This window comes from Lentzea sp. NPDC042327, from assembly GCF_040647275.1.
In the GTDB taxonomy this organism is placed as follows: Bacteria; Actinomycetota; Actinomycetes; order Mycobacteriales; family Pseudonocardiaceae; genus Lentzea.
The window spans coordinates 56,368-110,005 of sequence record NZ_JBEZBX010000021.1 but is presented as its reverse complement, the minus strand read 5'-3'; the positions used below and the strand labels follow the sequence as shown (position 1 = coordinate 110,005).

Sequence of the window (53,638 nt, the reverse complement as noted above, 5' to 3'; positions counted from 1 at the left end):
CGGTGCGGGTGGGCTTGTATTCGCCCGCCTTCAGGTCGGCGCCCCCGCTCCCCCCCGGGGCCCCGGGGGCCCCCGGCTATACCCCCAGGGGAACGCGGGGCCCCCGCGTGACGTTCGGGCTGAGGGGAATGTGTGCGTCGACCAGGTCGTTCGTCATTGTGTGCAGCTGACACGCGTGACGGTGGCCGGTGGGGGACGACTGGCCGTCCGTGCGGCGGGACCTCCTGACGCGCCACCGGTGGTGCTCGTCCACGGCTGGGCGCAGACCGGTGCCGCCTGGGACCTGCCGGAGTTCCGCACCTACGCCGTCGACCTGCGCGGACACGGCGAGTCCGACGACTTCGGCGACTACCGCGACAGCGCGCGGTGGGCCGCGGACCTCAGGGCCGTGCTCGACCACACCGGCCCCGCGACCGTCGTCGGCTGGTCCTACGGCGGTCTCGTGGTCGCCGACCACCTGAGGTTCCACGGCACCGCGCAGATCACCGGCCTGGTGCTGGTGGGCGCCATCACCGAGATCGGCCGCGGTCGCCCCGGCGGCGAGACCGGGCCGGTCATGCGGGCCGCGCTGCCCGCCGCGATCACCGACGACGCCGCGCTCGCGGACTTCTGCCGTGCGATGGCACCGCGTCTACCTGGTGGGACGGTCGACGCGCTCACTGCCGCCGCCCTCACCACGAGCCCTAAGGTGCGGGGGGAGCTGTTCCGCAGGGACGTGGGCAGCGCCGACGTGCTGAGGGCCGTCGACGTGCCGACCCTGGTGGTGCACGGAACCCAAGACCAGGTGGTCGCCCCTGCCGCCGCCGAGTACTCCGCCGCCCTGATCCCCGGAGCCGAGTTGAGCCTCTACCCCGACACCGCGCACGCGCCCTTCCTGGAGCAGCGGGACCGCTTCGCCGCGGACCTCGAGAAGGTGGTCCGGTGAAGCGGGTCGCGGTCCTGAGCGTGCACACCTCCCCGCTGGAGCAGCCCGGCACGGGCGACGCGGGCGGCATGAACGTCTACATCGTGCAGACGGCGACGCGGATGGCGCGGCGGGGCGTGGAGGTCGAGATCTTCACGCGCGCGACGTCCAGCGAGCTGCCGCCGGTCGCGGAGCTGGCACCGGGCGTGCGGGTGCGCCACGTCGCCGCCGGGCCGTTCGAAGGGCTCGGCAAGGAGGAGCTGCCGGGGCAGCTCTGCGCGTTCACCGCGGGCGTGCTGAGGGCCGAGGCGCGGCACGAGCCGGGCTACTACGACGCGATCCACTCGCACTACTGGCTGTCCGGGCAGGTCGGCTGGCTGGCGCGGGAACGCTGGGGCGTGCCGCTGGTGCACACGGCCCACACGCTGGCCAAGGTGAAGAACCTCGCACTGGCCGAGGGCGACGCACCGGAGCCGCGGATGCGGGTCATCGGCGAGGAGCAGGTGGTCGCCGAGTCGGACCGGCTGGTGGCCAACACCGACATCGAGGCCGCCGAGCTGGTCAAGCTGTACGAGGCGGAGCCGTCGAAGGTGGCCGTGGTGCCGCCGGGGGTCGACCTCGATCGCTTCACGCCGGGTGATCAGGCCGCGGCGCGGCAGCGGTTCGGCATCCCGCCGGACGCCGTGGTGCTCGCGTTCGTCGGCCGGATCCAGCCGTTGAAGGCGCCGGACGTGCTGCTGCGCGCCGCGGCGGAGATGCTGGTCCGCGACCCCGGGCTGCGGTCGCGGCTGGTCGTGCTGGTCGTCGGCGGGCCGTCGGGCAGCGGGCTGGAGCAGCCGAAGGCGCTGGAGGAGCTCGCGGGCCGGCTGGGGATCGCGGACGTGGTGCGGTTCCTGCCGCCGCAGCCGGGAGCGGCGCTGGCGGAGGTCTACCGGGCGGCGGACCTGGTCGCGGTGCCGAGCCACAACGAGTCGTTCGGGCTGGTGGCGCTGGAGGCGCAGGCCTGCGGGACGCCGGTGGTCGCGGCCGCGGTCGGCGGGCTGCCGGTGGCGGTCAACGACGGCGTGTCCGGGGTGCTGGTGCACGGCCACGAGGCCGAGGCCTGGGCGCGGGCGCTCGCGGACGTGGCGCTGCCGCAGCGCGAGCACCTGGCGAGCAACGTGGTCGGCCATGCGCGACGCTTCTCCTGGGACCGCACGACTGACGCCCTGCTCGCGGGGTACCAGGAGGCGGCAGAAGTGTTCCGCCGGGAGGTTTTCGCGTGACCGTCGACGCCGTCATCAAGTCGTTCCTCGACGAACGGGAGATCGAGTACGACCGTCGTGAAGAGGGCAGGTTCTTCGTGACGCTGCCGGGCACCAAGAAGCTGCAGACCAACGTGTGGCTGGTCGAGACGGCGCACGCGCTGGTCGTCGAGGCGTTCGTGTGCCGGCGGCCGGACCAGTCGTTCGAGGACGTCTACCGGTTCCTGCTGCGGCGCAACGCCCGGCTCTACGGGGTGCACTACACGATCGACGCCGAGGGCGACATCCACCTGGTCGGGCGGATCGGCAAGCACGCCGTGACCCCGGACGAGCTGGACCGGGTGCTGGGCCAGGTGCTGGAGGCCGCCGACGGCGACTTCAACCCGCTGCTGGAGATCGGGTTCGCCGACGCGATCCGGCGGGAGTGGGCGTGGCGGGTGTCGCGCGGCGAGTCGCTGGCGAACCTGCGGGCCTTCGAACATCTCGTTTCGGAGTAGGCGCCGCCTCGTTTCGGTCTGGACGGCAACTCCGGCGGCCCCCCGCTCCGTCCGACGGGCATGAGCAGACGAGTGCTGTGGGTGGGAGTCGCGTTGCTGGCCGTCTTCGCGACGGGGTGCGGCGCGGACTCGAAGAGTTCCGGTGGCTCGTCGGTCGCGGAGAACGCCGCACCGCAGCAGCGGGCCGCACAGCCGACGGGGGCGCAGAAGCAGCAGGACAACAGCGGTCAGCAGAACCAGTCCGCCGAGTCGGTGCAGCAGCAGGAACGGCAGCTGGTCCGCACGGCGACGGTCGACCTGCGCAGCGACGACGTGCTGCGGTCGATCAGCGACATCAAGGCGAAGGCCCAGCAGGTCGGCGGGTTCGCCGGGCAGGAGAGCTCGACCCAGTCCCGTGGGAGCGTGACCGTGCGGGTGCCGTCGAACGAGCTCGACGGGGTCGTGCGGAGCCTGGAGGACTACGGCGACGTCACGCGCAGCGAGGTCCGCAGCGAGGACGTCACCGACCAGCTGGTCGACGTCGAGGCGCGGATCGCGACGCAGAAGGCCAGCGTCGAGCGGTTGCGCGTGCTGTTCGAGCGGGCCGGGTCGACGGCCGAGATCGCGCAGGTCGAGGGCGAGCTGACCAAGCGGCAGAGCGAGCTGGAGTCGTTGCAGCGGCGCAGCGAGTCGTTGAAGGGCAAGGCCGCGCTGGCGACGTTGACGGTGCAGGTCAGCACCACCCCGATCGCACCGCCGGCGCCGGAGCGCACCGGGTTCGGCGACGCCTTCGTGGCCGGCTGGAACGCGCTCGTGCACGTGCTGCGACTGGTGCTGGTGGGGGTCGGCGGCCTGCTGCCGTTCGTCCTGGTGCTCGGCGTGCCCACGGTGGCGGTGATCTTCTGGCTGCGTCGCCGGAAGCGTGTCACTCCAACGGTCGAAGCAGACGCCTGACGATCTACTGAGAGTGGTCCTTTGTGAAGCGCGGAACGGCTCGGGAGAGAGGGGGAGTCGCATCGAGCCGTCCCGCGTCAAAGGTCCCCGCTGCGTCGATCCGTGGACGGGGGGAGCCGACGGATCTCAAGCGGGCCACGCGATCCGACGGGGGATGACGAACCGCGCCCTTGCCGTCCGCTTGTCGAGTTGAGCGTGGGAGCCGACTCGCGGAGGCGTGACCAACTTCCCAGATACCTGGTTGCGATCACAAGTGCTCGGATTGCTCCATTCGAGTGTATTTAGCGGCGCGAAGTAACGTCTCTGTAGCGATCCCGACTTGCTTGACCTGTTCAGTGGGCTGGCTCACGATGACGGCGCAGGCTGGGTGTACAGCGAGTGAATGAGGTCGCCGCATGGTCTTTCGCAGTCCGTTCCCCGACGTCGAGATCCCCGACGTGTCGCTGCACCAGCTGTTGTTCGGCGACATCGCCGACCGGGTGGACCGCGTTGCGCTGATCGACGGCATGTCCGGCACGTCGCTCACGTACGGCCAGCTCGCCGGTGCCGTCGACCGCCTGGCCGCCGCACTGGCCGCGCGGGGCATCGGCAAGGGCGACGTGGTCGGCGTCCTCAGCCCGAACACGCCGTACTACGCCGTCGTGTTCCACGGCATCCTGCGCGCGGGTGCCACGGCGACGACGATCAACGCGCTCTACACGCCCGACGAGGTGGCCCACCAGCTGCACGACGCGGGCGCGAAGATGCTGTTCACGGTGTCGGTGCTGCTCCCCAACGCCGCACCGGGCGCCGCGAAGGCCGGTGTCACCGACGTCGTCGTGCTCGACGGCGCCGAGGGCTACCCGTCGTTGCCGGAGCTGCTCGCCAACACCGAACCGGTGCCCGAGGTCGAGATCGACCCGGCCGAGGACGTGGCGGTGCTGCCGTACTCGTCCGGCACGACCGCGCTGCCCAAGGGCGTGATGCTCACGCACCGCAACCTGGTGGCGAACATCGTGCAGTGCCAGTCGATCCTCAGCGACGTCGGCCCGCACACCCGGATCCTCGCGGTGCTGCCGTTCTTCCACATCTACGGCATGCAGGTCCTGATGAACAACGGCCTCTACATCGGCGGCGTCGTCGTGACCCTGCCGAAGTTCGAGCTGCCCGAGTTCCTCCGCGTGATCGCCGAGCACAAGACCGACCGCGTCTACATCGCCCCGCCGGTCGCCGTCGCGCTGGCGAAGCACCCGATCGTCGACAACTACGACCTGTCCCCGCTGAAGACCCTCTTCTCCGGCGCCGCCCCGCTCGACGCCGACCTCGCCGCCGCCGTCCGCAAGCGCATCGGCTGCCGCGTCGTGCAGGGCTACGGCATGACCGAGATGTCCCCGGTCAGCCACGCCATCCCGGACGGCCGCGACGACATCTCGGTCGGCACCGTCGGCCTGATCGTGCCGAACCTGGAGTGCCGCCTGGTCGACCCGGCCACCGGCTCCGACGTGGGCGTCGGCGAACGCGGCGAGCTGTGGTGCAAGGGCCCGAACGTCATGAAGGGCTACCTGAACAACCCCGACGCCACCGCCGCCACCATCGACGAGGACGGCTGGCTGCGCACCGGCGACGTGGCCGTGATCGACGACGACGGCGTCGTCTCGATCGTCGACCGCGTCAAGGAGCTCATCAAGTACAAGGGCTACCAGGTCCCGCCGGCCGAGCTGGAGGCCGTGCTGCTCACCCACGAGGAGGTCGCCGACGCGGCCGTCATCGGCGTCCGCGACGCCGACGGCGAGGAGGTCCCGAAGGCGTTCGTGGTGCGCCAGGCCGGCTCGTCCATCGACGCGGACGCGGTGATGTCGTTCGTGGCCACGCACGTCGCACCGCACAAGAAGGTGCGCGTGGTGGAGTTCATCGAGGCGATCCCGAAGTCGGCGTCGGGCAAGATCCTCCGCAAGGACCTCCGTTCCCGCGAACAGTCCTGACCGCGGTCCGAACGGCCCCGGCGCCATCACCGCCGGGGCCGTTCGCCGTATGTGGTGAACGCACGCGGGGACCTTTCGTGCTCTCCGAGAGTACGAAAGCTCCCCGCGTGCGCTCCCCGCGAGTACGAAAGGTCCCCGCGTGCGCTGTCAGAGCTGGCTGACGACACAAGCGGTTGCCTTCGTCAGCGTGGGGACGGGGTACGGCGGGAGGTCCGGCATGGCAGGCTAGCCGCCATGTCTGTCGGAACCTTGGTGCTGCTCCGCCACGGCGAGAGCACGTGGAACGCGGAGAACCTGTTCACCGGCTGGGTGGACGTTCCCCTGTCGGAGAAGGGCGAGAAGGAGGCCCGCCGCGGCGGGTTGCTCCTCAAGGAGGCCGGTGTCCTGCCGGAGGTCCTGCACACCAGCCTGATGCGCCGCGCGATCATGACCGCGAACCTGGCGCTCGACGCCGCCGACCGGCACTGGATCCCGGTCAAGCGCGACTGGCGCCTCAACGAGCGCCACTACGGTGCGTTGCAGGGCAAGAACAAGAAGCAGACGCTGGAGGAGTTCGGCGAGGAGCAGTTCATGCTCTGGCGCCGGTCCTACGACACCCCGCCGCCGCCCATCGAGCCGGGCAGCGAGTTCAGCCAGGACACCGACCCGCGCTACGCGGGGCTGGGCCCCGACCTGCCGCTGACGGAGTGCCTGCTCGACGTCGTGAAGCGCATGCTGCCGTACTGGGACGAGGCGATCGTGCCGGACCTGCGCACCGGCAAGACGGTGCTGGTGGCCGCGCACGGCAACTCGCTGCGCGCGCTCGTGAAGCACCTCGACGGGATCTCCGACGAGGCCATCGCGGGGCTCAACATCCCGACCGGCATCCCGCTGCGCTACGACCTCGACGAGGACCTGAAGCCGATCAAGCCGGGTGGCGAGTACCTCGACCCCGAGGCCGCGAAGGACGCCATCGCGGCGGTGGCCAACCAGGGTCGCTGAAAGTCACGCGGGGGCCCCGCGTTCCCCTCGGGGGAACGCGGGGCCCCCGCGTTCCGCCCGTGCATCACGGTTGGGTGAACAGGGGCTGACCAGGTGCGGAACAACCGTCCACTGAGGTGTCGCGGGTATCACGGTTCACGCTTCGGCACTAGGCCGGGACACCTCTGAGCTGCTTACCATTCGCCTCGTGACCACAACGGGTTACCTCGCTGTGTCGATCGGCGTCGCGCTCATCGGCGTGATCGCCGCATTCTTCGTTGGCAGGTTCACCGCTCCCAGGAACCCCAAAGCCCCGGAGGGGCTGACGGTGGCCGACCTGATGCAGCGGATCGTCCAGGACGCCCACGACGGCATCGTGGTGCTGAACCACTTCGGTGACGTCGTGCTGCACAACCCGCGGGCCGAGGAGCTCGGGGTCGTCCGCAACAACCGCGTCGACGACCGCGCGCGCAAGGCAGCCGAGGCCGTCCGCAACAGCAACGAGGTCGTCTACGTCGACCTGTCGCCGCTGGAGGGCCAGCGCCGCGCCCGGCAGCCGGAGGCGGTGCACGCCGAGGTCAGGCTGCTCACCGAGGGCTTCACCGTGGTCGACGCGAACGACGAGTCCGAGGCCGTGCGGCTGGAGAAGACCCGGCGCGACTTCGTGGCGAACGTCAGCCACGAGCTCAAGACGCCGGTCGGCGCGCTGGCGCTGCTCGCGGAGGCCGTGCTGGACGCGAGCGACGACCAGGAGGAGGTCCGCCGGTTCAGCGCGAAGATCATGCAGGAGGCCACCCGCCTCGGCACGCTCGTCACCGAGCTGATCGCGCTGTCGCGGCTGCAGGGCGCGGAGAAGCTGCCGGAGCTGTCCGACACCGAGATCGACGTCGTCGTCAACGAGGCGCTGTCGCGCTCCAAGCTCGCCGCCGAGTCCGTCAACATCTCGATCACCACCGACGAGCCGAGCGGCTTCGTCGTGCCCGGTGACCGGTCGTTGCTCGTCACGGCGCTGACGAACCTGCTGGACAACGCCGTCGCGTACTCCCCGCCCGGCAGCCCGGTGAGCGTGAGCCGCCGACTGGTCGACGGGCACGTCGAGATCGCCGTCACCGACCGCGGCATCGGCATCGCCGAGGAGCAGCAGCAACGCGTCTTCGAGCGGTTCTACCGCGTCGACAAGGCCCGGTCGCGGGCCACCGGCGGCACCGGCCTGGGCCTCGCGATCGTCAAGCACGTCGCCGCCAACCACGGCGGTGAGGTGAAGCTGTGGAGCCTCCCGGGAACGGGGTCCACCTTCACGCTGCGGCTGCCGGCCGCGGCGACCGAGATCGACCCGACCCTCGTCCACACCGGCGCGGGTGACACTGGAGGAGAGCTGTGACCAGGGTGCTCATCGTGGAGGACGAGGAGTCCTTCGCCGATCCGCTCGCCTTCCTGCTGCGCAAGGAGGGGTTCACCGCGGCGCTCGCGGCCACCGGCCAGGAGGCGCTGGAGGAGTTCGACCGCAACGGCGCCGACATCGTGCTGCTCGACCTCATGCTGCCCGGCATGAGCGGCACGGACGTGTGCAAGCAGCTGCGCCTGCGCTCCGCCGTGCCGGTGATCATGGTGACGGCGCGCGACAGCGAGATCGACAAGGTCGTGGGCCTGGAGCTGGGCGCCGACGACTACGTGACCAAGCCCTACTCGGCCCGCGAGCTCATCGCCCGCATCCGCGCGGTGCTGCGCCGCGGCGGCGAGTCCGAGGACCTGCTTCCGCAGATCCTGGAGGCCGGCCCGGTGCGGATGGACGTGGAGCGCCACGTCGTCACCGTCGGCGGCCAGGACGTCAGCCTGCCGCTCAAGGAGTTCGACCTCCTGGAGTACCTGCTGCGCAACGTGGGCCGGGTGCTGACCCGCGGCCAGCTGATCGACCGGGTGTGGGGCGCGGACTACGTGGGCGACACGAAAACGCTGGACGTGCACGTCAAGCGGCTGCGGTCGAAGATCGAACCGGACCCGTCGGCACCGCGGCACCTGGTGACCGTGAGGGGTCTGGGTTACAAGTTCGAGTCCTGACGGACACGACCAGGTACCGTTTCCGGCGTGCGCCTGGGCGTCCTTGACGTGGGTTCGAACACCGTCCACCTCCTCGTGGTGGACGCGCATCGTGGTGCCCACCCGATCCCGACGACCTCCGAGAAGACGATCCTGCGGCTCGCCGAGCAGCTGGACGCCGGGGGAATGCTCAGCAAATCAGGTGCTGACCAGCTGGTTCGCGCTGTGGCCGCCGCCAAGGCGTCGGCCAAGCGCTCCGGCTGCGAGGACCTGATGGCGTTCGCGACCTCGGCGGTGCGCGAGGCGGGCAACTCGGCCGAGGTGCTCGACCGGGTGCGCACCGAGACCGGGGTCGACCTGAAGGTCCTGTCCGGCGAGGACGAGGCGAAGTACACGTTCCTCGCCGTCCGCCGCTGGTACGGCTGGTCGGCGGGCAAGCTGCTGTGCCTCGACATCGGCGGCGGCTCCCTCGAGCTCGCCGTCGGGCGCGACGAGAACCCGCAGATGGCGTTCTCCGTGCCGCTTGGCGCCGGCCGGCTCACCAGGACCCGGTTCAAGAAGGACCCACCACGGCGGTCAGAGGTCCGCGAGACCACCGAATGGCTCGCCGAGCAGCTCGCGCCCGTGGCGCGGAAGCTGAAACGCGCGGGAGAACCCGATCGGGTGGTTGCGACCTCGAAAACCTTCCGAACGCTGGCGCGGCTCACCGGGGCCGCGCCATCGTCTGCCGGGCCCAGGGCGCGTCGCGTGCTCACCGACGCCGGCCTGCGGCAGCTGATCGCGTTCATTTCCCGGATGTCGGCCAGCGACCTCGCCGAGCTGGAAGGTGTCAGCACCTCGCGTGCGCACCAGCTCGTCGCGGGTGCGCTGGTCGCGGAGGCAACCATGCGAGCCCTGTCACTCACGCAGCTGGAGATTTGCCCGTGGGCGCTCCGGGAGGGTGTCATCCTCCGGCGGCTGGACCACACTGATGGGACGGACCAGAGCGATACTGGACGTACCAGCCAGACCGGGGCACGGTGGAGTTGATGAGTCGAGAGAGCGGATCGGAGCACACGCAGCGCACTGTCGCTGAGCTGCTCGCCCAGTACGGCGGCAGCTCGGGGGAGGCGCCACGTCGGCGACGCCGCCGCGCGGAGGACGACGACGACGTCCAACAGCCGGAGACCGCGCCCCAGTCGATCATCGAGCGCGTCCTGTCCGACAGCGGCCGGCTCATGGCCGTGCGCGACGACGACCCGGCACCGGCCGGTCGCCGCGCCGCACCGGAACCGTCCTCCGAGCGGACCGCCTACCAGCCGGTGCCGCCGGTGACACCGCCCGCCGCACCCCCGAAGGCACCCAAGCCCCCGGCAGCGCAGCCCCCGCAGCCGCAGCCGCCGCAGCCGTCGCAGCAGCTGCCCAAGCCGCAGCCGCCGGTGGCGCCGCAGGTCCGCAGACCAGGCCAGCCCGCTCCCGTGCCCCCGCCCGCCGCTGCCGCCGAGCAGACCCGGCAGGTGCCGCCGGTCCGCGACCAGCCGTCGCGCTCCGACCTGCCCCGTCCCGACCTGGCCCGCCCCGAGGTGTCGCGGTCGGACCTGCCGCGCCCGGACGTGGCCAGGCCCGACGTCTCGCGGTCCGACCTGCCGCGCCCGGACGGCGCCCGCATCGAGTCCCGGCTGGACCCCGCCGCACCGCCGGCGTCGCGCACGAACATCGCGCGCCCGCCGAAGCCCGGCCAGCCGTCGGTGCCGCTGCCGGTCCCCGGTCCGCCGCGCGAGGCGATGACCGAGCAGCTCCCGCGCATCCCGGCGAAGGCGCCGGTCGACCAGATCGCGGCGCTGGAGACCGAGTCGGTCCTGATCGTGCCGCCCGCACCGCCGAAGCTGCCGGAGCCGCTGCCCGGCAACGACGCCGACGCGTGGTTCGGCGACGACGAGCCCGACCTGCAGAAGACCGACCTGTCGCTGCCGCCGATGGAGTCGACCGCGGCCCACGCGGGCCCGTACGTGGACGACGACGACTCGCAGGAGTACGCCGTCTACCGCGAGGACGACTACCTCGCCGATGCGGACGAGATCGACGACGACGAACGCCCCGCGGGGCTCGACGACGTCAGCGAGGCCGAGGAGGACCCGGAGGAGGACGCGCAGCGCTCGCCGGCCAAGGAGTGGCTGGTCATGATCGGCCAGCTCGCGGTCGGCGTCCTCGGCGGCGCGGCACTGTGGCTCGCGTTCAACTTCCTCTGGCGCACCCAGGCCGTGGCGGCGCTGGTGGTCGCACTGGCCGTGACCGTCGGCCTGGTGCTGCTGGTCCGCAAGATCCGCCGCGCCGACGACCTGCAAACCACACTGCTCGCCATCCTCGTGGGCCTCATCGTCACCGTGTCACCAGCGGCGATGCTGCTGGTGAAGAGTTGACGGCCCGCATCCCGGTCGGGCTTTCCACGGCATCGGTCTACCCGCAGCCCGCCGGAGCTGCCTTCGAGATCGCCTCCGAGCTGGGCTACGACGGCGTCGAGCTGATGGTGTGGGCCGACCCGGTCTCCCAGGACATCCGGGCGGTGGACCGCCTGTCCACCCGCTCCGGCCTGCCGGTGCTGGCCGTGCACGCCCCGTGCCTGCTGATCTCCCAGCGGGTCTGGTCGCCCGACCCGGTGGAACGCCTGCGCAAGGCCGTGCGGGCCGCTCAGGACCTGGGCGCGCCGACCGTGGTGCTGCACCCGCCGTTCCGCTGGCAGCGCAGGTACGCCGACGGCTTCGCCGGCCTGGTGTCGTCGCTGGAGGACGAGAGCGGCATCGCGATCGCCGTGGAGAACATGTTCCCGGTGAAGCGCCCGCTCGGTCGCGGCCGGTCGGTGCAGATGACCGCGTTCAAGCCCTCCATCGACCCGACCGACGTCGGCCACGCCAACTACACCCTGGACCTCTCGCACTCGGCCGCGGCGCACGTGGACGCGCTGGAGCTGGCGAAGCGGATGGGCGACGGGCTGCGGCACGTCCACCTGGCCGACGGCTCCGGCGCGCCGAAGGACGAGCACATGATCCCCGGCCGCGGCACGCAGCCGTGCGCCGAGCTGTGCGAGCGGCTCGCCCGCAGCGGGTTCGACGGGCAGGTCGTGCTGGAGGTCAACACCCGGCGTGCGGTGACCCCGGCGGCCCGGCGGGAGATGCTGGCCGAGGCGTTGCTGTTCGCGCGGCTGCACCTCGACTGGCCGGCCGACGGCCCCTCCACGACCCCTCGCTCCGCCCTGTCCTGAGTGCACGCGGGGAGCTTTCGTACTCCCACAGCGCACGAAAGGACCCCGCGTGCGCTGAGCGGCGGAGGCCAGCGGGTTAGGGTTCCGGTGTGGACCCGCTGCGAGCGTTGATCATGGCCGCGTCTCGCAACGAGGCGGTGCGGCACCTCGTCGCCAACGCGCCCATCAGCCGGGACGTCGTGAGGCGGTTCGTGGCCGGCGAGTCGACGGCGGACGCCGTGCGGGTCGTCCGCGATCTCGGACTGCCGGTGACGCTCGACTACCTCGGCGAGGACACCACCGACAAGGCGCAGGCGGAGAAGACCGTCCAGGCCTATCTGGAGCTGCTCGACGCCCTGCACGCCGCAGGCCTGGCGGCGAACGCCGAGGTCAGCGTGAAGCTGTCGGCGGTCGGCCAGTCGCTGGACGAGTCGCTGGCGCTCACGAACGCCTCGCGGATCTGCGCGGCGGCCGAGCAGTGCGGCACGACGGTCACGCTCGACATGGAGGACCACACCACCACCGACTCGACGCTGGAGGTCCTGCGCGAGCTGCGCAGGACGTGGCCGTGGGTCGGGGCGGTGCTGCAGAGCTACCTGCACCGCACGCTCGACGACTGCCGGGCGCTCAGCCACGAGGGCAGCCGGGTCCGGCTCGTCAAGGGCGCCTACGCGGAGCCGCCGGAGGTGGCGATCCAGGACCCGCACGAGGTGGACCTGAACTACGTGCGCTGCGCCAACGTGCTCCTGGCAGGAGAGGGGTACCCGATGTTCGGCACGCACGACCCGCGGCTCATCGAGATCATCGGTGAGCGGGCGCGGTGGTATGACAAAACCGACTTCGAGTTCCAGATGCTCTACGGCATCCGGCCGGAGGAGCAGAAGCGGCTCGGGACGCGCGTTTATGTCCCGTACGGCGAGCAGTGGTACGGATATCTCATGCGGCGACTTGCGGAACGGCCTGCCAACGTGACTTTCTTCCTGCGGTCGCTGGCCAGCCGCTCATGACCTTCTCGAAGTCCAGCGCGGTGCGGTCACTCGGTGACGGAACCTTCACCGCCTCGCTCCCGGCCGAGTGGACCGTGGGCCCGAAGCCGCACGGCGGGTTCCTGCTCGCGGTCATGACCAGGGCCGCCGCGGAGCTGACCGGCCACGACCCGCTCGCGGTGTCCGCGCAGTTCCTGCGTGCGCCCGAGGTCGGTCCGGTGCTGGTCAGGACCGATCTGCGCAAGGCGGGGCGCACGGCCACGGTGGTGGCGGTGACGCTGGAGCAGCGCGGTCAGGTGTGCGTCGAGGCGTCGGTCACGCTCGGGCGCATCCCGGAGAACCGGGCCGACTACGCGAACCTGCCGCAGGTGCCGGCCGCGCCGCCGCCGGGGTCGATCGAGCTGGCGTCGTTCCCGACCGGCGGGGCCTACAAGGTCGGCGCCCTGTGCGACCTGCGGGTGGACCGGGAGTCGGCGGCGTTCCTCGAACGGCGCACGGACGGGCCGCTCACGTTCAAGCTGTGGGCGCGGCCGGTCGACGAGCACCCCGACCTGCTCTTCGCGTTGCTCGCGGGCGACCTGTCGATGCCGGTGACGTTCAACCTCGGCCGGTTCGGGTGGTCGCCGACGGTGCAGCTGACGGCCCTGCTGCGGGCGCGGCCGGCACCGGGGTGGCTGCGCATCCACGTCACCTGCCAGGCGGTGCACGGGCAGTGGTTCGACGAGGACGCCACCGTCATCGACGCGACCGGCCGGCTGGTGTGCCAGGCACGGCAGCTGGCGCTGACACCCGCTGTGTGAGACTTGACCGATGACGAAGATCGCGGTGCTCGGCGCGGGCAAGATCGGTGAGGCGCTGCTGTCCGGGCTTCTGCAGGGCGGTCGTCCGGCCGCCGATCTGATGTTCACCGAGAAGCACGAGGCCCGTGCGCGCTCGCTCACCGAGCAGTACGGCATCGAGGGCACCACGGTGGCCGGTGCGGCGGCGAGCGCGGACGTGCTCATCGTCGCCGTCAAGCCGCAGGACATCGAGCCGCTGCTGGTCGACCTCAAGCCGGTGCTGAAGCCGGGCGCGCTGGTCGTGTCGCTGTGCGCGGGCCTGCCGACCGCCCTGTTCGAACGCAGGCTGCCGGAGGGCACGCCGGTGGTGCGGGTCATGCCGAACACGCCGATGGTCGTCGGTGAGGCGATGAGCGCCATCTCCGGTGGGTCCAACGCCACGCCCGAGCACCTCAAGGTCGTCGAGGAGCTGCTGTCGACCGTGGGCAAGGTCGCGGTGGTGCCCGAGTCGCAGCAGGACGCCGTCACCGCCCTGTCCGGTTCCGGCCCGGCGTACTTCTTCTTCCTCGTCGAGGCGATGATCGACGCGGGCATCCTGCTCGGCATCCCGCGCGACCTGGCCTCGCAGCTGATCATCCAGTCGGCCGTGGGCGCCGCGACGATGCTGGCGGAGGGCCAGTCGCACCCGGTCATCCTGCGCGAGGCGGTCACGTCACCGGCGGGCACGACGATCATGGCGATCCGTGAGCTGGAGAAGCACGGCGTCCGCGCGGCCCTGCTGGCGGCCATCGAGTCGGCCCGCGACCGCTCCGTCGAACTGGGCCGCCAGCACGAGGACTGAGTGCACGCGGGGAGCTTTCGTACTCTCCTGGTGCACGCGGGGGCCCCGCGTGCCCCTCAGGGAAACGTGGGACTCCCGCGTGACATCAAGACTGACCGGTTGGTCGTCGCAGTGGTCACACCAGTCCCGCTACTCTCAGGGCAGCACGTGCGTGTCGAACCGTCGGTGGGGAAGACCGACGGCACGACACGTGTCGAAGGATGCGGTGATGCATGTCTGCGAAGGAGAACGAACGAACAGGTCTCGCTCAGGTGCAGTTCCTGACCGTGGCCGAGGTGGCCTCGATGATGCGGGTCTCGAAGATGACCGTGTACCGCCTGGTGCACTCCGGTGAGCTGCCCGCTGTGCGGGTCGGCAAGTCGTTCCGGGTGCCCGAGAAAGCGGTGCACGCCTACCTCGAGAACGCGTACTTCGACGCCGGCTGAAGGGCGTTGCAGGACTGGCGAACCCCAGCGGGTAGACTGGCAGGCCGATCGTGCTTACCGGCGCGCCGTGCTTGACACGGCCAAGGCTGGGGCGCGCCAGTAAAAGCAACGTCTAGAGCTAAGGATCCCGCATGGGCTCGGTCATCAAGAAGCGCCGCAAGCGCATGTCGAAGAAGAAGCACCGCAAGCTGCTGCGCAAGACTCGCGTCCAGCGCAGGAAGCGCGGCAAGTAAGGCCCATGTGAGGCTCTCGCCACCGCCGGTCCCTCTCGCAGGGGCCGGCGGTGGCTGCTTTTCCGGCACGCCCGGTAGTTGCGCCGGCACGGAATTTCACCCAGTGAGACGCTTGCCCGGAAACGCGGGAACGGTCGCCGCCGATCGGGTGATTGGGCCGTAAAGGCTGCGTGACCTGCGTCAAGACGGCGTTCCGGCCCCCTGCGCTCATCGGCCGGGCTTGTAGCATCGACCAATCGCACCACCCGTCTGCTTGGAGTCGCATGACGCCCAAGGTCGTCCTCGTCACCGGAGTCAGCCGCTTCCTCGGCGGCCACCTCGCCGCGCGGTTCGCCGCGAACCCGGACGTCGAGCGCGTGCTCGGGGTCGACACCGAGCCGCCGCCGCGTGACCTGCTGCGCCGCATGGGGCGGGCCGAGTTCGTGCGGGCGGACATCCGCAACCCGCTGATCAGCAAGGTCATCGCCACGGCGAACGTGGACACGGTGGTCCACGCCTCCGTCACCGCCAACCCGGCCGGGCCCACCGGCCGCACGGCGATGAAGGAGATGAACGTCATCGGCACCATGCAGCTGCTGGCCGCGTGCCAGAAGTCGCCGAACGTGCGCAAGCTCGTGGTGAAGTCGACGAGCGCCGTGTACGGGTCCAGCTCGCGCGACCCGGCGGTGTTCACCGAGGACATGGGCCCGAAGGACCTGCCGTCGTCCGGGTACGCCAAGGACGCGGTCGAGGTCGAGGGGTACGTGCGCGGGTTCGGCCGCCGCAGGCCGGACGTGAACGTCACGACCCTGCGCTTCACCAACTTCATCGGACCGCGCATCGACACGGTCCTCACCCGGTACTTCGCGCTCCCGGTCGTGCCCACGGTCCTGGGTTACGACGCGCGCGTGCAGCTGCTGCACTCCGAGGACGCCCTCGCTGTCCTCGAACGCGCGACGCTGCACGACCTGCCGGGCGTGTTCAACGTGGGCGGCGACGGCGTGCTGCTGTTGTCGCAGGCCATCCGCAGGGCGGGCAGGCTGGCCCTGCCGGTGCCCAGCGCGGCCGTGCCCACGGTCGGCGGCTTCTTCCGGAGCGCCCGGCTCGTCGACTTCTCACCCGACCAGATGAGGTTCCTCAACTGGGGGCGGGTGGTCGACACGACCCTGCTGAAGAGGGAGTTCGGGTTCACACCGCGGTGGACCACCCAGCAGGCGTTCGACGACTACGTGAGCGGCCGGGGTCTCAAGCCGCTCGTCGATCCCGAGACGGTGGACGCCGCGGAACGGGGAATCCTCGACGCGGCCGCCCGTTTCCGCTGATCTTTGCCTGAGGAGATGAACGCAGTGGCAGGAGCGCGCGTTATCCCGCTGCACGACCCGGAACGCGACGCCGCACGCAGAGCGCGGCACGTCGAGGTGGTCCCGGAGCCCGCGCAGCAGCAGTCCGGGGTGCCGGACTGGGAACGCCGGCTGACCGACCTGCTGTCGTTCGCGCGCAGGCGGATCGCGGGCGACTACCAGGTCGACGAGTTCGGGTTCGACAAGGACCTGACCGAGAACGTGCTGATGCCGCCGCTCAAGCCGCTGTACGAGAAGTGGTTCCGGGTCGAGACGATCGGCATGTCGAACGTCCCGGCGACCGGGGGTGCGCTGATCGTGGCGAACCACTCCGGCACGTTGCCGCTCGACGCGCTGATGACGTCGTACGGCATCGCCTCCGAGCACCCGGCGCAGCGGCACATGCGCATGCTGGGCGCCGACCTGGTGTTCCGCACGCCGGTGCTGGGCGCGCTCGCCCGCAAGTCCGGGCAGACGCTGGCCTGCAACCCCGACGCCGAGCGGCTGCTGTCGTCCGGCGAGCTCGTGGGCGTGTGGCCGGAGGGCTTCAAGGGCATCGGCAAGCCGTTCAAGGACCGCTACAAGCTCCAGCGCTTCGGCCGCGGCGGGTTCGTGGCGGCGGCGCTCAAGACCGGCACGCCGATCATCCCGTGCTCGATCGTGGGCGCGGAGGAGATCTACCCGATGATCGGCGACATCAAGGCGCTGGCCCGGCTCTTCGGGTTCCCGTACTTCCCGGTGACGCCGTTCTTCCCGCTGCTGGGGCCGCTGGGCGCGATCCCGCTGCCGTCGAAGTGGTACATCGAGTTCGGCGAGCCGATCCGCACGGACGTCTTCGGCGAGAACGCGGCCGACGACCCGATGCTCGTGTTCAACCTGACCGACCAGGTGCGCGAGACGATCCAGCAGACGCTCTACCGGCTGCTCACGCAGCGCCGGAACGTGTTCCTGGGCTGAGCAGGGCGTTCGCCGTCTCGACGGTCGCGGCGCGGGCGGCGCGGAACAGCAGCGAGCCCGTGCTGATCCGCCGCACGCCGAGGTCGGCCAGCCGGTGCACCGGCTCGCCGGCCAGCACGTTCAGCGGGGTGTCGAACGTGGCGGTGAACGTCGCGATGCCCGGCAGCGGCAGCCTCGGCACGAAGATCCCGTCGGCGCCGGCGGCGAGGTAGTGCTCGGCGCGGCGCAGCACCTCGGTGGTCGTCGCGTCGATGCCGAGCCAGTGCGTGTCGACGCGGGCGTTGACGAACACGCCCGGCGTCCGCCGCTTGACCGCCGCGACCAGTTCCGCCTGATCAGCCGGGTCGGCGAGGTGGTCGCCGCGGCCGTCTTCGAGGTTGATGCCCGAGATGCCGAGCGAGGCGACGTACTCGGCGACCTCGTCCGGGTCTTCGGAGAACCCGTGCTCGACGTCGGCGGTGACCGGGCACGGCAGCGTGCCGATCAGCCGGGCCAAGGCGCGGGTGTGCTCCTTGGCGAGTCCGGACGCGTCGGGCACGCCGTGCGCCGCCGAGACCCCGAAGCTCGTGGTGCCGACGGCGGGGTAACCGGCTTCCTGGAGCGCGACGGCGGTGGCGTGGTCCCAGGCGTTCGGCAGCAGCAACGGCTCGGCGCGGTGGTGCAGCGCCTTGAACGCCATGTTCTTCGCGATCTTCGTGGCGAGCTCGCGGCCGGGGCAGGCGTGGGCGCCGTGACCGAACGGATGAGCGGTGAGGTCGACCTCGACCACGCCCTGCGCGCTCTGGCGGCGCGTCAGCGGGACCGGAGGCGTCCGATCACCGGTTGTCAGGCGGTCGGCGAACGCCCGCGTTGCCGCCCAGGCCTGCACCAGGAGCCCGATCCGGGCCGCGGTGGTCTCCGTGCGCCCGTGCCGGGCCACCAGCCGCTCCACGGCCGCGTCAGCCTGCGCCGTGATCGGCTCGTGCGGCTGGTAGCTCGGCGCGATCTCCGCGACGTCGGCCGGCGCGCCCGGCAGGACCCGGTCGGCCAGCTCGTCGAGCGTGGTGGCGTCGACCCCCTCCAGCAACGCGGTCGTGAGCGCGCGCCGGCGGGTGTGCTCGGGGCCGTCGCTGAACCGGACGACCTGCGATCGAAGCCACGCCACCCCGCTCTCACCTGCGGGGACGCTGGGCACGGGCAGGCTCAGCAGCTCTTCGGTCATGTCACGAGGCTAGGGCCGGGACGGTTCGGCGCTGACCGAATCGTCGCAGGCGCAGAATGGCCGTCGTGGAGGCATTGGCACAGGTGGCCGCGCTGCTGGCGGACCGGACGCGGGCCGCGTTCTGCTCGGCGCTGCTGGACGGCCGGGCCTGGACCGCGACCGAGCTGGCCCGGCACGCGGGTGTGGCGCCGTCGACCGCGAGCGAGCACCTGACCCGGCTCGTCGAGGGCGGTCTGCTCGCCGAACACCGCCAGGGCCGGCACCGGTACGTCTCGTTGGCAGGACCGCACGTCGCCGAGCTGCTGGAGTCGATGACCGCGTTCGCGGGGCCGGGGGAGAAGCCGCGCACGCTGCGGGCCGCGTCGGCGTCGGAGGCCCTGGCCCGTGGCCGGACCTGCTACGACCACCTCGCCGGACAGCTCGCCATTGCGCTCAAGACCGGTCTGCTGGAGCTGGGCGTGCTGACCGCCGACCTCGCCGTGACGCGGCACGGCCTGGTCTGGCTCGGGGAGCTCGGCTTCGAACCCTCGAAGCGGCAGGTCAGCAGGGCCTGCCTGGACTGGACCGAACGCGTCCCGCACGTCGCCGGAGCCGCCGGGGCCCACCTGTGCGGCGAGTTCCTCCGGCGGGGCTGGGTCAGGCGGATCGGCACGAGCCGCGCCGTCGTGCTCACCTCGCGGGGCGAGCACGGCTGGCGCGACCTGGGCCTACTCGGCTAGCGCCGCCCGCAGCCGGTCCTCCTCGACCTTCCAGAACCCGTGCTCGACGCCGTCGACGAGGAACACCGGCACCTGGTCGCCGTACTCGGCACGCCACTCCGGGTCCGAGTCGACGTCCTCCACCGACCAGGTCGCGCCGGCCTCGCCGCAGATGCGGGCGATCTCGGCCTCGGCGACCTCGCAGGCGTGGCAGTCCTTGCGGCCCATGACGGTCACGTGGTGCATGTCAGGCTCCCAACGGCCGGCGCAGCACGGCGCGGGCCAGCTTGCCGGTCGGCGAGTGCGGCAGCGTGGCCGCGAACTCCACCGACGTCGGCACCTTGAACTTCGCGAGCCGGGCCGCGCAGTGCGCCACGACCTCGTCGGAGGTCAGCTCCTGGCCGTCGCGCAGCACGATCACGACCTTCACCGACTCGCCGGTCCTCTCGTCCGGCACGCCGACCGCCGCCGCCTCCACCACACCCGGCAGCTCGCCGAGGACCTGCTCGACCTCGTGCGGGTAGACGTTGAAGCCGTTGACGATGATCAGGTCACCGGCCCGGTCGACCAGGTGCAGGTCACCGTCGGCGTCGATGAACCCGACGTCGCCGGTGCGGAACCAGCCGGTCGCGTCCGGCCCGTGCGCGCCGTCCGGCCAGTAGCCGGAGAACAGGTTGTCGCCCTTCGCCGACACCAGGCCGGTGCCCGGCTCGTCCTCGTCGATGTCGAGCACCGAGCCGTCGGTGTCGACCAGCCGGATCTCGACGCCGGGCAGCGCCCTGCCGACCGAACCCGGCTTCGGCGTGCCGCCGACCAGCGTCGACGTCAGCACCGGGCCCGTCTCGGTGAGGCCGTAGCCCTCGAAGACCGGGATGCCGAGCGCGGTCTTCATCTCGTTGATGACCCCGGCGGGCAGCGGCGCCGCGCCCGAGGTGAAGAGCCGGACCGTGGCGAGCTTCTCGCGCAGCACCTCGACCGGGTGGGCCAGCAGCGCCCGGTACATCGGCGGCACGCCGACCATCGTGGTCACCCGGTGCTGCTCGATCACGTCCAGCGCGCCGGCCGGGTCGAAGCGCTCCAGCAGCACGGCCGTGGCGCCCGCGCCCGCGACCTGCAGCAGACCGGGTCCGAGGCCGTAGACGTGGAACAGCGGCAGCGCGAGCAGCACCCGGTCGCCCGCGGTCACCGGCGCCGGGCGCAGCGAGGCGCACTGGGCGACGTTCGCGAGCAGCGCGCGGTGGGACAGCATCGCGCCGCGCGGCACACCGGACGTGCCGGAGGTGTAGCCGAGCACCGCCAGGTCCTCGCCGCCGCCCACCGCCTCGAACGGTTCCGCGGTCGCCCGCACGTCCGGCAGGTCGAGCACGGTGGCGTCGGACCCCTCGCCGTCACCGACCAGCAACGCGGCCCCGGAGTCGGCCAGGATGCGCTGCAGCTCGCGCGACGGGGTGCCGGGACCGGTCGGCACGACGACACCGCCCGCGCGCAGGACGCCGAACACGGCGACCACGAACTCGGGCCCGGTGGGCAGCCGTACCGCCACCCGGTCGCCGGTTTCCAGACCAGAATCGGCCAAACGGCGGGCGAAAGCGTCGACCGCGCCGTCGATGGTCTCCCACGTGAGGCTCAACCCGCTCGTGACGTCGACCAGTGCGACGTGGCCCGGCCCCCGCTGTGCCGAGGCACGAACCAGATCTGCGACATTGCGAGCGGAAGTCACCATGGCCTCCTCATGAACAACTGGGCGCTCCGAGCAGTCTTCCACGCGCCGGCGGCGTCACGAATACGCGGTTGGTGCGTCTCCACATCACAATCGGTCCACTACCTACTACGGAGTAACAACACGTATGCTGCCGCCACGGCGACTCTGTGGAGGTGCCGCCAGCCGATGACCGCGCGGGCACGACCGACGATCAGGACCACCCGGACCATGACGGGAGGTCAGCACGACGACGCAGGCGACGAGCCGTGGCAGCTCGTCAAGGCCGCCCAGGAGGGTGACACCGACGCGTTCGGAGTGCTTTACGACAAGTACGTCGACATGGTGTTCCGCTACGTCCTCTTCCGGGTGGGCGGTGATCGGGCGTTCGCCGAGGACGTCACCAGCGAGACGTTCTTGCGCGCGTTGCGCAGCATCGGGTCGGTCAGCTACCAGGGCCGTGACGTCGGCGCCTGGTTCGTCACGATCGCCCGCAACATCGTGTACGACCACGTGAAGTCCAGCCGCTACCGGCTGGAGGTCACGACCGCGGAGCTGCAGGACAACCGCGAGGAGACCAGCGGCCCCGAGCAAGAGGTGATGACCGAGGCGACCAACGCGGAGCTGCTCCGCTGCGTCTCCCAGTTGGGGGACGACCAGCAGGAGTGCATCCGGCTGCGGTTCATCGAGGGCAAGTCGGTGTCCGAGGTCGCGGAGCTCATGGACCGCAACGAGGGCGCCGTGAAGGCGTTGCAACACCGGGCCGTCCGGCGGCTCGCACAGATCCTCCCGTCGTGGTTGCGGTGATCGCAGTCGCAGACGCGTAACCCAAAGCAGATCAACTTCGTTACTCGGGCTGAGATGGACGGCAAGGGAAGAACACCGCGGTGGCGGCAGACGGAGCACGAGCGATTCGCCCGTGCCGTGGAAGGCGGTCCGCAGCCGGTCGGGGGTGACTCGTTCGCAGAGGAGCTCGCGGTCGTCGAGCTGCTGCGCGGCCTGGACGTCGGCCCTGACGCCGCGACCCGCGAGCGGATGAGGCAGCGCGTCCTGACCGCGCCGCCACCGGAGAAAGCGCCGGTGCTCCTGTCGGTAAGACGCGTGGGAGCGCGTGGCCGGATGGCGGTCGCCGCCGCCGCGGTGCTGTGCCTGCTGATGTCACTCGGTGGCATGAGCGTGCTGCTCAGCCGTGACGCGCTCCCGGGAGACCCGCTGTACGGGGTGAAGCGCACCGCGGAGGGCGCCTCGCTCGGCCTGACCTTCGACGACGAGTCGCGCGCGCTGAAGCACCTGGAGTTCGCCGCCTCGCGCGTCACCGAGATGGAGACGCTCGCCGACCGCGGCGCCGACTCGGCGAGCCAGCTCACCGCCCTCGCCGACCTGGACGCCGACGCCGTGGAGGGCGCGCGCCAGCTCACCGCGTACGGCACCGTGGCCGACAAGACCGTCCTGCCCTCGCTGCGCGACTGGGCCCTCGACCAGTACGAGAAGCTCGGCGTCCTGCGCCCCCGCCTGCCGGAGGACGCCGGCAAGCACGCTGACACCACCATGTGGCTGCTCGCCTCCATCGCCCAGCGCGCCCACGACCTGGCCGCCCGCGCCGCCTGCCCCGACGTGGTCAGCGGCACCTCCGACCCGCTCGGCCCGCTGCCCGCGAAGGACGCGTGCGCCGCGGCGCCGACCCCGAGCACCACCCCCAGCCGCTCGCCGGTGGCCCCCACGCCGTCCGGTCGGCCGGTGCCGTCCGCGTCCGGCCAGCCGCCGGTGCAGCCGACGCAGTCCGCGGTGCCCGGCCTGCCGGGGGTCTCGACGCCGCCGGTGCCGTCCGGTCAGCCGGACACGACCCCGCCGCCCACGTCGGGCAAGCCGGGGATCACGATCCCGCTGCCGTTGCCCCTGCCGAGCATCTCGCTGCCGCTGCTGCCGGGGATCAGCTTCGGCTGACCCGGCCGCCCGCCGGCCGGCCGGGGCCGGCGCGGTGCGTGCTGCCGGGGTGCGCTCGGCCGCCGGGAGGAGGCGGCCCGGGGGCTTGGTCCGCCGGGCGCCGCCGCCCGTTCGGCACCACCCGCCACCCGTCACCCACCAGGTCTCGTTCCGGCACGACATGGAATCCGCTTCGGCGCAGTCGGGCGTTTTCGACCGGACCAGATCGCTAGGCTGGTCACATGGCAGGCAAGCGTGAGGTGCAGAGCGACCGGCTGGCCGAGCTCGCGGGTGAGGCGTCAGCCGACGCGGCCGTGGCCGCCGCTGCCGCCGCGCCCGAGCTCGAAGCCTCGCTGGCGGTGCCGACGGACCTGACGGCGGCCGCGTTCTTCGACGTCGACAACACGATGATGATGGGCGCGTCGATCTTCCACTTCGCGCGTGGGCTGGCGGCGCGCAAGTACTTCTCGTCGTCGGACCTTGCCGGGTTCGTCTGGCAGCAGCTGAAGTTCCGGGTCGGCGGGCGGGAGGACCCGGAGTCGGTGAAGGCCTCGCGGGAGCAGGCGCTGTCGTTCGTGGCCGGGCGCAGCGTCGCCGAGCTGGTGTCGCTGGGCGAGGAGATCTACGACGAGCTGATGGCCGACCGGATCTGGAAGGGCACGCAGGCGCTCGCCCAGATGCACCTCGACGCGGGGCAGCGGGTCTGGCTGGTCACCGCCACGCCGGTCGAGCTGGCGCAGATCATCGCGCGGCGGCTGGGGCTCACCGGTGCGCTCGGCACGGTCTCGGAGTCGGCCGACGGCATCTACACCGGCCGGCTGGTCGGCGACCTGCTGCACGGCAAGGCCAAGGCGCAGGCGGTGCGGTCGCTGGCCGCCAAGGAGGGGCTCGACCTGCGGCGGTGCACGGCCTACTCGGACTCGTCGAACGACGTGCCGATGCTCTCGGTCGTCGGCACGGCGGTGGCGGTGAACCCCGACTCGCAGCTGCGGGAGATCTCACGCCGCAAGGACTGGGAGATCCGCGACTTCCGCACCGGGCGCAAGGCGGCCAAGATCGGCGTGCCGTCGGTGCTGGGCGTGGGTGCGCTGGCGGGTGCCGTGGCGGCCACGATGGCGTGGCGGCGCCGGGTCAGGTAGCCCGCGGGCTGATTACCGACCCCTTACGGGCCGTGCGAACCGGGGCCGGGTCGGTGTCGAATGAGAGGCATGAAGCCCGCCAAGGCCGCTCTCACGGGACTGCTCGCCGTCATCGCCGCTCTCGCGGCCGGGCACCTGGTGGCCGCGTTCGTGGGCCTGAGCGCCTCGCCGTACCTCGCGGTCGGCAACGCCGCCATCGACCTCACGCCGTCGTGGCTCAAGGACTTCGCCGTCGCCACGTTCGGCACCTACGACAAGCTCGTGCTGCTCACCGGCATGGCGCTGGTCCTCGCGGGCGTCGGCGTCGCGGCGGGCCTGCTCAGCCGCACCAGCCCCACCCCCGGCTCGGTGGTCGCGGTCGCGCTCGGCGTCGTCGGCATCGCGGCCGTGCTGAGCCGGCCGGACGTCGGCCAGCTCAGCGTCCTCGCACCGGTCGCGAGCCTCGCCGCCGGCCTCTACGTCTTCCGCTACCTGCACCGGGAGGCCCAGCACGACGGCGCGCGGCGGGACTTCCTCGTCACTGCCGGGCTCGCGGCCGTCGCGGGCGTCGCGGGGCAGCTGTTCGGCAGCCGGACCGACGTCGAGGGCTCCCGCCAGGCGATCGGCGAGCTCAAGGCCGCCACGCCAGCGCCGGAGCCGCCACCGGGCGCCGACTTCACCGGGGACGGCACGCCGAGCTTCATCACCAGCGGCGACGACTTCTACCGGATCGACACGGCGCTGAGCGTCCCGCGGCTCCGCGCCGAGGAGTGGTCGCTGCGGGTGCACGGCATGGTCGAACGGCCGACCGTGCTCACGTTCGACGACATCCGCAGGCGCGACCTCACAGAAGAAGTCATCACGCTGGCCTGCGTGTCCAACGAGGTCGGCGGCCCCTACATCTCCACCGCCAAGTTCATCGGCATCCCGATCGGCGACGTGCTGCGCGAGGCCGGCGTGCGGGCGGGCGCCGACCAGCTGTTCAGCACCAGCGACGACGGGTTCACCGCGGGCAGCCCGCTCGACTACGTGCTGGAACGCGGCATGATCGCGATCGGCATGAACGGCGAACCGCTGCCCGCCGAGCACGGCTTCCCCGCGCGGCTCGTCGTGCCCGGCCTCTACGGCTACGTCTCCGCCACCAAGTGGGTCACCGACCTCAACGTGACCACGTTCGCCGAGGACCAGGGCTACTGGATCCCGCGCGGCTGGGCGACCAGGGCGCCGATCAAGACGATGTCGCGGATCGACCGGCCCAGGGGGCTCGCGAAGGTCCGAGGCAGGACCGTCGTCGCGGGCACGGCGTGGGCGCAGCCGAAGGGCGTGGCCAAGGTCGAGGTCCGCTTCGACGGCGGGCCGTGGCGGGAGGCCGTCCTCGCCGCCGACGTCAGCGACAGCACGTGGCGGATGTGGCGGGTCGAGGAGGACCTCCGGCCCGGCAGTCACACGGTCGAGTGCCGGGCCACCGACAAGTCCGGGTACACCCAGGACCAGGCGCGCCTGGACCCCGTTCCCGACGGTGCGACGGGATGGCACTCGGTCACGTTCACCGTCGAGTAGGCGCTCACCCGGAATGATCATGAGCCGAGGAAGTGCTGGTCACAGCCCGTCACTGCCGTCGCGACCGGCGAGCGCCGACTTTGTGCATGCGTTCACAAGCGGTACGGTGTGAGCATCACCAACGCCGCGGGCTCCCTGCGGTGGAGCACACCCGGAGGTCGGACGCGTGGCAGCACAGCGGGGCGAAGGTGAGACGACCGCCACCCCTCTGGAGCCCGCCGACAGGGAGCGCGCGCGTGCGATCCCGGAGGCGGCGGTGGCCAGGCTCGCCGTGTACCTCCGCGTCCTGTCCGGCATGTCGGACCAGGGTGTGACCGCGGTCTCCAGCGAGGAGCTGAGCCAGGCGGCCGGCGTCAACGCCGCGAAGCTCCGCAAGGACCTGAGCTACATCGGCTCGTACGGCACGAGGGGCGTCGGGTACGACGTCGAGGTCCTCGTGAGCCACATCGAGCGCATCCTCGGCCTCACCCGCAACCACTCCGTGGCCGTCGTCGGCATCGGTAACCTTGGTCACGCTCTCGCCAACTACGGCGGGTTCCCCGGCCGCGGGTTCCCGGTCACCGCCCTGTTCGACGTGGACGCCGATCTCGTCGGAGTGCCTGTTGGGGGCATTCCGGTCAACCACATCGACGAGATCACCGCTGTTTGCATCGAGCGCGAGGTGTCGATCGGCGTGATCGCGACGCCGCCGCCCGCCGCTCAGTCGGTTTGCGACCGTTTGGTATCTGCGGGCGTGCAGTGCATCCTGAACTTCGCACCGGTTGTCCTCCAGGTTCCAGACAACGTCGAGGTGCGCAAGGTTGACTTGGCGGTCGAGATGCAGATCCTGTCGTTCCACGTCGCTCGGCGTGCGGACGAGGCTGTGCACGCAGCAGGCGGCGTCTCGGCGGGGATCGGCCCGGCAGGCAACAACGGACATGGTGTGGACGGGATGGTGATTCGCCCGTGAGCGTGAGCCAGACGGCTCCGGCAGACGTGGTGAGTGCATGAGCGTGCTCGTAGTCGGTCTCTCGCACCGCACCGCACCCGTCCCGGTCCTCGAACGCGTCACCGTGGCCGAGCCCCAGCTGCCGAAGGTCCTCGGCCAGCTGCTCGCCGCCCCGAGCGTCTCCGAGGCGATGGTCCTCTCCACCTGCAACCGGGTCGAGGTCTACGCCGTCGTCGAGTCGTTCCACGGCGGCATGTCCGAGGTCGTCGACGTGCTGGCCCAGCACGCCCAGGTCGACCCGCAGTCGCTGTACGAACACTTTTACGTGCATTACGCCGCCGCTGCCGTCGAGCACCTGTTCTCCGTCGCGGCCGGCCTCGACTCGATGGTCGTCGGCGAGTCCCAGATCCTCGGTCAGCTGCGCGGTGCGTACGCGGCGGCGGACGAGGCGGGCACCGTCGGCAGGACCGTCCACGAGCTCACCCAGAACGCGCTGCGCGTCGGCAAGCGCGTGCACGCAGAGACCGGCATCGACCACGCGGGCGCGTCGGTCGTGTCCGAGGCCCTCGGCGACGCGGAGTCCGAGCTGGGCACCCTCGTCGGCAGGCGCGCGCTGCTCGTCGGCGCCGGTGCCATGGGCGGCCTGGCCGCCGCTCACCTGCGCAGGGCGGGCATCGGCGAGGTCGTCATCGCCAACCGGACGCAGGCCAACGGTGTGCGCCTCGCCACGTCCCTGCGGGCCGACGGCGTCCCCGCGACGGCCGTCGACCTCGCCGCGCTGGCCGTCGAGATCGACCTCGCGGACATCGTCTTCGCGTGCACCGGGTCGATCGACACGGTGGTCCGCGCGGACATGATCAGCGCCCGCTCGCGCCCGCTCGTCGTGTGCGACCTCGGCCTGCCCAAGGACGTCGACCCGGCCGCGGCCGAACTGCCGAACGTTCGTGTGGTGGACCTGGAAACGCTGCAGCGGCGCCTCTCGGACGCCCCGGCCGGACAGGACGCCAGGCTGGCCGCCCGGCTCGTCGCCGACGAGGTGAAGGCCTACCTCGCCACCCAGCGCTCCGCCGAGGTCACCCCGACCGTCACGGCGCTGCGCAAGCGGGCGGCCGAGGTGGTCGACGCCGAGCTGCTCCGCCTCGATTCGCGGCTTCCCGAACTGGACGCCGCGACACGCGGTGAATTGGCCAAGACGGTGCGCCGCGTTGTAGACAAGCTCCTGCACACGCCGACCGTCCGGGTGAAGGAGCTCGCAACCTCCCCCGGTGGTACCGGCTACGCGGAGGCTCTCCGCGAACTGTTCGGGCTCGACCCCCAGACGCCAGGGGCCGTCAGTCAGACCAAGCAAGCTTCTGTGGATGGTGAAACGCGGTGACCCGCACCCTACGGATCGGTACCCGTGGCAGCGCTCTGGCGCTCGCCCAGACGGGGACCGTGGCCGAGGCGCTCAAGGCTGCCGGAGCACAGGTCGAGATCGTCGTCATCAAGACGCCGGGCGACCTCTCCGACGCGCCCATCGCCCAGATCGGCATCGGCGTGTTCACGTCGGCCCTTCGTGACGCGCTCGCGAACGGCGAGATCGACGTCGCCGTCCATTCTTACAAGGACCTCCCGACCGCGCCGGACCCCCGTCTGGTGCTCGCGGCCGTGCCGCAGCGCGAGGACCCGCGTGACGCCCTCGTGGCGCGCGACGGGCTCACGCTCGGCGAGCTGCCGCCGGGGTCCACTGTGGGCACCGGTTCCCCGCGCCGTGCGGCGCAGCTGGAGGCCCTCGGCCTCGGGCTGAACGTGGTCCCGTTGCGCGGCAACGTGGACACCCGCATCGGCAAGGTCCGCAACGGCGACCTCGACGCCGTGGTGCTGGCTCGCGCCGGCCTCGCGCGCCTCGGTCGCACGAGCGAGATCACCGAGAGCCTGGAGCCCATCCAGATGCTTCCCGCACCCGCACAGGGCGCGTTGGCAGTGGAGTGCCGGATCGACGACGTCGACTCCGAGCACCTGATCCAGTCCACTTTGGACGACTCGGCCAGCCGGGCCGCTGTGACCGCGGAGCGCGCCATGCTGGCTGCGCTCGAAGCGGGCTGCAGCGCGCCGGTCGGCGCGCTGGCCGATGTGGTGGAGGACCTCGACGACGAGGGCAAGGTCGTGTACCGACTTTCCCTGCGCGGGGTCGCAGCGACGCCGGAGAACGATCTCCTCCGCGCGTCCGCCACCGGTGACTTGACCGAAGCTGAGGGACTCGGCCGGGCGCTGGCCGCCGAGTTGCTCGACCTCGGGGCCGCGGTTCTCAGCGGTCCAGAGGCGTAATCGATGGGGAGTGCCCTGATGACCCGCGCACGCAAGACCCCCGGACGCATCGCCTTCGTGGGCTCCGGCCCCGGCGACACCGGGCTGCTCACGGTCCGGGCCCACGACTTGCTCACCAGGGCTGAACTCGTGGTCACCGACCCGGACGTCCCCTCGGACGTCCTCGCGACCGTGGCGGAGGGAGTCGAGGTCCGCCCCGCCGTCGGCGAGTCCGCCGACGTGGCCAAGGACCTGGTGAACGAGGCGAAGAACGGCGCCACGGTCGTCCGCCTCGTCGCGGGTGACCCGCTGACGCTCGACTCGGTCGTCAAGGAGGCGCAGGCCGTCGCGAAGTCGACGATCCCGTTCGACGTCGTACCCGGCGTGCCCGCGGGCACCGCCGTACCGGCGTACGCGGGCGTCGCGCTCGGCGGCGTGCACACCGAGGTCGACGTGCGCGCGGTGACGGACTGGGCAGGCCTCGCGTCCGCCCCCGGCACCCTCGTGCTGCACGCGACCGGCTCGCACCTGGCGGAAGCCGCGTCGAACCTGGTCGAGAACGGTCTCGCGCCGCAGACGCCGGTCGCCGTGACCGCCGAGGGCACCGGTTTCCAGCAGCGCACCGTCGACACGACGCTGGCCGCCGCGGCCGCGGACGCCGGTGACCTGGGCGGCCCGCTGGTCGTCACGGTCGGTGCCGCCGCCGCCGCGCGCTCGAAGCTCTCCTGGTGGGAGTCGCGGGCGCTGTACGGCTGGCGCGTGCTGGTCCCGCGGACCAAGGAGCAGGCCGGCGCGATGTCCGAGCGGCTGCACTCGCACGGCGCGATCGCCGTCGAGGTGCCGACGATCTCGGTCGAGCCGCCGCGCAGCCCCGCGCAGATGGAGCGCTCGGTCAAGGGCCTGGTCGACGGCCGCTACCAGTGGGTCGTCTTCACCTCGACCAACGCCGTGCGCGCCGTGTGGGAGAAGTTCCGCGAGTTCGGCCTGGACGCCCGCGCGTTCTCCGGCGTGAAGATCGCCTGCGTCGGCGAGGCCACGGCCGCGAAGGTGCGCTCGTTCGGCATCATCCCCGAGCTCGTGCCGTCCGGTGAGCAGTCGTCCGAGGGCCTCCTCAACGACTTCCCGCCCTACGACGACATCCTGGACCCGGTCGACCGCGTGCTGCTGCCGCGGGCCGACATCGCCACCGAGACGCTGGCCGCCGGCCTGCGCGAACGTGGCTGGGAGATCGACGACGTGACGGCGTACCGCACCGTGCGTGCGGCCCCGCCGCCCGCCGACACCCGCGAGATGATCAAGTCCGGTGGCTTCGACGCGGTGTGCTTCACCTCGTCGTCCACGGTGCGGAACCTGGTCGGCATCGCGGGCAAGCCGCACGCCCGCACGCTCGTCGCGTGCATCGGCCCGCAGACCGCCGAGACGGCGCGGGAGTTCGGCCTCCGGGTCGACGTGCAGCCCGAGGAGGCGAACGTGCCCGCGCTGGTCGACGCGCTGGCCGCCCACGCCGCCCGGTTGCGCGCCGAGGGAGCGCTGCCTCCTCCCCGCAAGACGAAGCGTCTGCGCAGGAGCTAGAAGACACTGAAGCCGTCGGGGCCACTCCAAGATCCTTTGGGTGGCCCCTTCGACTCTCTTGAAGTCAGGGAGTCAAGCGATGTACCCACTGCACCGGCCCCGGCGTCTGCGCACGACGCCCGCCATGCGCCGCCTCGTGTCCGAGACCGAGGTGCGCCCCCGGCAGCTGATCCTGCCGATGTTCGTCAAGGAAGGCCTGGCGTCGCCGACCGAGATCAGCAGCATGCCGGGCGTCCTCCAGCACACCCGTGACTCGCTGCGCAAGGCCGCGGTCGAGGCCGTGCAGGCGGGCGTCGGCGGCATCATGCTGTTCGGCGTCCCGGCCGAGCGCGACGCCGTCGGCTCCGCCGGCACCGACCCGGACGGCATCCTCAACGCCGCGCTGGTCGACCTGCGCGCGGAGCTGGGCGACAGCACCGTGCTGATGTCGGACTGCTGCCTCGACGAGTTCACCGACCACGGCCACTGCGGCGTGCTCGCCGCCGACGGCACCGTGGACAACGACGCCACCCTGCAGGCCTACGGCGAGCTGGCCGTGGCCCAGGCCCGCGCCGGTGCCCACGTCGTCGGCCCCAGCGGCATGATGGACGGCCAGGTCGCGTTCATCCGCAACGCCCTGGACGCCGCGGGCTTCGCCGACACCGGCATCCTCGCCTACGCGGTCAAGTACGCCTCGGCGTTCTACGGCCCGTTCCGCGAGGCCGTCGAGTCGCAGCTCGCCGGTGACCGCAAGACCTACCAGCAGGACCCGGCCAACGCCCGTGAGGCGATGCGCGAGGTGCAGCTCGACCTCGCCGAGGGCGCGGACATGGTCATGGTGAAGCCGGCGCTGCTGTACCTGGACGTGCTGCGCGCGGTCGCCGAGGTGTCGGACGTCCCCGTCGCGGCGTACCAGATCTCCGGCGAGTACGCGATGATCGAGGCCGCCGCCGCGAACGGCTGGATCGAGCGCGAGCGGTCGATCCTCGAGTCGCTGACGTCGATCCGGCGCGCCGGTGCCGACATCGTGCTGACCTACTGGGCCGTGGAAGCCGCGCGGTGGTTGGACCGGTAACCGCTCCACCGCCCGTCCCGAAGCTCGTGAACGCGGCGCGCTGGTTGTGGATCTCCAGCGCGCTGCTCGGGATGGTGCGGTTCGTCGCCGAGCTGTTCGACCGCGAGACGCTCGTGGCGGAGGCCCGGCGGCAGAACCCCGGGATGGGCCAGGACCAGGTCGACGCCGGCGTCAACGGCGGCATCCTGTTCGGACTGCTGATCGTCACGGCCGTGCTGCTGGCGTACACCCGGCTCGCGAACACCATGGCACGCGGGAAGAACTGGGCCCGCGTCGTGCTGACCGCGATCGGCGCCGCGTCCGTCCTCTTCGGAGTGTTCCGGGTGTTCGCCTGGGCCAGTGGGATCGCCGCCGAGGTCGGTGTGGTGCTGCGGCCGGTCGACCTGGTGGTCACGGTCGTCACCGCCGGTCTGGACGCCACCGCGATCGTGCTGATGTGGCGGTCGTCCGCGCACTTCAGGACGCGCGTCGCGGTGGACACCGACTTCCTGCGGCCCTAAGTTCCGACCGTGACGTCTCCGAAGCGGTCGGGTGCTCCCGGCACGATCACCGCGGGGTTCTGGCTGGTCGTGGTCGGCATGGCGTTCGTCGTGCTCACCTCGCTCTTCCTGTGGGTCAACCGGCAGGTGCTCATCGACGCCCAGGTGAAGGCGAACACCGACCCGGGGCTCACCGCGCAGGAGATCGCCGACCTGGTGCCGACGGTGCTGCTGGTCGCGCTCGGCGTGAACGTGCTGCTGGCCGCGCTGGCGGTGTTCTTCGGCAACCGGGTCCGCCAGGGCTCGCGCAGGAGCCGCACGAGCCTGTTCATCACGCTGATGATCGCGCTGTTCTTCCAGCTGTTCGTCGACAACCTGCTCGGGCTGGTCGTCGTCGTGATCGCGCTGGGTGGTCTCGCGCTGCTGTTCTTCCGCCAGTCCACCGACTACCTCACCCGTGAGCAGGCGCTGTGAAGGAACCGCTGGAGGACACCGGAACGCCCAGGACGGTGCGGACCGCGGTCGGGCTGTGGCTCGCCATCGCCGTGTTCGTGCTGTTCGTGACCGCGGGGCTGTGGTTCCAGCGCGGGCAGGTGCAGGAGCTCACGAGGTGGACGTCCGGGCAGGTCACGAGCTTCCTGACGACCCTCACCGTGATCGCCGTGCTGTTCGCGGCCGCCTACGCCTGGCTGACCCGCGCGTTCTTGCGCCGCAGGAAGTGGGCTCGGATCGCGTTGTCGGTGATCGCGGTCGTGCACATGGTCTGGCTGCTGTTCCTCGGGGTGAGCGCGGCGAACCTGGTCACGTTGCTGCTCATCTCCGTCGCAATCGTCTTCACGTGGCAGTCGCGTACGGCACAGTGGTTCGCGGAGGTGCGTGACGAGTGAGCGATCCGCAGGGCTCCTGGCAGAACCCGGAGCAGTGGCAGAACCCCGGCCAGTACCAGGCGGCGCCCTACGAGGCCGGCCAGTACCCGCAGCCGACGAGCCAGTACCAGGTGCAGCCGGTGCACAACCCGGCCTGGTCGATGGCACCGCTGACCCCGGTGCTGCCCCAGGAGCTGGCGCCGCCGCGACCGGCGACGATCACCGCGGCGATGTGGACCTGGATCGCCGCTGCGGTCCTCGCCGTCGCCGTGCTGCCGGTGCTGATCCTCGGCAACGCCGACGCGCTGATCGGTGACTCGACGATCAGGGAGGACGACCGGCAGGCGGCTGAGCTGGGCGTGACGACGATCGCGGTGTTCGCGGGCTTCGGCATGCTCGTGGCGGCCGCGCCGTACGTGGCGTTCGCGGTCGTGCTGCGCAACGGGCAGAACTGGGCGCGAATCCTGCTGACCATCCTCGGCGCGCTCGGGTTGCTGAACATGATCGGCACGCTGCTGTTCGCCGTGCGCGCCGACTCGTGGCAGCCGGGGGTGCTGCTGACGCTGCTGGTGATGGGGCTGACCGTCGCGGCCGTGGTGCTGCAGTTCATGCCGGCGTCGAACAGGTACGTGCGTTAGTGCCCCTGTACCAGGAGTCCGGCAGCAGCCGGTGGCCGCTGGTGTGGGGACCGGCGTTCGCCGTCGCGGGCTACCTGGTCGAGCTGATCACCGGGCCCGCGTCCGTCGCGCTGTGGACGATCGTGGGCCTGGGGCTGCTGCTGGCCGCGTTCCTGTGGGTCAACGGGCGGCGCAAGGTCGGCAGCGTGCGGCTGACGACCGAGGACGTGCAGTTCGGGCGGGAACGCCTGCCGGTTGCGATGGTCGAGGCGTTCCGCGACGTGGGCGCGCCGACCGGGGCGCGGGTGCTCGGCGGTGGCTGGTCGGTGCCCAAGGGGACGACCGCCGTGCCGTTGCGGCTGTTCGACGGCACCGTGGTGCTCGGGTGGGCGCGCGATCCGGAAGCCTTGGTCGCCGCGCTGCTCAAGGTCGTGAGAGGGTGAGCGACGTGACAGAGGCGAGGTCGGACACCGGGTCGTCGGACACCGAGACGCCGGGGACCGGGTCGGCCGGGACCGAGGCGACTGGAACCGGGGCGACCGGGACCGGGGCGACCGCGGCCGGAGCGGCCGGTGCCGGGTCGCCCGTGCCCGCCGGTGGCGGGCCCGCCGAGCTGGCCGAGGAGTTCGAGCCCACCGCGGAGGAGCGCTCCCACGCGGCGGCCCTCGCGCAGGGCCCGTACCCCGCCACGCAGGCCGCCCCCGACCTCCACCAGCCCAAACGCGCCCTGATCGCCGCCGGGGAGCTGGTGGTGGCCGTCGTCCTCGTGCTGGTCGCCGTCTGGGCGTGGAACCGGGGCATCAGCACGCTCGCCTACCCGCTCGAAGGCCGCGACCCGCTGATCTCGACCCGCTACGAGGGCAACTGGCTGGGCACGGCCGTCGCCGCCGTCACGGTGTCCGCGATCCTGCTGCTCGACGCGGTCCGCCAGCTCGTGCTGGCCGCGCGCACCCGGCCGGGGAAAGCCGCCGACGCCGACGTGTGAGACTGGGGTACGTGACTGCGAGTCGATCCCAGGCCCTGTTCGAGCGCGCGTCGACGCTGACCCCCGGCGGGGTCAACTCTCCGGTGCGGGCGTTCCACTCCGTCGGCGGCACGCCGCGGTTCATGGTCCGCGGCGAGGGCCCGCACCTGTGGGACGCCGACGGCAACCGCTACGTCGACCTGGTGTCGTCGTGGGGCCCGATGATCCTCGGCCACGCCCACCCGGCCGTCGTCGAGGCGGTGCAGAAGGCCGCGGTCCACGGCCTGTCGTTCGGCACGCCGACCGAGGGTGAGATCGACCTCGCGGCCGAGATCGTCGACCGGGTCGAGCCGGTCCGCCAGGTCCGGCTGGTCAACTCCGGCACCGAGGCCACGATGAGCGCGATCCGCCTCGCTCGCGGCTTCACCGAGCGCCGCAAGGTCATCAAGTTCGCCGGCTGCTACCACGGCCACGTCGACGCGCTGCTGGCCCAGGCCGGCTCCGGCGTCGCCACGCTGGGCCTGCCGACCTCGCCCGGTGTCACGGGCGCGCAGGCCGCGGACACGCTGGTGCTGCCGTACAACGACATCGAGGCCGTGCGCGCGGCGTTCGCGGAGAACCCCGGCGAGATCGCCTGCGTGATCACCGAGGCCGCGGCGGGCAACATGGGCGCCGTCGCCCCGCTCGCCGACTTCAACCAGGGCCTGCGCGACCTCTGCGACGCCGACGGCGCGTTGCTGATCATGGACGAGGTCATGACCGGCTTCCGCGTCTCGCGCGCCGGCTGGTACGGCCTGGAGCGGGTCAAGGGCGACCTCTACACGTTCGGCAAGGTCATGTCCGGCGGTCTGCCCGCTGCGGCGTTCGGCGGTCGCGCGGACGTGATGGCCCGCCTCGCGCCCTCCGGCCCCGTCTACCAGGCGGGCACCCTGTCCGGGAACCCCGTGGCCGTGGCGGCCGGCCTGGCCACGCTGCGCGCCGCCGACGAGGACGTCTACCAGGCGCTGGACCGCAACGCGACCCGCCTGGGCGCGCTGTTCACCGCCGCGCTGACCGAGGCGGGCGTCGAGCACCGCGTGCAGTTCGCCGGGAACCTGGTGAGCGTGTTCTTCGGTTCTGAAGAGGTGAAGGACTACGCGGGCGCCCAGGCGTGCGAGACGTGGCGCTTCCCGCCGTTCTTCCACGCCCTGCTCGACCGCGGCGTCTACGCGCCGCCGTCGGCGTTCGAGGCGTGGTTCGTCAACGCCGCACTGGGTGAAGAGGAGTTCGCCGTGATCGCCGACGCGCTGCCCCACGCGGCCCGCGCCGCCAAGGAGGCCCGCAAGTGACCAGCACCGTCGTCCACCTGCTCCGCCACGGCGAGGTGCACAACCCGACCGGCATCCTCTACGGCCGCATCCCCGGCTTCAAGCTGTCCGAACGCGGCCAGAAGCAGGCGCTGACCGTGGCCGAGCACCTCGCCGACCACGACGTCGTGCACGTCGTCGCGTCCCCGCTGGACCGCGCCCAGCAGACCGCGGCACCGATCGCCGACTCCCACCGCCTGGAGCTCGCCACCGACGAGCGCCTGATCGAGGCGGACAACCAGTTCGAGGGCCTGAAGGTCTCCGTCGGCGACGGCGCCCTGCGCTCCCCGGAGCACTGGCCGAAGCTCGTGAACCCGTTCAAGCCCTCCTGGGGCGAGCCGTACATCGAGATCGCCCACCGCATGCTCGGCGCCATCCAGCGCGCCCGCGTCGCCGCCGAGGGCCACGAGGCCGTCTGCGTGTCCCACCAGCTGCCGATCTGGACCGTCCGCCGGTTCCTGGAGGGCAAGCGCATGTGGCACGACCCGCGCAGGCGCGAGTGCTCGCTCGCCTCCCTGACCTCGCTGCACTTCGAGGGCGAACAGCTGGTGCGCATCCGGTACTCCGAGCCGGCCGGCGCCACGAACCCGCGGGTGACCGGGGCATGAAACGCCTGCTCGTGCTGCTCCTGCTCGTCTCGGGCTGCACCGTCGGCAAGGACGCGTCCCAGGTCGGCGGCGGCGACTTCTACCTCGTCGCCCCCGGCGGCCAGGTGAACCTCCGCTACGAGGTCGCGGACCGCAAACCCCTCAAGGGCCTCGAAGGCGAGTCGCTGCTGGAGCCCGGCAAGACGGTCCGGCTCTCCGACTACGCGGGCAAGCCCGTCGTGGTCAACATCTGGGGAGCCTGGTGCGGGCCCTGCCGCACCGAGGCGCCGGAGATGCAGAAGCTGTACGAGGCGGGGACGCAGGTCATCGGAATCGACGTGAAGGAGACCTCGCCGGAACACCCGCGGGACTTCATGAAGGTCCGGAAGCTGACCTACCCGTCCATCTACGACCCGTCGGGACGCAGCTTCATCAACGTGTTCAAGGGGTTGTCGCCCAACTCGGTGCCATCGACGTTCGTGCTCGACAAGGAGCACCGGGTCGCGGCGGTGTTCCTGCAGGCGGTGCTGGAGTCGGACCTCAAGCCCGTGGTGGAGGAACTCGCCAAGGAGTGACCCTGCCTCCCCGCATTCGCACGTCACGCGGGGGCCCCGCGTTCCCTCCAGGGGAACGTAGGGCCCCCGCGTGACTTTTCAGGGGTACGTAGGGTCCCCGCGTGCCCTCCAGGGGTACGTGGGGTCCCCGCGTGACTTTCAGAAGCGGGGGATGGGCGGGGCTGCGGCACTCGGTCAGTCGGCCGGGGCCGGTGCGGTCGGAGTGGTCAGCGACGGGATCTTGGCCTTGAACGCCTTCACCATCGCCTCCCGCCCGATCGAGTTGAACTCCTTGCCCAGCGTGCGCATGATCGAGTTCTGGGTCGGCCGGTACAGCCCGTTCTTGTAGTACCGGGCACCCTCGACCGGTGCGATCACGCCGCCGTCCGGGGAGGGCTGGCCGAGGTGGGCCGACCACTTCAGTGCCCCGGTCGGGTCCTTGGTGACGTTGACCTCGCGCGGTTCGGAACCCGTGTAGGTGGCGTAGGGGTAGTCGTACTCGTCGGCGAGGCCGCCGATGGAGTGGCCGAGCTCGTGGACGGCGATCTGGCCCGCCTGGTCGTTGGAGCCGGCGGCGGTGGCGACGGAACCGCCTGCGCCGCCGTACTTCGCGGTGTTGCCGAGGGCGATGACCTGGTCGGCGGCGGGGGCGAGGGCGGCGAACTGCTTGGCCTTCGTCTCGTTCACGCACAGGAGGCGCTCGGTGTTCGGGTCGCGGCCCTGGCACCAGAAGCCCATGTCCAGTGCGGTGTTCCTCTCGACGCCCTTGGCCGGGTCGTTGTCCACGCCGGACTCCGCGGAGACGACGTTGACCTGCCAGACGTTGAAGTAGTCCTTGTAGGACGCGAACGGTTCCACGGCGGACAGCTCCGTCCACTTGCTCAGGACGTTCGCGGTGTAGGTCGGCAGGTCCGCCTCGGTGTAGCCGTCGCCGACGAAGACGAGGTCGAAGCGGTCGGCCGAGTCGCCGGTCACCTGGACCGGGACGACCTCGGCCGCGGCCAGTGTGCGCAGGTCGGTGGCTCTTTCCTTGGGAGCCTTGGGCGTGAGGGCCTGGGTGATGGAGCCGTCCTCGTTGAAGACCTCGCGCCACTCCATCGCGGGGGCTGCGCCGCCGGCCGGGGACTGGGCGAAGAGGGCCAGGGCGGTGACGGTCAACGCCGGGAAGATCAGCCGGGAACGTCGCATGTGATGACGCTAAGCACACGTGTTGTCACCCACAAGGCGGCAATCGTCGGTACTTCCGGCCCAAGGGCGCGATCCGAAGGTGACACCGGTCGTCGCGTGATCTGGGCAACTACCTACCCTGAGGTGTGTGAACCCCACCGATCTGGCGATCTCCGGGCCGTTGCTGCTGGCCACCGGGGTTGCCTTGCTCGCTGGCTTCATCTCCTTCGCCTCCCCGTGCGTGGTGCCGCTGGTGCCCGGCTACCTGGCGTACCTGGCCGGACTGGTCGGTGCCGAGGCGCCGCGGGTCGAGGCGAACGAGCCGGCCAAGGCAGGGCGGTGGCGGGTCGCGGGTGCGTCGTTGCTGTTCGTGCTCGGGTTCACCGTGGTCTTCGCGCTGGCGTCGATGGCGGTGCTCGGGGTCTCGCACGCGCTGCTCTTCAACGCCGACCTGTTCCAGCGGATCGGTGGCGTCGTCACGATCCTCATGGGACTCGTGTTCATCGGGCTGGTGCCCGCGCTGCAGAAGGACGTGCGGTTCCACAGCAGGCCGAAGGCCGGGCTCGTCGGGGCGCCGCTGCTCGGTGCGGTGTTCGCGCTCGGGTGGACGCCGTGCCTCGGGCCGACGCTCGCCGGGGTGCTGGCGGTGGCGCAGAGCACCGAGGTCGGGTCGATGTCGGCGCGCGGTGCGGTGCTGGTGCTGGCCTACTGCCTGGGGCTCGGGTTGCCGTTCGTGGTGCTGGCGCTCGGGGCGCGGTGGGCGCTGGGCGTGACGAAGTGGCTGCGCACGCACGCGCGGCAGGTGCAGGTCTTCGGCGGGGTGCTGCTGATCCTCGTCGGCATCGCGCTCGTCACCGGGCTCTGGGGTGAGTTCGTCGGGTGGCTGCGCTACTCGTTCGTCGACGTAGTGGAGTTGCCGCTCTAGTGATCGCCTTCCTGCGCAACACGTGGCGCGGCCTCACCTCCATGAGGACCGCGCTCACCCTGCTGTTCCTCCTCGCGCTCGCGGCCATGCCCGGCGCGTTGCTGCCGCAGCGGTCGCTGAACTCCGCGCGGGTCGACGACTACGTCCGCGAACGCGGCTGGTGGGGCGAGCTCCTGCAGGACCTCGGCTTCTTCGAGGTCTACGCGACGCCGTGGTTCGCGGCGATCTACCTGCTGCTGTTCACGAGCCTCGTCGGCTGCCTGCTGCCGCGCACGGTCGAGTACTTCAAGCAGATGCGCGCGAAGCCGGTGCTGACGCCGCGCAACCTCTCCCGCATGCCGCACCACGCGCAGGCCGAGCTCGACATCACGCCGGACGAGGCGGTCGCCAGGGCGAAGAAGGCCATGCGCGGCTGGCGGATGGAGACCGGCGAGGGCACGGTCAGCGCCGAGCGCGGGTTCCTGCGCGAGACCGGCAACCTGGTCTTCCACTTCGCGCTGCTCGGGCTGCTCGTCTCGTTCGCGCTGGGCAAGATGTACAACTACGAGGGCCAGGTCATCGTCCAGGCCGACGGCGGCCAGTTCTGCAACGGCGGCATCTTCAACTACGACCAGTTCCGGCCCGGTCTGCGCATCGACGGCACCGACCTCACGCCGTTCTGCGTCGAGATCGGCAAGTTCTCCGCCGAGTACCTCGACAACGGTCAGCCCGTCGGCTACCAGGCCGACATCCGCTACCAGTCCGGCGCCGACCTGGAGACGAACACCTGGCGGCCGTACACGCTGCAGGTCAACCACCCGCTGCGGACCAGCGGCGACCGGCTCTACCTGCTCGGCCACGGCTACACACCCACGTTCACGGTGACGTTCCCCAACGGGGAGAAGCGCACGCAGGGCATCCAGTGGCTGCCGACCGACCAGCTGACGCTCGCCTCCGAGGGCGCGACGAAGTTCGACCCGCCGGGCATCACCGACTCCGAGCAGCGGCGCAAGAACCAGATCGCGGTCACCGGCCTGCTGGCGCCGACGCCGTTGCTGCACGGCAACATCCTGAACTCGAAGTTCCCCGCGCTGAACGCCCCGATGGTCGCCGTCGACGTGTACCGCGGCGACCTCGGCGTGGACGACGGGCGCGGGCAGTCGATCTTCTCGATCGATCAGGAGCTGGTGGAGCAGGGCCGGTTGCAGAAGGTCGCGCGCAAGAACCTCGCGCTGGGCGAGGAGATCGCGCTCGACGACGGCACGAAGGTCCGGTTCGACTCGGTCAACGACTGGGTGTCGTTGCAGGTCTCGCACGACCCCACCCAGGGGTACGTGCTCGCGTTCGCCGTGCTGATCATCCTCGGGCTCGGCGTCTCGCTCACGGTCAAGCGCCGTCGCGTCTGGGTGCGTGCGACTCCTCGGGAGGACGGGCGTACGTTGGTCGAGGTCGGCGGCCTCGCCCGCACTGACCAGGCCGGATACGGCGAGGAGTTCACGCGGCTGGCCCGCGCGGTGTTGATAGGGGAGAAGTCCTGATGCCGGTCAACGAGACACTCGCGACCTACAGCGACTGGCTGTACCGCAGCGCCCTCGGGGTCTACCTCTTCGCGATGGCGTTCTACCTGGTCGAACAGGCCTTCACGCGGGCGCCGCGCAAGGCCGAGGCGCTGGTGGGCGCCGGTGCGCCGGTCCCGGGACCGGCCGAGGAACCGACCAGGCGCGAGGTCTCGCGGCCGGAGCGGTTCGGCCGCATGGGTGCCGCGCTGACCGTGCTCGGCGCAGTGCTGCACCTGGGTTCGCTGGTCATGCGCGGCCTGTCCGCGGGGCGGGCTCCCTGGGGCAACATGTACGAGTACATGTCGCTGCTGTGCCTGGCCGCGGTGGTGGCGTGGATCGTGCTGATGGCGAAGTTCCCCATCCGCCGCCTCGGCGCGTTCGTGCTGGTGCCGATCTGGGTGCTGCTGTTCCTCGGCGGCACGGTGCTCTACGCCGAGTCCGCGCCCGTGCAGCCGGCGCTGCGCTCGTACTGGCTCGTGATCCACGTCTCGGTGATCTCGATCTCGTCCGGCGTCCTGCTGATCCCCGGTGTGGCCTCGGTCCTCTACCTGCTGAAGGACGGCAGGGACGACCGGCTGCCGAGGCTGCCGTCGGCCGACGTGCTCGACCGCCTGGCCTACCGCACGACGGTGCTGGCGTTCCCCTTGTTCACCGCGGGCATCATCTGCGGCGCCATCTGGGCGGAGGCGGCCTGGGGCCGGTTCTGGGGCTGGGACCCCAAGGAGACCGTGGCGTTCGTGTCGTGGGTCGTCTACGCGGCCTACCTGCACGCCCGTGCGACGGCTGGCTGGCGTGGCCGCGGGGCTGCGTGGATCAACGTGGCCGGGTTCGCGCTGAACGTGTTCAACCTGTTCTTCATCAACTTGGTCACCAGCGGGTTGCATTCCTACGCGGGTCTCTAACGAGTTAGCCCCCACGTCGATGGAACCGTTGCCGGTTGCGTACCGTCGCAACCCGGGGGTCGGGGAGGTCTCGATCCTCCTTGCTCAGGGAGGGCCACAGCGGTGACACGGCAACCACCGGGTGAGGAACAGGGCTCGGGCCCGCAGTACGTCGACCCGCAGACGGCCTACCTCGACCCGCAGCAGTCCGGTCCGCAGCAGATCAGCGGCCAGTCCGGCGCGTACCCCGTCGCCGGCGGTCAGTCAGGCCCCTACCCGGCACCGCACGGCTCCGGCGCGTACCAGGTCCCCGGTGGGTCGGGCGCGTACCCGGTGCAGGGCGGCTCCGGCGCGTACCCGGTGCAGGGCGGCCAGTCGGGGCCCTACCAGGTGCCCGGTGGGCAGTCCGGTGCGTACCCGGTGCCCGGCGGGCAGTCCGGTGCGTACCCGGTGCCCGGCGGGCAGTCCGGCGCGTACCCGGTGCCCGGTGGGCAGTCCGGGCCGTACCCGGTGGCCGGCCAGTCCGGGCCGCACCAGGTCGGCGGCGGCCAGTCCGGTCAGCACAGCACGGCCCAGTACGGCCAGTTCGCCGGCCAGCAGTACCCGAACAACTTCCCGCAGCAGCAGTACCGCTCGCAGGCCCAGGAAGTCTCGTCGCAGCAGCTGATCAAGAAGGAGAAGCGCCCGCCGTCGTCCGGCTGGCGCAAGTCGCTCCACTCGATGAGCGGCGGCCTGATCAACCTCGGCGAGAGCCCGGCGGACCTGCGCCGGCGTGAGCTGATCGCGCGGATCAACCAGCCGCTGCGCGGGTGCTACAAGATCGCGATGCTGTCGCTGAAGGGCGGCGTCGGCAAGACCACGACGACCACCACGCTGGGCTCGACGTTCTCGTCGCTGCGCGGTGACCGGGTCATCGCCGTGGACGCGAACCCGGACCGCGGCACGCTGGCGCTGAAGATCCCGCGGGAGACCACGGCGACCGTGCGGCACCTGCTGCGCGACGCTTCGCGGATCACGAAGTACAGCGACGTGCGCGCGTACACCTCGCAGTCGCCGTCCCGCCTGGAGGTGCTCGCCTCCGAGCAGGACCCGGCGGTGTCGGAGGCGTTCAGCGAGGACGACTACCGGCGCACGGTGGCGTTGCTGGAGCACTTCTACAACATCGTGCTCACCGACTGCGGCACCGGACTGATGCACTCGGCCATGAAGGGCGTGCTGGACGAGGCGGACTCGCTGGTCCTGGTGTCGTCCGGGTCGGTCGACGGCGCGCAGACGTCGGCGGCCACGCTGGACTGGTTGGAGGCGCACGGCTACGGCGCACTGGTCGCCAAGTCCGTGTGCGTCATCAACTCGGTGCGGCCGAAGTCCGGCAAGGTCGACCTGGACAAGCTCTCCGCGCACTTCGCGCAGCGCTGCCGGTCCGTGGTCCGCATGCCGTTCGACGCGCACCTGGAGGAAGGCGCCGAGATCGAGCTGGACAAGCTCGCGCCGGAGACGCGCCTGGCGCTGCTGGAGCTCGCCGCGGTGGTCGCGGACGACTTCCCCAACACCTAGGCGCTGGTCGTCAGAGCACGCGAGAGGGGCCCCGGGAACGGGGCCCCTTGTCGTTCACTCGTCGCGTTTGCGCTGCTCGTCGAGCTTGCGGAGGAACTCCGGGTCGTCGTCAGGTGCGATCACCTTGCGGCCCGGGGTGTACTCCGAATGCTGTGGGGCGAACGCCCGCCACACGAGCACAGCCACGGTGAGCGCACCGATCACCGCCAGCAGGTAGATCATCTGGTCGCCACCTCCCTTTGCCACGAGATTACCCGCGGCACGGGGATTGCCGCGGTCTCAATGGCGGACGGGTTCGGTCGCCTCGGTCGTGAGTTCCGTGAGCAGCGCCTTCACCTCGGTCTCACGGAACCTGCGGTGTCCTCCAGGGGTGCGGATCGAGCCGATGCGTCCAGCGGTCGCCCACCGGGTCACGGTCTTCGGGTCAACCCTGAACAGGTTGGCCACTTCTCCAGGCGTCAACAGGCGCTCGGTCGCTGCAGCAGTCACTACTGCCTCCTCAGATCAGACGTTCCGGTCCGATCGTGGCATCTCACCCGTCAGGTACTCGAACGCTTGTTTTTTGGTAAAGAGGTAGTAATGGGACGACCGACGCGTTTCGGACACTCCCCCCGTTGACGGCCGCACGCGGGGCCCTCCCGTGCTCTCCTGGTGAACGAAAGCTCCCCGCGTGCACTTCAACTGTGACCGGGACGACGTGCACGCGTGTGCGAGGCATAGGGTGTCGCGGGTGGATGCACTTGATCGCCAGATCATCGCCGCGCTGCGTGCCAACGGGCGGGCCACCTACGCCGACCTGGGCCGACAGGTCGGGCTCTCGGCCTCCGCGGTGCACGAGCGGGTCGGCAAGCTCGAGTCGGCCGGCGTCATCGTGGGCTACCACGCCGTGGTCGACCCCAGCTCGGTCGGCCTGGGCGTGACCGCGCTGATCGGCATCCACCCCACGGACACCGCGGACGACAACGAGGTCGCGGACGAGCTGGCCGAGCTGATCGAGGTCGAGTCCTGCTACCGGGTGGCGGGCGACGAGTCGTTCGTCGTCAAGGTCCGGGTGGCCACGGTGGACGACCTGGAGAAGTCGCTGGGCAGGTTGCGGCGCATCCCCGGAGTTGCCCGAACGCGCACGACGGTGGTGCTGTCCACCCGTTTCGAAGGACGGCCGAACACCTCCGACGAAGGCGACGTAACCTGAACGGGTGCTCGCTCGAGATGTGACCCTGTACGTTCTGGCCCGCTTCGGTCTCGTCGCGGTGGTGACGGGTGCTCTCCTGCTGTTCAAGGTCCCGCTGCTGGTCGCGCTGGTGGTCGGCATCGTGGTGGCGCTGCCCGCGTCGCTGTTCGTGTTCAAGGGCCTGCGCGAGCGGGTCGCCGCCGGTCTGAACGAGCGCGACGCCGTGCGCAGGGCCGAGCGGGACAAGCTGCGCGCCCAGCTCCGCGGTGACGAAGGTCCCGTCACCCAGGCGTGAGCCCGTGGCGCGGATATCGTGCCCGGTGTGAGCACTTCTGTGGACCGGTGTTGCAGCAGGACCAGGCACTGGGTGTGTGAGGCCGTCGGGATCATCGAGGCGGATGCGAACCGCAGCGCGGACACGCACCTGCTGCGCTACCCGCTGCCGCTCGACTGGGGCATCGACCTCTACCTCAAGGACGAGTCGACGCACCCGACCGGCTCGTTGAAGCACCGGCTGGCGCGGTCGCTGTTCCTCTACGCGATCTGCAACGGCTGGGTGACCGGCGGGACGCCCGTGATCGAGGCCTCCTCCGGTTCCACGGCCGTGTCCGAGGCGTACTTCGCGCGGCTGCTGGGGCTGCCGTTCATCGCCGTGATGCCGCGGTCGACGTCCGCGGAGAAGGTCGCGCTGATCGAACGCCAGGGCGGCCGGTGCCACTTCGTCGACGACCCGTCGGCGCTCTACGACGAGTCCCGCCGCCTCGCCGCAGAGCTGGGCGGCCACTTCATGGACCAGTTCACGCACGCCGAGCGCGCCACCGACTGGCGCGGGAACAACAACATCGCCGAGTCGATCTTCGACCAGATGCGGCTGGAGCCGTCGCCGGAACCGGAGTGGGTCGTCGTCGGCGCCGGCACGGGCGGCACGTCCGCGACCATCGGCCGGTACATCCACTACCGCAAGCTGAACACGCGCCTGGCCGTGGTGGACCCGGAGCACTCGGTGTTCTTCGACGCCTGGCGCGACGGCAACCCGGACCTGGTCGGCACCCGCGGCTCGCGGATCGAGGGCATCGGGCGCCCGCGCGTGGAGCCGTCGTTCGTCGGCCAGGTGATCGACCGCATGATCAAGGTCCCGGACGCGGCGTCGGTGGCGACGATCCGGTACGTCGAGGACCTGCTCGGACGCCGGGTCGGCGGCTCCACCGGCACGAACCTGTGGGGTGCGTTCCAGGTCGTGGCCCAGATGCGGCAGTCGCGCACCCGCGGCAGCGTGGTGACCCTGCTCTGCGACGGCGGCGAGCGTTACGCGAACACCTACTACGACGACTCATGGGTAGCTGCCCAGGACATGGACCTCGCCCCGTGCCTGGACCGCCTCAACAACTTCCACCGCACGGGGAACTGGTGACGAGAGCGCTGCGTCACAGCGTGACCTGAGCACTTTGAGTCCGAGGGGGACCGCCGTGGCGCTGTTTTCAACAGACGCTGCCGAGCTGCGCGCGTACGCCGAGTACCTGCGCACCGAGGCAGCGGAGTTCGAGACGATCCGCAAGTACGTCCACGCCACGGCCTGCGACAAGAGCGGTTTCACCGGCCTGCTGACGCTGTTGCAGCCGGGCGTGGACCTCGTGCGCGCGCTGTTCGACGAGACCCTCGACTTCGGCAAGTCCAAACTGGAGGGCACCGCCACCGGCGTGGAGGCCACGGCCGCCGTCTACGAGCAGGTCGACCTGGCCCAGCGGAAGATCTTCGAGGGCCTCCTGCGATGACGACGACGTACTCCTCGCCGCGCCCGGTCTCGGGTTCGCTGCAGCAGCCCGAGGTCGACCGGGCCGCGCTGAACGACGTCCTCCAGGACCAGGGCTGGGGCGTCCAGGCCGTCAACTGGGTGTTCGAGGCCGTGACGGGCGAGAGCCTGGTCGCCACGATCATCACGCCGATCACCGGTGACTGGTCGAAGATCCGCGCCGACGGCGACGCCTGGCGCTCGGTCGGCAACGCCATGAACGACATGTCCTACAACCTCACCGACGCCGTCGGGAAGGTGCGGGACGCGTGGGACGGCGAGGCCGCGAGCAGCCACGAGAAGTACATCGCGCTGGGCTGGAAGGCCGGTCTGCTCGCGGAGATGGGCGTCGCCCAGCTCATCGCGAAGGGCTTCGACACGGTCGCCTCCGGCGCCGAGGCCCTGGGCAGGCAGGCCGCCCGCCTGCTCGACTACCTGATCAACAAGCTCATGCAGGCGGCAGCGACCGTCTGGGTCCCGGTGGCCGGTTGGATCAAGGCCGCCGAGATGGTCTGGAACGCCTACCAGATCTACCGCCGTGTCATGGACATCATCGACACGGTCAAGAAGCTCATCACGGACGTGAAGGCCCTCTTCGACGCCGTGGGCCGGGTCGCCTCCGCGCTCGGCAAGCTGAAGGACGCCGACTCCCTCGCCGAGGCCATGAACGCCACCCAGGAGGTGGCCGAGGGTGCCCGCGACGTGCGCAACAGCGTCCGCGACATCCACGAGGACATCCAGTCCGTCAAGGACTCCGCCACCGAGATCGGCGAGCGCGGACGCGACATCGGCTCGACCGTCCGCGAGGTCTACTCCCCGTCCGGCGGCGGCGCCGACGGCACGAAGGCGGCCTCGGTCTCCACCCCGGTCGCGGGCACCCCGGTCTCCGCACCGCCCACGGTCCAGTCGCCCGGCGACACCACCGCCCCCTCGTCCGGTGGCGGCGGCGGAGGCGGCGGAGCCGTGACGGCCCCGCCCCCGGTCCGCCCCGGCGGCGGTGGCAGCGCGAGCGCACCCCCGTCCGGCGGCCACTCCGGCGGCCCCGCGGTCACCCGCCCCGACACGACCCACGCGGCCGGCGCGGCCCCCGCACCCGCCCCGTCCTCGCACTCCGGCACCCCGGTCGGCGGCGCCATGCCGATGGGCGCCCCCATGACCCCCGGTGCAGGCGGCGGCGACACGCAGCGCTCCGGCCCCCGCCCCGGCTCCACGGCCGCCGCGGGCACCCCCACCGCCCCGCCGCAGCACCGCCCGGCCGGCGGCTCGGGTTCCGCACTGCCCTCACCCCAGCCGGCCGGTCACTCGACCCCCGGCTCCGGCGCCGGCACCGGCGGCACCTCGTCCGGCCCGCGCCCGACCCCCGGCGGCCTGCCGTCGCCGTCCGGTCAGGGGTCCGGCCTGCCGTCGCCTTCGGGACACGGCTCCTCGAGCCACGGCTCGACTCCGGGCACGCCGACGGGCCACGGTTCCGGCCTGCCCTCGCCCGCTGGTCACGGCTCGACTCCGGGTTCGCCCGCGGGTCACACGCCTGGCGGTTCCGGCTCGGGCCTGCCCTCGCCGACCGGCCACGACACCCCGCGTCCGCACGACACGCCCCCGTCCGGCACCACGCCCCACGACGGCGGCACCAAGCCGCACGACAGCACCCGTCCCCACGACGGCACCGGTGCCCCGACCGACACCAAGCCGCACGACACCAAGCCGCACGACACCAAGCCGCACGACACGACGACCCCGCACGACGGCACCCGTCCCCACGACACGGACGGCACCCGCCCGCACGACACCGACGGCAAGCCGCACGACACCGGCACGAGCGGCGCCGACGACGCACGTCCCCACGACGACACCCCCACCGGTCACGACCGCGACCCCGGCACCGACCGCCCCGCCGACCACGACACCCCCGGCAACCACAACACCGGCGACAACCACAACACCGACAACCACAACAACGGCGACGACAACGGTGGCGGCGGCGATGGTCCGCCCCGGTCGCCGCAGGGCCACGACCTCACCCCGCAGTTCGACAACTCGGCCATGGCCGCGCAGGGCGAGGGCTACCGGCAGCAGCTGGAGCACATCCTCCCGAACGAGGCCGACCGCCAGCGGTACGAGCAGCTCAGCACGACCCTGTCGACGAACCTCACCCCGGACGAGGCCCGGCACGTCGCGGACGTCCGCAACCAGCTGACCGTCGGCAACGGCGACATCGTCACCAAGGCCCTCAACCAGGGTGCGATGGACACCTACCTGCCGGCGACGCCGCACCCGGACGGCGACCGCAGGCAGGACTGGCAGACCCAGGTCGGCGGGTCGATCGCGCGCGGTGTGGACGTGGTGGACATCAACACGCCGCAGGGGCTGCGGGACGGTCTCGCCCTCGACGACAAGGGCGCCGGCTGGACGCCGATCCCGGCGAACGCGGACTCGGCGATGCAGTTGCGCTACAAGCTCGACGCGACCACGGCGGGGGAGGCGTTCATCCCGTTCGGCGGGCCGAACAAGGAGACCTACGCGGACGCGGCCGAGCAGCGGCGCTACGACGACGCGGCGCAGCGGATGGCCGACGCGGGTGGTGTGGCCACGCCGAACCGGAACCTCGACCCGTTCACGGGCACCGGGTCCACCGGGGGTGGCGTGCCGGAGTGGATCGTGCCGCGCGGCACGGACCTGCCTGACCGCGCCGAGATCTGGCAGGTCGACCGGGCCGGCGGGGAGCGCCTGCACGCCGTCTACGACAGCCGGTACGGCTGGTACCAGCTGCCCGCGGGCACGCCATGACCCACGACTTCGACGTCGCCGAGTACCGCGGCGAGACCTTCCGCACGAGCACGAGCGAGGCGGCGGAGGGCCACGTCTGGCTCATCCGGATCGGCGAGCAGGCACCGGAGCGGCAGGTGCCCATCGCCGACCTGGACGCCTGGTACCGGGACCGCACGACGGCGACGTGGCGCGGGCAGCCGTTCCGGGTCGGCCAGGTGCGCAACGGCACGGCGACCGTCGACTACGTCGGGCACGACGGCACCTGGGCCGCGCAGAACGGGCTCCAGGGCGACCGGTACAACGGCTTCTACGGCACGATCAGTGCGGCAGAGCTGGAGGACGTGCGGGTCGACCGCACCGACCACCTGGCGCGGTGGAAGAAGGAGAACCTGGGATGACCACGCCACAGGCCGTGCACAAGGCAGCGGGCATCGGGCCGGAGACCATCCTGCAGAAGATCGTGCACCCGGCGACGGCGCAGCTGTACCTGGGCAACGTCACGGTCACCGGCCGGTTCGAGCCGCACCGCACCGCCGGGTTCGTCACCCGCGGCCAGGACTTCCCGCAGGGCACGAGCACGCAGTTCGCCGAGGCGTTCGGCGTCGACCGGGTCGAGGGCTGGCCGCAGGGCACGCAGTACCTGCTGCGGTTCTACGCGCACACGACGGAGCTCTTCGAGACCAGCTTCGGCGGTCCCGACCTCGAAGGCGCGCGGAAGATGGGCACGACGCGCGTCTACCCGCTGCCGTTCACGGGCACCGGGTACACGCCCAGCGCCACGCCGATCCCCGAGTACGTCATGGAGCTCAGCGAGTTCGCGGCCGGCACCGAGCTGTGGCGGTTCGAGCCGAACGGCGAGGGCCGCAGCGTCGGCAAGTACGTCGACCGCCAGGTCGGCTGGGTGCCGACGGGGGACGTGGGCTTCGGGCCGGGGAGGTACTGGCAGGGCCCGGTTCCGCTGCGCCCGACCGTCCGGCGTGGACTGATGGCGCGCTACCGCGGCCAGGACTTCGAGGTCGACTTCGCGCCGCGGCCGGGTGCGCTGATCCTGCACCCGTTCCCCGGCCAGACGGTGCCGGAGGACTTCACCGACCGCAACGGACACTGGTCGCTGGAGCTGCCGGACGCGGCCGTCGAAGAGCTCGTGCACGTCCGCAAGCTCTGCACGTACCGCGGCGCGCCGTTTGAGATCCTGGGCATCCAGAGCGACCAGGTCACCCTGCACTACCTGGGTGAGAACTACCAGCAGGCGCAGGAGCTGGGCCTGACCGAGGTCGACTTCCGCCAGTGGCGCACGTTCGCCACGCGTGGTGAGGTCACCGACGTACGCGACGAAGTCAGGCCGTTGCCACGCGGTCTCTTCGGGTCGAACTGACGGGGAGAGCATGAGCACGCCCAACGACAGCTGGAAGACGCCGGAGCTGCGTGCGGCCGAGGCGCAGGTCGACGCGCGCTTCAAGGAGGCGCAGGACCTGGCGAACCGGCTGAAGGACACCCCGCTGCCGCCGGTGCCGCCCGTCGACTTCAAGGCCATCGCCCAGCAGGTCGAACGCGCCGCGCAGGAACGGGACGCGCCCGAGCAGCTGAAAGCGTTGAAGCGCAAGGTGGACGCGGGCGAGTTCACCTGGGAGGACGTCGTCTCCGGCAAGGTCGCGCAGGACCCGGACGTGCAGGCCATGCAGCAGGAGAACGTCAACAAGATGAAGCAGGCGTTCCAGATGCTCCAGGAGGGCATGACCGCCGAGGAGATCATGAACGCCCAGGGCCCGCGCCGCGGCGGTGGCGAGGACGGCGACGAGATGGACCCCGGCATCTTCACGGAGGACAAGTGGTGATGACGGCCTGGCGGACACCGGACATCCGGGCGGCGGAGGACTTCCTGACCCAGGCGGTCCGGCAGGCCGAGCAGGACATGCGCACCACCGCGCAGAACCTGCGCGGCAAGGAACCGTCCACTGAGGACGTGCGCAGGGTGATGCAGTTCGCGAAGTCGAGCGAGGCGTCACCGGCGATGCGGCAGCTGGCCGACCGCATCGCCCGCGGTGCCGGGCTGAGCTGGCGTCAGGTCCTCACCGGCGAGGCGTCGCACGACCCGCTGGTGCGCCAGGCGCTCGAAGCCGACCGCGCCAGGCTCGACGAGCTGATCCAGGGCGAGACGGCACGGCCGCCGCAGCCCCGCAGGCCGCAGCGCCAGGACGACGACGAGCCCACCCAGTTCACCGAGGACGCCTGGTAGCGGGCTGTCAGTCCAGGACCAGGGCCACGCTGACCAGCACGGCCCACGCGAGCATCGCGATCCCGGTGAACTGCAGCACCGGGATCAGCTCACGCCCCTGGCGCCCCGCCGCGACCCGGCGCACGGCGGGCAGCAGCACCGGCGCCGCCAGGAATCCCAGCAGCGCGTACGGCACCCGCACGGTCATGCCCACGGCGATCAGGAACGGCACGGCCACCAGCGCCAGGTAGAGCCGGCGGGTGTCCTTGTCCCCCAGCACGACCGCGAGGGTGAGCTTGCCCGACACCGCGTCGGTCGGGATGTCCCGCAGGTTGTTCGCGACCAGCACGGCCGCCGAGATGCAGCCCATCGCGATCGACGAGCCGATGCCGATCCCGGTGATCTCCCCGGTCTGCACGTACAGCGTGCCCAGCACCGCGGCCGGCCCGAAGAAGAGGAACACCGCGATCTCGCCCAGGCCCGCGTAACCGTAGGGGCGCTTGCCGCCGGTGTAGAACCACGCACCCGCGATGCACACGGCACCGAGGGCCAGCAGCCACCAGTACCCGGACAGCACCACCAGCGCGATCCCGGCCAGCGCGCCGGCACCGAGGCTGATGAACGCCGCCAGCCGCACGTTCTTCGGCTCCGCTGCACCGGAACCGGTGAGGCGGAACGGCCCCACCCGGTCGTCGTCGGTGCCGCGGATGCCGTCGGAGTAGTCGTTCGCGAAGTTCACGCCGATCTGGAACGCGATCGACACGACCAGCGCGAGTCCCGTGAACAGCACGTTGAACTCGTCGATGTGGTGCGCCGCCGCCGCGCCGACGACCACCGGTGCGATCGAGTTCGGCAGCGTGCGGGGGCGGGTCCCCTGGATCCACTGGACGACTGAGGCCATGCCCCCATCCTCCGCTATGGCCACCGGGGACCCGCCGAGGGGTTATCAGCAGCTAGTCGCTCCGGAGACGCCCGCCACGTAGGCCTTCGCGACGTGCTTGCCGGACGCGATGCGGTACCAGACGTTCGACGTGCCCTGCGTGCCCGACACCGACTCGCCGGTCAGCTGGCACGTGACCCGCACCTGCGCGTAGTTCGCGGCCAGACCCACCTGGGAGGACGAGGAGTTCGCGCCGGACCGCACGTTCACCGTGCCGTTCGCCGCCGACGTGCGCACCGTCCCGACCGGACCGGAGCCGGTCCACAGGTACGTCACGGTCACCCACGCGTTGTTCGACAGCTGGAGGCCGTCCCAGAACGTGCCGTCGGCCAGGTCGATGCCCGCCGGGTTCGCGACCGCGCGGCCGAACTGGTCCTTGCCGCCGTTGTAGTCGTTCTCGTACGCGGCCTGCGCCTCCGGCTTGCCCTGCGGCAGGTCCTTCCACATCTCGCGGGTCGTGGACGGGTTCCAGTAGTCGTCCTTGGTGTTCCACGGGCCGACGTCCCACACCGGCGCCCACTCGCAGCGGCCGTTCGACGCGCACACCTGCACGCTGTAGTTGCCGGAGTTGTTGCCCGCCAGGCCCCGCCGCGACGGCAGCGCGACGAAGTGGTCGCGCGAGCGGATCACGTGCCCGTTGGCGGTGGTGCCGCCGACCAGGCCCTCCCGCGTGGCGTAGACGCGGTATGAACGCCCGGCGGCCAGCGCCGACACGTCCTCGGCGGCAGCGGGCGCGGTGTACGCCGACACCTTCACCTTCGCGGCCTTGCCGCTGTTCAGGACGACCCGCGCCTGAACGGTCGAGGTGGTGACCGGCAACGTCGCCGGTGCCTCGTACCACTCGGTCCACTGCCCGTCGGCGCGCAGTCCGCGCACGTCGACGACGCCGTCGCCGGTCACCGCCGCCGTGACCGCGTTGGCGGGCCGCGCGAGCCGGTGCGTCCCGAGCTCGACCAGACCGATCCGCGGGGCGCCACCCCACGAGACGGCGTGCCCGCTCGCGTCGACGGTCCACTCGTTGGAGGCGGCCTGGGCGGGTGCCGCCAGTCCGACCGTCAGGGCCGCCCCGACGACCAGCGGTAACAGGTAGCGCATGAGAACCCCCATCGCCAGCGCGCACGGCCTGGGTCCGTGCGCTTCGCGGCGAGAGTCGTCCTCAGCGGTAAAGGTTCACCTAAAGGAGGTCACCTGAAGGAGTCGGCCACCGCGGTCCGGTCGACCTTGCCCGGTCCGCGCAACGGCAGTTCGGTGACGAACCGCACCAGCTTCGGCGCCGCTGCCCGGCCCACCTGCTCGGCCACCGCGGCCTTGAGGTCCTCGACCGGGGGAGTGCCGCCGCGCGCGACGACGGCGGCCGCCACGACCTGTCCCCACTCGTCGTCCTGCACGCCGACGACGCACGCCTCCAGCACGCCGTCCACCGTGGCCAGAGCCCTCTCCACCAGCACGGGGGGCACCTTCTCGCCGCCCGTGACGATCATGTCGTCGGCCCGCCCGAGCACCTCCAGCCGCCCGTCGCGCAGCCGCCCGAGGTCACCGGTGCGGAACCACTCGCCGAACGGCTCGGGGCTGCCGCGGTACCCCAGCGCCAGCACCGGCCCGCTGATCTCGATCAGGTCGTCCGTGCGCAGCTCGACGTCCTTGAGCGGCACACCGTCGTACACACACCCGCCGGCCGTCTCGCTCATTCCGTACGTGGTGACGACCTGCACCCCGAGCGCGCGCGCCTGCTGCAACAGCCGCGGCGGGGTGGCCGCCCCGCCGATCAGCACGCCGTCGAACTGCCGCAACGCCTCCAGCCCCGGCCCCTCCCCGGCGACGAGCCGGGACAGCTGCGTGGGCACCAGCGCCGTGTAGTGCCGCCCCGGTTCGGCCAGCACCGGCCGCGCGGCCAGCGCGAACCCCATGGCGCGGAAGCCGCCGGACAGGTCCAGCTCACCGGGTGTC

59 protein-coding genes (1 of these 59 cut by a window edge) are annotated in these 53,638 nt (G+C 71.4%); 50 read left to right on the top strand and 9 right to left on the bottom strand.

Translation table 11 applies throughout. The features are described 5' to 3' along the window. The first annotated feature begins 160 nt into the window (after positions 1–160). The 18 genes from AB0A63_RS36580 (at position 161) to AB0A63_RS36495 (ending at position 17,293) form a co-directional block, all read left to right on the top strand. Positions 161–925: an alpha/beta hydrolase gene (locus AB0A63_RS36580; RefSeq protein ID WP_360399899.1), complete on the top strand. Its 765-nt coding sequence runs from the start codon at positions 161–163 to the stop codon at positions 923–925. Continuing rightward, on the top strand, positions 922–2,169 hold the full coding sequence (mshA, locus tag AB0A63_RS36575) for a D-inositol-3-phosphate glycosyltransferase (RefSeq protein ID WP_360399896.1): 1,248 nt from the start codon (positions 922–924) through the stop codon (positions 2,167–2,169). Before AB0A63_RS36580 ends, mshA begins: the two co-directional genes overlap by 4 nt. Further along, the gene (locus tag AB0A63_RS36570; RefSeq protein WP_360399893.1) at positions 2,166–2,645 is read left to right on the top strand and encodes a YbjN domain-containing protein; all 480 of its coding nucleotides are present in this window, start codon (positions 2,166–2,168) and stop codon (positions 2,643–2,645) included. Before mshA ends, AB0A63_RS36570 begins: the two co-directional genes overlap by 4 nt. 60 nt (positions 2,646–2,705) lie before the next feature. Beyond that, complete coding sequence (locus AB0A63_RS36565; RefSeq protein WP_360399890.1) at positions 2,706–3,578, top strand: DUF4349 domain-containing protein; 873 nt, start codon at positions 2,706–2,708, stop codon at positions 3,576–3,578. A gap of 395 nt (positions 3,579–3,973) precedes the next feature. Continuing rightward, the gene (locus AB0A63_RS36560; RefSeq protein ID WP_360399887.1) at positions 3,974–5,539 is read left to right on the top strand and encodes an AMP-binding protein; all 1,566 of its coding nucleotides are present in this window, start codon (positions 3,974–3,976) and stop codon (positions 5,537–5,539) included. 234 nt (positions 5,540–5,773) lie between these two features. Beyond that, positions 5,774–6,520, top strand: a complete 747-nt coding sequence (locus AB0A63_RS36555; protein WP_360399884.1) for a phosphoglyceromutase — start codon at positions 5,774–5,776, stop codon at positions 6,518–6,520. A 187-nt stretch (positions 6,521–6,707) separates the two neighbouring features. Then, positions 6,708–7,880, top strand: coding sequence for an ATP-binding protein (locus tag AB0A63_RS36550; RefSeq protein WP_360399882.1), 1,173 nt, complete (start codon positions 6,708–6,710; stop codon positions 7,878–7,880). Beyond that, entirely contained in the window at positions 7,877–8,557 is a 681-nt protein-coding gene (locus AB0A63_RS36545) for a response regulator transcription factor (protein ID WP_360399879.1), read from the top strand. Before AB0A63_RS36550 ends, AB0A63_RS36545 begins: the two co-directional genes overlap by 4 nt. Before the next feature lie 27 nt (positions 8,558–8,584). Beyond that, positions 8,585–9,565 carry a Ppx/GppA phosphatase family protein gene (locus AB0A63_RS36540; RefSeq protein WP_360399876.1) on the top strand — a complete coding sequence of 327 codons (981 nt, stop codon included), beginning with the start codon at positions 8,585–8,587 and terminating at the stop codon, positions 9,563–9,565. Further along, positions 9,565–10,935: a hypothetical protein gene (locus tag AB0A63_RS36535; RefSeq protein WP_360399873.1), complete on the top strand. Its 1,371-nt coding sequence runs from the start codon at positions 9,565–9,567 to the stop codon at positions 10,933–10,935. Before AB0A63_RS36540 ends, AB0A63_RS36535 begins: the two co-directional genes overlap by 1 nt. Further along, a complete protein-coding gene (locus AB0A63_RS36530; RefSeq protein WP_360399870.1) occupies positions 10,932–11,774 on the top strand; it encodes a sugar phosphate isomerase/epimerase family protein in 843 nt (280 codons plus the stop codon). The genes AB0A63_RS36535 and AB0A63_RS36530 overlap by 4 nt, the downstream gene beginning before the upstream one ends. 89 nt (positions 11,775–11,863) lie before the next feature. Continuing rightward, the gene (locus AB0A63_RS36525) at positions 11,864–12,760 is read left to right on the top strand and encodes a proline dehydrogenase family protein (protein WP_360399867.1); all 897 of its coding nucleotides are present in this window, start codon (positions 11,864–11,866) and stop codon (positions 12,758–12,760) included. Continuing rightward, entirely contained in the window at positions 12,757–13,539 is a 783-nt protein-coding gene (locus AB0A63_RS36520) for a thioesterase family protein (protein ID WP_360399864.1), read from the top strand. Before AB0A63_RS36525 ends, AB0A63_RS36520 begins: the two co-directional genes overlap by 4 nt. Positions 13,540–13,549: 10 nt before the next feature. Beyond that, complete coding sequence (gene proC, locus AB0A63_RS36515) at positions 13,550–14,359, top strand: pyrroline-5-carboxylate reductase (protein ID WP_360399861.1); 810 nt, start codon at positions 13,550–13,552, stop codon at positions 14,357–14,359. Between the two features lie 212 nt (positions 14,360–14,571). Continuing rightward, positions 14,572–14,784: a helix-turn-helix domain-containing protein gene (locus AB0A63_RS36510; RefSeq protein ID WP_053737062.1), complete on the top strand. Its 213-nt coding sequence runs from the start codon at positions 14,572–14,574 to the stop codon at positions 14,782–14,784. A 131-nt stretch (positions 14,785–14,915) separates the two neighbouring features. Further along, entirely contained in the window at positions 14,916–15,017 is a 102-nt protein-coding gene (locus tag AB0A63_RS36505) for an AURKAIP1/COX24 domain-containing protein (RefSeq protein ID WP_015105422.1), read from the top strand. Between the two features lie 263 nt (positions 15,018–15,280). Then, positions 15,281–16,318: an NAD-dependent epimerase/dehydratase family protein gene (locus AB0A63_RS36500; RefSeq protein WP_360399858.1), complete on the top strand. Its 1,038-nt coding sequence runs from the start codon at positions 15,281–15,283 to the stop codon at positions 16,316–16,318. Positions 16,319–16,333: 15 nt separating this feature from the next. Further along, a complete protein-coding gene (locus tag AB0A63_RS36495; protein WP_360399855.1) occupies positions 16,334–17,293 on the top strand; it encodes a lysophospholipid acyltransferase family protein in 960 nt (319 codons plus the stop codon). On the opposite strand, the gene AB0A63_RS36490 is transcribed toward AB0A63_RS36495, so the two are convergent. Beyond that, positions 17,262–18,494, bottom strand: coding sequence for an isocitrate lyase/phosphoenolpyruvate mutase family protein (locus AB0A63_RS36490; protein WP_360399852.1), 1,233 nt, complete (start codon positions 18,492–18,494; stop codon positions 17,262–17,264). The two genes, AB0A63_RS36495 and AB0A63_RS36490, sit on opposite strands and share 32 nt — an antisense overlap. A 56-nt stretch (positions 18,495–18,550) precedes the next feature. Here AB0A63_RS36490 and AB0A63_RS36485 point away from each other — a divergent pair, with 56 nt between their 5' ends. Further along, on the top strand, positions 18,551–19,213 hold the full coding sequence (locus AB0A63_RS36485) for a winged helix-turn-helix domain-containing protein (RefSeq protein WP_360399849.1): 663 nt from the start codon (positions 18,551–18,553) through the stop codon (positions 19,211–19,213). Here AB0A63_RS36485 and AB0A63_RS36480 read toward each other — a convergent pair. Both AB0A63_RS36480 and AB0A63_RS36475 read right to left on the bottom strand, forming a co-directional pair. After that, positions 19,202–19,438 (bottom strand): glutaredoxin family protein, encoded by a 237-nt coding sequence (locus AB0A63_RS36480; RefSeq protein ID WP_360399846.1) that lies wholly within the window; start codon positions 19,436–19,438, stop codon positions 19,202–19,204. The two genes, AB0A63_RS36485 and AB0A63_RS36480, sit on opposite strands and share 12 nt — an antisense overlap. 1 nt (position 19,439) lies before the next feature. Further along, positions 19,440–20,915: an AMP-binding protein gene (locus tag AB0A63_RS36475; RefSeq protein WP_360399843.1), complete on the bottom strand. Its 1,476-nt coding sequence runs from the start codon at positions 20,913–20,915 to the stop codon at positions 19,440–19,442. Positions 20,916–21,122: 207 nt separating this feature from the next. On the opposite strand from AB0A63_RS36475, the gene AB0A63_RS36470 reads away from it, so the two are divergent. The 18 genes from AB0A63_RS36470 to AB0A63_RS36385 all read left to right on the top strand — a co-directional run bounded on the left by AB0A63_RS36470 (position 21,123) and on the right by AB0A63_RS36385 (position 36,766). Further along, positions 21,123–21,698 carry a sigma-70 family RNA polymerase sigma factor gene (locus tag AB0A63_RS36470; protein WP_360399840.1) on the top strand — a complete coding sequence of 192 codons (576 nt, stop codon included), beginning with the start codon at positions 21,123–21,125 and terminating at the stop codon, positions 21,696–21,698. A 54-nt stretch (positions 21,699–21,752) separates the two neighbouring features. Then, entirely contained in the window at positions 21,753–22,835 is a 1,083-nt protein-coding gene (locus AB0A63_RS36465) for a DUF5667 domain-containing protein (RefSeq protein WP_360399837.1), read from the top strand. 221 nt (positions 22,836–23,056) lie between these two features. Continuing rightward, entirely contained in the window at positions 23,057–23,953 is an 897-nt protein-coding gene (locus AB0A63_RS36460; RefSeq protein WP_360399834.1) for an HAD-IB family hydrolase, read from the top strand. 69 nt (positions 23,954–24,022) lie between these two features. Next, entirely contained in the window at positions 24,023–25,492 is a 1,470-nt protein-coding gene (locus tag AB0A63_RS36455) for a molybdopterin-dependent oxidoreductase (RefSeq protein ID WP_360399831.1), read from the top strand. A 208-nt stretch (positions 25,493–25,700) separates the two neighbouring features. After that, positions 25,701–26,441, top strand: a complete 741-nt coding sequence (locus tag AB0A63_RS36450) for a redox-sensing transcriptional repressor Rex (protein WP_360399914.1) — start codon at positions 25,701–25,703, stop codon at positions 26,439–26,441. Between the two features lie 37 nt (positions 26,442–26,478). Continuing rightward, positions 26,479–27,795, top strand: coding sequence for a glutamyl-tRNA reductase (locus AB0A63_RS36445; RefSeq protein ID WP_360399828.1), 1,317 nt, complete (start codon positions 26,479–26,481; stop codon positions 27,793–27,795). After that, entirely contained in the window at positions 27,792–28,727 is a 936-nt protein-coding gene (hemC, locus tag AB0A63_RS36440) for a hydroxymethylbilane synthase (RefSeq protein ID WP_360399825.1), read from the top strand. The genes AB0A63_RS36445 and hemC overlap by 4 nt, the downstream gene beginning before the upstream one ends. An 18-nt stretch (positions 28,728–28,745) precedes the next feature. Beyond that, the gene (locus AB0A63_RS36435; RefSeq protein ID WP_360399822.1) at positions 28,746–30,278 is read left to right on the top strand and encodes a bifunctional uroporphyrinogen-III C-methyltransferase/uroporphyrinogen-III synthase; all 1,533 of its coding nucleotides are present in this window, start codon (positions 28,746–28,748) and stop codon (positions 30,276–30,278) included. Positions 30,279–30,357: 79 nt separating this feature from the next. Then, entirely contained in the window at positions 30,358–31,332 is a 975-nt protein-coding gene (gene hemB, locus AB0A63_RS36430; protein ID WP_360399819.1) for a porphobilinogen synthase, read from the top strand. Then, a complete protein-coding gene (locus AB0A63_RS36425) occupies positions 31,317–31,832 on the top strand; it encodes a hypothetical protein (protein WP_360399816.1) in 516 nt (171 codons plus the stop codon). The genes hemB and AB0A63_RS36425 overlap by 16 nt, the downstream gene beginning before the upstream one ends. Before the next feature lie 9 nt (positions 31,833–31,841). Beyond that, positions 31,842–32,285 (top strand): hypothetical protein, encoded by a 444-nt coding sequence (locus tag AB0A63_RS36420; protein WP_360399813.1) that lies wholly within the window; start codon positions 31,842–31,844, stop codon positions 32,283–32,285. Next, a complete protein-coding gene (locus tag AB0A63_RS36415; protein ID WP_360399810.1) occupies positions 32,282–32,698 on the top strand; it encodes a hypothetical protein in 417 nt (138 codons plus the stop codon). The genes AB0A63_RS36420 and AB0A63_RS36415 overlap by 4 nt, the downstream gene beginning before the upstream one ends. After that, entirely contained in the window at positions 32,695–33,315 is a 621-nt protein-coding gene (locus AB0A63_RS36410) for a hypothetical protein (protein ID WP_360399807.1), read from the top strand. Before AB0A63_RS36415 ends, AB0A63_RS36410 begins: the two co-directional genes overlap by 4 nt. After that, entirely contained in the window at positions 33,315–33,737 is a 423-nt protein-coding gene (locus tag AB0A63_RS36405) for a hypothetical protein (protein WP_360399804.1), read from the top strand. The genes AB0A63_RS36410 and AB0A63_RS36405 overlap by 1 nt, the downstream gene beginning before the upstream one ends. Next, positions 33,734–34,279 (top strand): hypothetical protein, encoded by a 546-nt coding sequence (locus AB0A63_RS36400; RefSeq protein ID WP_360399801.1) that lies wholly within the window; start codon positions 33,734–33,736, stop codon positions 34,277–34,279. The genes AB0A63_RS36405 and AB0A63_RS36400 overlap by 4 nt, the downstream gene beginning before the upstream one ends. An 11-nt stretch (positions 34,280–34,290) precedes the next feature. After that, complete coding sequence (gene hemL / locus AB0A63_RS36395; RefSeq protein ID WP_360399798.1) at positions 34,291–35,586, top strand: glutamate-1-semialdehyde 2,1-aminomutase; 1,296 nt, start codon at positions 34,291–34,293, stop codon at positions 35,584–35,586. After that, entirely contained in the window at positions 35,583–36,212 is a 630-nt protein-coding gene (locus AB0A63_RS36390) for a histidine phosphatase family protein (protein ID WP_360399796.1), read from the top strand. Before hemL ends, AB0A63_RS36390 begins: the two co-directional genes overlap by 4 nt. Beyond that, the gene (locus AB0A63_RS36385; RefSeq protein ID WP_360399793.1) at positions 36,209–36,766 is read left to right on the top strand and encodes a TlpA disulfide reductase family protein; all 558 of its coding nucleotides are present in this window, start codon (positions 36,209–36,211) and stop codon (positions 36,764–36,766) included. The genes AB0A63_RS36390 and AB0A63_RS36385 overlap by 4 nt, the downstream gene beginning before the upstream one ends. 174 nt (positions 36,767–36,940) lie before the next feature. Here AB0A63_RS36385 and AB0A63_RS36380 read toward each other — a convergent pair whose 3' ends face one another. Then, positions 36,941–37,933, bottom strand: coding sequence for a M64 family metallopeptidase (locus tag AB0A63_RS36380; RefSeq protein WP_360399790.1), 993 nt, complete (start codon positions 37,931–37,933; stop codon positions 36,941–36,943). Between the two features lie 127 nt (positions 37,934–38,060). Here AB0A63_RS36380 and AB0A63_RS36375 point away from each other — a divergent pair, with 127 nt between their 5' ends. The 4 genes from AB0A63_RS36375 to AB0A63_RS36360 all read left to right on the top strand — a co-directional run bounded on the left by AB0A63_RS36375 (position 38,061) and on the right by AB0A63_RS36360 (position 42,810). Next, a complete protein-coding gene (locus AB0A63_RS36375; protein WP_360399787.1) occupies positions 38,061–38,837 on the top strand; it encodes a cytochrome c biogenesis CcdA family protein in 777 nt (258 codons plus the stop codon). Positions 38,838–38,878: 41 nt separating this feature from the next. Then, entirely contained in the window at positions 38,879–40,354 is a 1,476-nt protein-coding gene (locus AB0A63_RS36370; RefSeq protein WP_360399911.1) for a cytochrome c biogenesis protein ResB, read from the top strand. Next, positions 40,354–41,277 (top strand): c-type cytochrome biogenesis protein CcsB, encoded by a 924-nt coding sequence (ccsB, locus tag AB0A63_RS36365; RefSeq protein WP_360399785.1) that lies wholly within the window; start codon positions 40,354–40,356, stop codon positions 41,275–41,277. The genes AB0A63_RS36370 and ccsB overlap by 1 nt, the downstream gene beginning before the upstream one ends. A gap of 102 nt (positions 41,278–41,379) precedes the next feature. Beyond that, on the top strand, positions 41,380–42,810 hold the full coding sequence (locus AB0A63_RS36360) for an AAA family ATPase (protein ID WP_360399782.1): 1,431 nt from the start codon (positions 41,380–41,382) through the stop codon (positions 42,808–42,810). Positions 42,811–42,864: 54 nt separating this feature from the next. Here AB0A63_RS36360 and AB0A63_RS36355 read toward each other — a convergent pair whose 3' ends face one another. Both AB0A63_RS36355 and AB0A63_RS36350 read right to left on the bottom strand, forming a co-directional pair. Further along, positions 42,865–43,032, bottom strand: coding sequence for a hypothetical protein (locus tag AB0A63_RS36355; RefSeq protein WP_086667950.1), 168 nt, complete (start codon positions 43,030–43,032; stop codon positions 42,865–42,867). A gap of 57 nt (positions 43,033–43,089) precedes the next feature. Further along, positions 43,090–43,299 carry a BldC family transcriptional regulator gene (locus tag AB0A63_RS36350; protein ID WP_053737033.1) on the bottom strand — a complete coding sequence of 70 codons (210 nt, stop codon included), beginning with the start codon at positions 43,297–43,299 and terminating at the stop codon, positions 43,090–43,092. A gap of 241 nt (positions 43,300–43,540) precedes the next feature. Between AB0A63_RS36350 and AB0A63_RS36345 the strand changes: the two genes are divergently transcribed. The 9 genes from AB0A63_RS36345 to AB0A63_RS36305 are packed head-to-tail and all read left to right on the top strand — an operon-like array spanning position 43,541 to position 50,772. Further along, entirely contained in the window at positions 43,541–44,002 is a 462-nt protein-coding gene (locus AB0A63_RS36345; protein WP_360399777.1) for an Lrp/AsnC family transcriptional regulator, read from the top strand. A gap of 4 nt (positions 44,003–44,006) precedes the next feature. Then, positions 44,007–44,276 (top strand): DUF4229 domain-containing protein, encoded by a 270-nt coding sequence (locus AB0A63_RS36340; protein WP_360399774.1) that lies wholly within the window; start codon positions 44,007–44,009, stop codon positions 44,274–44,276. 27 nt (positions 44,277–44,303) lie between these two features. Continuing rightward, on the top strand, positions 44,304–45,392 hold the full coding sequence (locus tag AB0A63_RS36335) for a PLP-dependent cysteine synthase family protein (RefSeq protein ID WP_360399771.1): 1,089 nt from the start codon (positions 44,304–44,306) through the stop codon (positions 45,390–45,392). A 55-nt stretch (positions 45,393–45,447) separates the two neighbouring features. Further along, positions 45,448–45,753 (top strand): hypothetical protein, encoded by a 306-nt coding sequence (locus AB0A63_RS36330; RefSeq protein ID WP_360399768.1) that lies wholly within the window; start codon positions 45,448–45,450, stop codon positions 45,751–45,753. Then, positions 45,750–48,554 carry a hypothetical protein gene (locus AB0A63_RS36325; RefSeq protein ID WP_360399765.1) on the top strand — a complete coding sequence of 935 codons (2,805 nt, stop codon included), beginning with the start codon at positions 45,750–45,752 and terminating at the stop codon, positions 48,552–48,554. Before AB0A63_RS36330 ends, AB0A63_RS36325 begins: the two co-directional genes overlap by 4 nt. Next, positions 48,551–48,934, top strand: a complete 384-nt coding sequence (locus tag AB0A63_RS36320) for a hypothetical protein (protein ID WP_360399762.1) — start codon at positions 48,551–48,553, stop codon at positions 48,932–48,934. Before AB0A63_RS36325 ends, AB0A63_RS36320 begins: the two co-directional genes overlap by 4 nt. Continuing rightward, positions 48,931–49,911 (top strand): hypothetical protein, encoded by a 981-nt coding sequence (locus tag AB0A63_RS36315; RefSeq protein WP_360399759.1) that lies wholly within the window; start codon positions 48,931–48,933, stop codon positions 49,909–49,911. Before AB0A63_RS36320 ends, AB0A63_RS36315 begins: the two co-directional genes overlap by 4 nt. Before the next feature lie 10 nt (positions 49,912–49,921). Further along, on the top strand, positions 49,922–50,371 hold the full coding sequence (locus AB0A63_RS36310) for a hypothetical protein (RefSeq protein ID WP_360399756.1): 450 nt from the start codon (positions 49,922–49,924) through the stop codon (positions 50,369–50,371). Beyond that, positions 50,371–50,772 carry a hypothetical protein gene (locus AB0A63_RS36305; protein ID WP_360399753.1) on the top strand — a complete coding sequence of 134 codons (402 nt, stop codon included), beginning with the start codon at positions 50,371–50,373 and terminating at the stop codon, positions 50,770–50,772. The genes AB0A63_RS36310 and AB0A63_RS36305 overlap by 1 nt, the downstream gene beginning before the upstream one ends. A gap of 7 nt (positions 50,773–50,779) precedes the next feature. Here the strand turns inward: AB0A63_RS36305 and AB0A63_RS36300 are convergent, their stop codons facing one another. From AB0A63_RS36300 to menE, 3 genes are all read right to left on the bottom strand, one after another. Beyond that, positions 50,780–51,652 (bottom strand): 1,4-dihydroxy-2-naphthoate polyprenyltransferase, encoded by an 873-nt coding sequence (locus tag AB0A63_RS36300; RefSeq protein WP_360399750.1) that lies wholly within the window; start codon positions 51,650–51,652, stop codon positions 50,780–50,782. A gap of 45 nt (positions 51,653–51,697) precedes the next feature. Further along, positions 51,698–52,786, bottom strand: coding sequence for an SH3 domain-containing protein (locus tag AB0A63_RS36295; protein ID WP_360399747.1), 1,089 nt, complete (start codon positions 52,784–52,786; stop codon positions 51,698–51,700). Between the two features lie 89 nt (positions 52,787–52,875). Further along, positions 52,876–53,638 carry the 3' portion of an o-succinylbenzoate--CoA ligase gene (gene menE, locus AB0A63_RS36290; RefSeq protein ID WP_360399744.1) on the bottom strand. It continues 275 nt past the right edge of the window, so the window shows 763 of its 1,038 coding nt (coding positions 276–1,038); its start codon lies beyond the right edge, outside the window; it ends in the stop codon at positions 52,876–52,878.

Coding starts and splice junctions, on each gene's coding strand:
- AB0A63_RS36565 (WP_360399890.1), top strand. CDS start 2,706: ATGAGCAGACGAGTGCTGTGGGTGGGAGTCGCGTTGCTGGCCGTCTTC.
- AB0A63_RS36560 (WP_360399887.1), top strand. CDS start 3,974: ATGGTCTTTCGCAGTCCGTTCCCCGACGTCGAGATCCCCGACGTGTCG.
- AB0A63_RS36555 (WP_360399884.1), top strand. CDS start 5,774: ATGTCTGTCGGAACCTTGGTGCTGCTCCGCCACGGCGAGAGCACGTGG.
- AB0A63_RS36535 (WP_360399873.1), top strand. CDS start 9,565: ATGAGTCGAGAGAGCGGATCGGAGCACACGCAGCGCACTGTCGCTGAG.
- AB0A63_RS36520 (WP_360399864.1), top strand. CDS start 12,757: ATGACCTTCTCGAAGTCCAGCGCGGTGCGGTCACTCGGTGACGGAACC.
- proC (WP_360399861.1), top strand. CDS start 13,550: ATGACGAAGATCGCGGTGCTCGGCGCGGGCAAGATCGGTGAGGCGCTG.
- AB0A63_RS36510 (WP_053737062.1), top strand. CDS start 14,572: ATGTCTGCGAAGGAGAACGAACGAACAGGTCTCGCTCAGGTGCAGTTC.
- AB0A63_RS36505 (WP_015105422.1), top strand. CDS start 14,916: ATGGGCTCGGTCATCAAGAAGCGCCGCAAGCGCATGTCGAAGAAGAAG.
- AB0A63_RS36500 (WP_360399858.1), top strand. CDS start 15,281: ATGACGCCCAAGGTCGTCCTCGTCACCGGAGTCAGCCGCTTCCTCGGC.
- AB0A63_RS36495 (WP_360399855.1), top strand. CDS start 16,334: ATGAACGCAGTGGCAGGAGCGCGCGTTATCCCGCTGCACGACCCGGAA.
- AB0A63_RS36490 (WP_360399852.1), bottom strand. CDS start 18,494: ATGACCGAAGAGCTGCTGAGCCTGCCCGTGCCCAGCGTCCCCGCAGGT.
- AB0A63_RS36485 (WP_360399849.1), top strand. CDS start 18,551: ATGGCCGTCGTGGAGGCATTGGCACAGGTGGCCGCGCTGCTGGCGGAC.
- AB0A63_RS36480 (WP_360399846.1), bottom strand. CDS start 19,438: ATGCACCACGTGACCGTCATGGGCCGCAAGGACTGCCACGCCTGCGAG.
- AB0A63_RS36475 (WP_360399843.1), bottom strand. CDS start 20,915: ATGGTGACTTCCGCTCGCAATGTCGCAGATCTGGTTCGTGCCTCGGCA.
- AB0A63_RS36470 (WP_360399840.1), top strand. CDS start 21,123: ATGACGGGAGGTCAGCACGACGACGCAGGCGACGAGCCGTGGCAGCTC.
- AB0A63_RS36465 (WP_360399837.1), top strand. CDS start 21,753: ATGGACGGCAAGGGAAGAACACCGCGGTGGCGGCAGACGGAGCACGAG.
- AB0A63_RS36460 (WP_360399834.1), top strand. CDS start 23,057: ATGGCAGGCAAGCGTGAGGTGCAGAGCGACCGGCTGGCCGAGCTCGCG.
- AB0A63_RS36455 (WP_360399831.1), top strand. CDS start 24,023: ATGAAGCCCGCCAAGGCCGCTCTCACGGGACTGCTCGCCGTCATCGCC.
- AB0A63_RS36445 (WP_360399828.1), top strand. CDS start 26,479: ATGAGCGTGCTCGTAGTCGGTCTCTCGCACCGCACCGCACCCGTCCCG.
- AB0A63_RS36435 (WP_360399822.1), top strand. CDS start 28,746: ATGACCCGCGCACGCAAGACCCCCGGACGCATCGCCTTCGTGGGCTCC.
- hemB (WP_360399819.1), top strand. CDS start 30,358: ATGTACCCACTGCACCGGCCCCGGCGTCTGCGCACGACGCCCGCCATG.
- AB0A63_RS36385 (WP_360399793.1), top strand. CDS start 36,209: ATGAAACGCCTGCTCGTGCTGCTCCTGCTCGTCTCGGGCTGCACCGTC.
- AB0A63_RS36380 (WP_360399790.1), bottom strand. CDS start 37,933: ATGCGACGTTCCCGGCTGATCTTCCCGGCGTTGACCGTCACCGCCCTG.
- AB0A63_RS36370 (WP_360399911.1), top strand. CDS start 38,879: ATGAGGACCGCGCTCACCCTGCTGTTCCTCCTCGCGCTCGCGGCCATG.
- ccsB (WP_360399785.1), top strand. CDS start 40,354: ATGCCGGTCAACGAGACACTCGCGACCTACAGCGACTGGCTGTACCGC.
- AB0A63_RS36355 (WP_086667950.1), bottom strand. CDS start 43,032: ATGATCTACCTGCTGGCGGTGATCGGTGCGCTCACCGTGGCTGTGCTC.
- AB0A63_RS36325 (WP_360399765.1), top strand. CDS start 45,750: ATGACGACGACGTACTCCTCGCCGCGCCCGGTCTCGGGTTCGCTGCAG.
- AB0A63_RS36320 (WP_360399762.1), top strand. CDS start 48,551: ATGACCCACGACTTCGACGTCGCCGAGTACCGCGGCGAGACCTTCCGC.
- AB0A63_RS36315 (WP_360399759.1), top strand. CDS start 48,931: ATGACCACGCCACAGGCCGTGCACAAGGCAGCGGGCATCGGGCCGGAG.
- AB0A63_RS36310 (WP_360399756.1), top strand. CDS start 49,922: ATGAGCACGCCCAACGACAGCTGGAAGACGCCGGAGCTGCGTGCGGCC.
- AB0A63_RS36305 (WP_360399753.1), top strand. CDS start 50,371: ATGACGGCCTGGCGGACACCGGACATCCGGGCGGCGGAGGACTTCCTG.
- AB0A63_RS36300 (WP_360399750.1), bottom strand. CDS start 51,652: ATGGCCTCAGTCGTCCAGTGGATCCAGGGGACCCGCCCCCGCACGCTG.
- AB0A63_RS36295 (WP_360399747.1), bottom strand. CDS start 52,786: ATGCGCTACCTGTTACCGCTGGTCGTCGGGGCGGCCCTGACGGTCGGA.